Source organism: Pedococcus cremeus (assembly GCF_900111375.1).
GTDB classification, from domain to species: domain Bacteria; phylum Actinomycetota; class Actinomycetes; order Actinomycetales; family Dermatophilaceae; genus Pedococcus_A; species Pedococcus_A cremeus.
Map to the genome: position 1 here is coordinate 398,930 of NZ_FOHB01000001.1, position 56,977 is coordinate 455,906.

At 67.0% G+C, this 56,977-nt stretch carries 57 protein-coding genes (2 of these 57 cut by a window edge); 37 read left to right on the plus strand and 20 right to left on the minus strand.

Going from position 1 to position 56,977, the window contains the following annotated elements:
* The 3 genes from BMW78_RS01835 to BMW78_RS01845 form a co-directional block, all read left to right on the plus strand.
* Positions 1-456: the end of an ABC transporter ATP-binding protein gene (locus BMW78_RS01835; protein WP_091755808.1), read on the plus strand. The gene continues 555 nt to the left of window position 1, outside the view; only the last 456 of its 1,011 coding nucleotides appear in the window; its start codon lies beyond the left edge, outside the window; it ends in the stop codon at positions 454-456.
* Positions 453-1,259, plus strand: a complete 807-nt coding sequence (locus BMW78_RS01840; protein WP_091755809.1) for an ABC transporter permease — start codon at positions 453-455, stop codon at positions 1,257-1,259. The genes BMW78_RS01835 and BMW78_RS01840 overlap by 4 nt, the downstream gene beginning before the upstream one ends.
* A gap of 246 nt (positions 1,260-1,505) precedes the next feature.
* Positions 1,506-5,468 (plus strand): multifunctional oxoglutarate decarboxylase/oxoglutarate dehydrogenase thiamine pyrophosphate-binding subunit/dihydrolipoyllysine-residue succinyltransferase subunit, encoded by a 3,963-nt coding sequence (locus tag BMW78_RS01845; protein WP_091755811.1) that lies wholly within the window; start codon positions 1,506-1,508, stop codon positions 5,466-5,468.
* A 143-nt stretch (positions 5,469-5,611) separates the two neighbouring features.
* Here the strand turns inward: BMW78_RS01845 and BMW78_RS01850 are convergent, their stop codons facing one another.
* Entirely contained in the window at positions 5,612-6,262 is a 651-nt protein-coding gene (locus BMW78_RS01850; RefSeq protein WP_425439035.1) for a GDSL-type esterase/lipase family protein, read from the minus strand.
* Positions 6,263-6,278: 16 nt separating this feature from the next.
* Positions 6,279-6,455: a DUF6104 family protein gene (locus BMW78_RS20625; RefSeq protein WP_091755814.1), complete on the minus strand. Its 177-nt coding sequence runs from the start codon at positions 6,453-6,455 to the stop codon at positions 6,279-6,281.
* A 203-nt stretch (positions 6,456-6,658) separates the two neighbouring features.
* On the opposite strand from BMW78_RS20625, the gene BMW78_RS01860 reads away from it, so the two are divergent.
* Positions 6,659-8,929, plus strand: a complete 2,271-nt coding sequence (locus tag BMW78_RS01860) for a cell wall-binding repeat-containing protein (protein WP_091755815.1) — start codon at positions 6,659-6,661, stop codon at positions 8,927-8,929.
* Here the strand turns inward: BMW78_RS01860 and BMW78_RS01865 are convergent.
* Genes BMW78_RS01865 through BMW78_RS01875 form a run of 3 tightly spaced genes read right to left on the minus strand, consistent with a single transcriptional unit; the run spans position 8,926 to position 11,388 of the window.
* Positions 8,926-9,759: a MerR family transcriptional regulator gene (locus BMW78_RS01865; RefSeq protein ID WP_091755816.1), complete on the minus strand. Its 834-nt coding sequence runs from the start codon at positions 9,757-9,759 to the stop codon at positions 8,926-8,928. The genes BMW78_RS01860 and BMW78_RS01865 overlap by 4 nt on opposite strands.
* Before the next feature lie 4 nt (positions 9,760-9,763).
* Positions 9,764-10,552 (minus strand): ABC transporter permease, encoded by a 789-nt coding sequence (locus BMW78_RS01870; protein WP_091755817.1) that lies wholly within the window; start codon positions 10,550-10,552, stop codon positions 9,764-9,766.
* A complete protein-coding gene (locus BMW78_RS01875) occupies positions 10,549-11,388 on the minus strand; it encodes an ABC transporter ATP-binding protein (protein WP_091755818.1) in 840 nt (279 codons plus the stop codon). Before BMW78_RS01875 ends, BMW78_RS01870 begins: the two co-directional genes overlap by 4 nt.
* A 144-nt stretch (positions 11,389-11,532) precedes the next feature.
* Here BMW78_RS01875 and BMW78_RS01880 point away from each other — a divergent pair, with 144 nt between their 5' ends.
* A complete protein-coding gene (locus BMW78_RS01880; protein WP_091755819.1) occupies positions 11,533-12,075 on the plus strand; it encodes a hypothetical protein in 543 nt (180 codons plus the stop codon).
* 183 nt (positions 12,076-12,258) lie between these two features.
* Here the strand turns inward: BMW78_RS01880 and BMW78_RS01885 are convergent, their stop codons facing one another.
* The 4 genes from BMW78_RS01885 to BMW78_RS01900 all read right to left on the minus strand — a co-directional run bounded on the left by BMW78_RS01885 (position 12,259) and on the right by BMW78_RS01900 (position 15,422).
* Positions 12,259-13,002, minus strand: a complete 744-nt coding sequence (locus BMW78_RS01885; RefSeq protein ID WP_143056108.1) for a hypothetical protein — start codon at positions 13,000-13,002, stop codon at positions 12,259-12,261.
* A 155-nt stretch (positions 13,003-13,157) separates the two neighbouring features.
* Positions 13,158-13,394, minus strand: coding sequence for a hypothetical protein (locus BMW78_RS01890; protein WP_091755822.1), 237 nt, complete (start codon positions 13,392-13,394; stop codon positions 13,158-13,160).
* An 86-nt stretch (positions 13,395-13,480) separates the two neighbouring features.
* Entirely contained in the window at positions 13,481-14,452 is a 972-nt protein-coding gene (locus tag BMW78_RS01895) for a zinc-binding dehydrogenase (protein ID WP_091755824.1), read from the minus strand.
* 49 nt (positions 14,453-14,501) lie between these two features.
* Positions 14,502-15,422: an acetoacetate decarboxylase family protein gene (locus BMW78_RS01900; protein ID WP_091755825.1), complete on the minus strand. Its 921-nt coding sequence runs from the start codon at positions 15,420-15,422 to the stop codon at positions 14,502-14,504.
* 231 nt (positions 15,423-15,653) lie between these two features.
* On the opposite strand from BMW78_RS01900, the gene BMW78_RS01905 reads away from it, so the two are divergent.
* Both BMW78_RS01905 and BMW78_RS20630 read left to right on the plus strand, forming a co-directional pair.
* Positions 15,654-16,139, plus strand: coding sequence for a hypothetical protein (locus BMW78_RS01905; protein ID WP_091755827.1), 486 nt, complete (start codon positions 15,654-15,656; stop codon positions 16,137-16,139).
* 114 nt (positions 16,140-16,253) lie between these two features.
* On the plus strand, positions 16,254-16,406 hold the full coding sequence (locus tag BMW78_RS20630; protein WP_177180231.1) for a hypothetical protein: 153 nt from the start codon (positions 16,254-16,256) through the stop codon (positions 16,404-16,406).
* A 60-nt stretch (positions 16,407-16,466) separates the two neighbouring features.
* Here BMW78_RS20630 and BMW78_RS01910 read toward each other — a convergent pair whose 3' ends face one another.
* On the minus strand, positions 16,467-17,894 hold the full coding sequence (locus BMW78_RS01910) for a tyrosine-protein kinase domain-containing protein (protein ID WP_177180232.1): 1,428 nt from the start codon (positions 17,892-17,894) through the stop codon (positions 16,467-16,469).
* Between the two features lie 92 nt (positions 17,895-17,986).
* On the opposite strand from BMW78_RS01910, the gene BMW78_RS01915 reads away from it, so the two are divergent.
* The 4 genes from BMW78_RS01915 to BMW78_RS01930 are packed head-to-tail and all read left to right on the plus strand — an operon-like array spanning position 17,987 to position 20,298.
* The gene (locus BMW78_RS01915) at positions 17,987-18,817 is read left to right on the plus strand and encodes a P-loop NTPase family protein (RefSeq protein WP_143056109.1); all 831 of its coding nucleotides are present in this window, start codon (positions 17,987-17,989) and stop codon (positions 18,815-18,817) included.
* Entirely contained in the window at positions 18,814-19,074 is a 261-nt protein-coding gene (locus BMW78_RS01920; protein WP_143056110.1) for a hypothetical protein, read from the plus strand. The genes BMW78_RS01915 and BMW78_RS01920 overlap by 4 nt, the downstream gene beginning before the upstream one ends.
* Positions 19,046-20,008: a nucleotidyltransferase family protein gene (locus tag BMW78_RS01925; RefSeq protein WP_091755836.1), complete on the plus strand. Its 963-nt coding sequence runs from the start codon at positions 19,046-19,048 to the stop codon at positions 20,006-20,008. Before BMW78_RS01920 ends, BMW78_RS01925 begins: the two co-directional genes overlap by 29 nt.
* A gap of 47 nt (positions 20,009-20,055) precedes the next feature.
* Positions 20,056-20,298, plus strand: a complete 243-nt coding sequence (locus tag BMW78_RS01930) for a hypothetical protein (RefSeq protein ID WP_091755838.1) — start codon at positions 20,056-20,058, stop codon at positions 20,296-20,298.
* Here BMW78_RS01930 and BMW78_RS01935 read toward each other — a convergent pair.
* The 3 genes from BMW78_RS01935 to rfbB all read right to left on the minus strand — a co-directional run bounded on the left by BMW78_RS01935 (position 20,295) and on the right by rfbB (position 23,114).
* Positions 20,295-21,005 carry a hypothetical protein gene (locus BMW78_RS01935; RefSeq protein ID WP_143056111.1) on the minus strand — a complete coding sequence of 237 codons (711 nt, stop codon included), beginning with the start codon at positions 21,003-21,005 and terminating at the stop codon, positions 20,295-20,297. The genes BMW78_RS01930 and BMW78_RS01935 overlap by 4 nt on opposite strands.
* 259 nt (positions 21,006-21,264) lie before the next feature.
* On the minus strand, positions 21,265-22,119 hold the full coding sequence (gene rfbD, locus BMW78_RS01940) for a dTDP-4-dehydrorhamnose reductase (RefSeq protein ID WP_091755845.1): 855 nt from the start codon (positions 22,117-22,119) through the stop codon (positions 21,265-21,267).
* Positions 22,119-23,114: a dTDP-glucose 4,6-dehydratase gene (gene rfbB, locus BMW78_RS01945; RefSeq protein ID WP_091755847.1), complete on the minus strand. Its 996-nt coding sequence runs from the start codon at positions 23,112-23,114 to the stop codon at positions 22,119-22,121. The genes rfbD and rfbB overlap by 1 nt, the downstream gene beginning before the upstream one ends.
* 39 nt (positions 23,115-23,153) lie before the next feature.
* On the opposite strand from rfbB, the gene rfbA reads away from it, so the two are divergent.
* The 16 genes from rfbA to wecC all read left to right on the plus strand — a co-directional run bounded on the left by rfbA (position 23,154) and on the right by wecC (position 41,551).
* Positions 23,154-24,032, plus strand: coding sequence for a glucose-1-phosphate thymidylyltransferase RfbA (gene rfbA / locus BMW78_RS01950; protein WP_091755848.1), 879 nt, complete (start codon positions 23,154-23,156; stop codon positions 24,030-24,032).
* A complete protein-coding gene (locus BMW78_RS01955; RefSeq protein ID WP_091755850.1) occupies positions 24,032-24,628 on the plus strand; it encodes a dTDP-4-dehydrorhamnose 3,5-epimerase family protein in 597 nt (198 codons plus the stop codon). The genes rfbA and BMW78_RS01955 overlap by 1 nt, the downstream gene beginning before the upstream one ends.
* Positions 24,629-24,833: 205 nt before the next feature.
* Positions 24,834-26,657 carry a nucleoside-diphosphate sugar epimerase/dehydratase gene (locus BMW78_RS01960; protein WP_091755852.1) on the plus strand — a complete coding sequence of 608 codons (1,824 nt, stop codon included), beginning with the start codon at positions 24,834-24,836 and terminating at the stop codon, positions 26,655-26,657.
* On the plus strand, positions 26,654-27,622 hold the full coding sequence (locus tag BMW78_RS01965) for an MraY family glycosyltransferase (protein ID WP_091755854.1): 969 nt from the start codon (positions 26,654-26,656) through the stop codon (positions 27,620-27,622). The genes BMW78_RS01960 and BMW78_RS01965 overlap by 4 nt, the downstream gene beginning before the upstream one ends.
* Positions 27,619-28,860 (plus strand): glycosyltransferase family 4 protein, encoded by a 1,242-nt coding sequence (locus BMW78_RS01970; RefSeq protein ID WP_091755856.1) that lies wholly within the window; start codon positions 27,619-27,621, stop codon positions 28,858-28,860. Before BMW78_RS01965 ends, BMW78_RS01970 begins: the two co-directional genes overlap by 4 nt.
* A complete protein-coding gene (locus BMW78_RS01975) occupies positions 28,857-29,831 on the plus strand; it encodes an NAD-dependent epimerase/dehydratase family protein (protein WP_091756516.1) in 975 nt (324 codons plus the stop codon). Before BMW78_RS01970 ends, BMW78_RS01975 begins: the two co-directional genes overlap by 4 nt.
* The gene (locus BMW78_RS01980; protein WP_245735609.1) at positions 29,828-30,856 is read left to right on the plus strand and encodes a polysaccharide biosynthesis protein; all 1,029 of its coding nucleotides are present in this window, start codon (positions 29,828-29,830) and stop codon (positions 30,854-30,856) included. Before BMW78_RS01975 ends, BMW78_RS01980 begins: the two co-directional genes overlap by 4 nt.
* Positions 30,853-31,962 carry a polysaccharide biosynthesis C-terminal domain-containing protein gene (locus BMW78_RS01985; protein ID WP_091755858.1) on the plus strand — a complete coding sequence of 370 codons (1,110 nt, stop codon included), beginning with the start codon at positions 30,853-30,855 and terminating at the stop codon, positions 31,960-31,962. The genes BMW78_RS01980 and BMW78_RS01985 overlap by 4 nt, the downstream gene beginning before the upstream one ends.
* Positions 31,959-33,086: a non-hydrolyzing UDP-N-acetylglucosamine 2-epimerase gene (wecB, locus tag BMW78_RS01990; protein ID WP_091755859.1), complete on the plus strand. Its 1,128-nt coding sequence runs from the start codon at positions 31,959-31,961 to the stop codon at positions 33,084-33,086. The genes BMW78_RS01985 and wecB (BMW78_RS01990) overlap by 4 nt, the downstream gene beginning before the upstream one ends.
* Complete coding sequence (locus BMW78_RS01995) at positions 33,083-34,228, plus strand: glycosyltransferase (protein ID WP_091755860.1); 1,146 nt, start codon at positions 33,083-33,085, stop codon at positions 34,226-34,228. The genes wecB (BMW78_RS01990) and BMW78_RS01995 overlap by 4 nt, the downstream gene beginning before the upstream one ends.
* 10 nt (positions 34,229-34,238) lie before the next feature.
* Positions 34,239-35,600: an O-antigen ligase family protein gene (locus BMW78_RS02000; RefSeq protein WP_177180234.1), complete on the plus strand. Its 1,362-nt coding sequence runs from the start codon at positions 34,239-34,241 to the stop codon at positions 35,598-35,600.
* Positions 35,597-36,733 (plus strand): glycosyltransferase, encoded by a 1,137-nt coding sequence (locus tag BMW78_RS02005; protein ID WP_091755864.1) that lies wholly within the window; start codon positions 35,597-35,599, stop codon positions 36,731-36,733. Before BMW78_RS02000 ends, BMW78_RS02005 begins: the two co-directional genes overlap by 4 nt.
* Positions 36,730-37,839 (plus strand): glycosyltransferase family 4 protein, encoded by a 1,110-nt coding sequence (locus tag BMW78_RS02010; RefSeq protein WP_091755866.1) that lies wholly within the window; start codon positions 36,730-36,732, stop codon positions 37,837-37,839. Before BMW78_RS02005 ends, BMW78_RS02010 begins: the two co-directional genes overlap by 4 nt.
* Before the next feature lie 305 nt (positions 37,840-38,144).
* Positions 38,145-38,861, plus strand: a complete 717-nt coding sequence (locus BMW78_RS20380) for a hypothetical protein (RefSeq protein WP_143056113.1) — start codon at positions 38,145-38,147, stop codon at positions 38,859-38,861.
* A 187-nt stretch (positions 38,862-39,048) separates the two neighbouring features.
* Positions 39,049-40,293, plus strand: coding sequence for a lipopolysaccharide biosynthesis protein (locus BMW78_RS20385; RefSeq protein WP_143056114.1), 1,245 nt, complete (start codon positions 39,049-39,051; stop codon positions 40,291-40,293).
* Between the two features lie 13 nt (positions 40,294-40,306).
* Complete coding sequence (gene wecC, locus BMW78_RS02015) at positions 40,307-41,551, plus strand: UDP-N-acetyl-D-mannosamine dehydrogenase (RefSeq protein ID WP_091756520.1); 1,245 nt, start codon at positions 40,307-40,309, stop codon at positions 41,549-41,551.
* 71 nt (positions 41,552-41,622) lie between these two features.
* On the opposite strand, the gene wecB (BMW78_RS02020) is transcribed toward wecC, so the two are convergent.
* Positions 41,623-42,765, minus strand: a complete 1,143-nt coding sequence (gene wecB / locus BMW78_RS02020) for a non-hydrolyzing UDP-N-acetylglucosamine 2-epimerase (protein WP_091756522.1) — start codon at positions 42,763-42,765, stop codon at positions 41,623-41,625.
* A gap of 80 nt (positions 42,766-42,845) precedes the next feature.
* On the minus strand, positions 42,846-43,994 hold the full coding sequence (locus tag BMW78_RS02025) for an NAD(P)-dependent malic enzyme (protein ID WP_091755867.1): 1,149 nt from the start codon (positions 43,992-43,994) through the stop codon (positions 42,846-42,848).
* A 314-nt stretch (positions 43,995-44,308) separates the two neighbouring features.
* On the opposite strand from BMW78_RS02025, the gene BMW78_RS02030 reads away from it, so the two are divergent.
* From BMW78_RS02030 to BMW78_RS02040, 3 genes are read left to right on the plus strand one after another with little or no spacing between them, the layout of a single operon-like run.
* Entirely contained in the window at positions 44,309-45,214 is a 906-nt protein-coding gene (locus BMW78_RS02030) for an ABC transporter substrate-binding protein (protein WP_091755869.1), read from the plus strand.
* A complete protein-coding gene (locus BMW78_RS02035) occupies positions 45,214-46,170 on the plus strand; it encodes an amino acid ABC transporter permease (RefSeq protein WP_091755871.1) in 957 nt (318 codons plus the stop codon). The genes BMW78_RS02030 and BMW78_RS02035 overlap by 1 nt, the downstream gene beginning before the upstream one ends.
* A gap of 50 nt (positions 46,171-46,220) precedes the next feature.
* Complete coding sequence (locus BMW78_RS02040) at positions 46,221-47,042, plus strand: amino acid ABC transporter ATP-binding protein (protein ID WP_425439038.1); 822 nt, start codon at positions 46,221-46,223, stop codon at positions 47,040-47,042.
* 88 nt (positions 47,043-47,130) lie between these two features.
* Here the strand turns inward: BMW78_RS02040 and BMW78_RS02045 are convergent, their stop codons facing one another.
* From BMW78_RS02045 to BMW78_RS02060, 4 genes are all read right to left on the minus strand, one after another.
* Positions 47,131-48,123 (minus strand): cell wall-binding repeat-containing protein, encoded by a 993-nt coding sequence (locus BMW78_RS02045; protein WP_177180235.1) that lies wholly within the window; start codon positions 48,121-48,123, stop codon positions 47,131-47,133.
* Between the two features lie 143 nt (positions 48,124-48,266).
* Positions 48,267-48,674 (minus strand): cell wall-binding repeat-containing protein, encoded by a 408-nt coding sequence (locus BMW78_RS02050; RefSeq protein WP_091755874.1) that lies wholly within the window; start codon positions 48,672-48,674, stop codon positions 48,267-48,269.
* A 9-nt stretch (positions 48,675-48,683) separates the two neighbouring features.
* A complete protein-coding gene (locus tag BMW78_RS21375) occupies positions 48,684-48,953 on the minus strand; it encodes a cell wall-binding repeat-containing protein (protein WP_091756526.1) in 270 nt (89 codons plus the stop codon).
* Positions 48,937-50,211, minus strand: coding sequence for a hypothetical protein (locus BMW78_RS02060; RefSeq protein WP_091755876.1), 1,275 nt, complete (start codon positions 50,209-50,211; stop codon positions 48,937-48,939). The genes BMW78_RS21375 and BMW78_RS02060 overlap by 17 nt, the downstream gene beginning before the upstream one ends.
* 325 nt (positions 50,212-50,536) lie before the next feature.
* Here BMW78_RS02060 and BMW78_RS20390 point away from each other — a divergent pair, with 325 nt between their 5' ends.
* From BMW78_RS20390 to mctP, 7 genes are all read left to right on the plus strand, one after another.
* Positions 50,537-50,893, plus strand: coding sequence for a hypothetical protein (locus BMW78_RS20390; protein WP_218144191.1), 357 nt, complete (start codon positions 50,537-50,539; stop codon positions 50,891-50,893).
* A 231-nt stretch (positions 50,894-51,124) separates the two neighbouring features.
* Complete coding sequence (locus tag BMW78_RS02070; protein ID WP_218144192.1) at positions 51,125-51,496, plus strand: S26 family signal peptidase; 372 nt, start codon at positions 51,125-51,127, stop codon at positions 51,494-51,496.
* 82 nt (positions 51,497-51,578) lie between these two features.
* Positions 51,579-51,977: a superoxide dismutase, Ni gene (gene sodN, locus BMW78_RS02075; RefSeq protein ID WP_091755884.1), complete on the plus strand. Its 399-nt coding sequence runs from the start codon at positions 51,579-51,581 to the stop codon at positions 51,975-51,977.
* 294 nt (positions 51,978-52,271) lie between these two features.
* The gene (locus BMW78_RS02080; protein WP_091755886.1) at positions 52,272-52,724 is read left to right on the plus strand and encodes a hypothetical protein; all 453 of its coding nucleotides are present in this window, start codon (positions 52,272-52,274) and stop codon (positions 52,722-52,724) included.
* Between the two features lie 65 nt (positions 52,725-52,789).
* Entirely contained in the window at positions 52,790-53,668 is an 879-nt protein-coding gene (locus BMW78_RS02085; protein WP_143056116.1) for a hypothetical protein, read from the plus strand.
* 213 nt (positions 53,669-53,881) lie between these two features.
* Positions 53,882-54,193, plus strand: coding sequence for a DUF3311 domain-containing protein (locus tag BMW78_RS02090; protein WP_091755889.1), 312 nt, complete (start codon positions 53,882-53,884; stop codon positions 54,191-54,193).
* Positions 54,190-55,863 (plus strand): monocarboxylate uptake permease MctP, encoded by a 1,674-nt coding sequence (gene mctP / locus BMW78_RS02095; protein ID WP_091755891.1) that lies wholly within the window; start codon positions 54,190-54,192, stop codon positions 55,861-55,863. Before BMW78_RS02090 ends, mctP begins: the two co-directional genes overlap by 4 nt.
* A 233-nt stretch (positions 55,864-56,096) precedes the next feature.
* On the opposite strand, the gene BMW78_RS02100 is transcribed toward mctP, so the two are convergent.
* Positions 56,097-56,977: the 3' portion of an HD-GYP domain-containing protein gene (locus BMW78_RS02100; RefSeq protein WP_091755893.1), read on the minus strand. The gene runs 445 nt beyond the window's last position; 881 of the gene's 1,326 nt are visible here — the last part of the coding sequence; the start codon falls outside the window, past its right edge — the gene reads right to left on this strand; its stop codon occupies positions 56,097-56,099.

Consider the following 56,977-nt stretch of genomic DNA (forward strand, 5'->3'; position numbering starts at 1 on the left):
GGCATCCGCTGGCTGCGCGGCTTCCTGCGTCACCTCGCCGGCCAGGGCAAGACCATCCTCATCTCGAGCCACATGCTCCAGGAGGTGGAGCAGACCGTCGACGACGTCGTGATCATCACCAACGGCCAGCTCGTCCGCCAGGGCGCGATGAGCGACCTGCACGGCGCCCCCCGCGCGCTCGTGCGCACCTCCGACCCCGCCGCACTGGCCGGGGCCCTGCGCGTCAGCGACATCACGAGCAGCGACGTCAGCAGCAGCGACGACGGCAGCGGCGCACTCATGGCCGACACCAGCGACCTGCGGCTCATCGGTGACGTGGCACTGCGGGCAGGTCTACCGATCTACGAGCTCCACGGCATACAGAACGACCTCGAGCAGCTGTTCTTCCAGCTCACCGAGAACACCAACCGCAACCTCGGCCAGCCGGCCGCGGGCCAGCAGGAGGCTCAGGCATGACCGCCGCCATCAGGGCCGAGTTCCGCAAGTTCTTCACCACGCGGCTGTGGTGGGGCATGGCCCTCGCCGTGTTCGTGCTGGGGATCGCGTTGGCGGTGCTCTTCGGCTTCCTGCTCACCCAGCCGCCGAGCCCCTCCGCACAGGGCCGCGGCGTGCCGACCGGCACCCCCGAGCAGATCGCCAACAGCGTCTACACCGGCGGGCTCAGCGTGGGCTACCTGCTCACCCTGGTGATCGGCGTCATGCAGATCGGCAGCGAGTACCGGCACAAGACGATCTCGGGCACCTTCCTCGGCACCCCCAAGCGGGCCGTCGTCATGGGCGCCAAGGTGGTCACCCTCCTCGTGCTCGGCGCGCTGTACGGCCTGCTCTCGCTCATCGGCTCGGTCGCCGCCGGGGCGATCGTGCTCAACGCCCGGGGGTTCGACCCCTTCCCCACCTCGGGCGTGTTCCGCACCCTCGCCCTGGCCCTGCTGGTGCTCGGCCTGTGGGCCCTCATCGGCCTCGGCGCCGGCATCCTCATCCCCAACCAGGTCGCCGCCCTGCTGATCGCGGTCGGCGTCGCCTGGATCGTCGAGCCGCTGATCGTGTTCGGGCTCGGCTACTGGGAGTGGGGTCGCGAGCACATCGCGCCCTACCTGCCGACGTCCGCGACCAACGCGATGGTCAACGGGGTGTCACAGGGCGGCGCCAACGCGGTGCAGCCGCTCACCTGGTGGGGCGGCGCGATCGTGCTCACCCTGTATGCCGCGGTGCTGGCCGGCGTCGGCAGCTGGCGGACCGTGCGGGCCGACATCAGCTAGGGCGTCCCGCCCGGCGCGCGCCACGGCGCCCCGCCACCCAATCGACACGCTGGGAAACGGCCCTCGCAACGCCATCGGAGGGCCGTTTTCCAGCGTGTCGTCGCGTGCTCAGGACACCTCGGCGACACCTCGGCGGCGTCGTGCGGACAGGGTTCGGGCCACTGGGGCACGGCACAGGCGACGGGGATAGGCTGGGCCTACCCGTTCGCTCGTCATTGTCGACGCTATGAAAGAGGCGTATCCGCCGTGCCAGACCAGTCTCCGACCAACGACCCCCTGGCGGCCTTCGGCCCCAACGAGTGGCTCGTGGACGAGCTGTATCAGCAGTACCTGAAGGACAAGAACTCCGTGGACCGCGCGTGGTGGGAGTTCTTCGAGGACTACCGGCCGGGTGAGCCCACGGTGAACGGCGGCACGAACGGCACGGCGCCGACCGCCACGGCGACCCCGGGTGCACCTGCGCAGGGCCGTGAGGGCACCGCGAGCGCCCCGGCCACCGTGCAGAAGCAGGCCACGACCACCGACAAGCCCGACGCCCGCTCCGACAAGGCCGTGGCCGACAAGCCGGAGGACAAGGAGGCCGCGATGGGTGGCCAGACCGCAGCAGCGAAGGTCGCTCCCCCGCGCGAGCAGACCGCGCCGGCCCAGGCCGCGCCCGCCGCCAAGCCGGAAACCGCCAAGCAGGAGGCCCCGAAGCAGGAGGCCCCGAAGCAGGAGCCGGCCAAGACGGAGCCGCCGAAGCCGCGCGAGCCTGCCGGCCTCAAGGCGACCGGCCCGCTCAGCGAGAGCGAGGTCAGGCCGCTGCGCGGTGCCTCCGCCCGCACCGTGACCAACATGGAGTCCTCGCTCCAGGTGCCGACCGCCACGAGCGTGCGCGCCATCCCGGCGAAGCTGCTCATCGACAACCGGGTCGTCATCAACAACCACCTCAAGCGCTCCCGCGGCGGCAAGGTCTCCTTCACCCACCTCATCGGCTACGCGCTGGTGAAGGCGCTGGCCGCGATGCCGGAGATGAACAACGGGTTCACCACCGACGAGAAGGGCAAGCCCGCCCTCGTCGTGCCGGCGCACGTCAACCTCGGCCTGGCGATCGACGTCGCCAAGGAGGACGGCACCCGCCAGCTGCTCGTGCCCAGCATCAAGTCGGCCGAGTCGATGGACTTCGCCCACTTCTGGACGGCATACGAGGACGTCGTGCGCAAGGCGCGCAACGCCAAGCTGACCGTCGAGGACTTCCAGGGCACCACCATCTCCCTGACCAACCCGGGCACCATCGGCACCGTGCACTCGGTGCCGCGCCTGATGAGCGGGCAGGGCACGATCATCGGCGTCGGATCGCTCGACTACCCCGCCGAGTGGCAGGGCGCGAGCCAGGAGACGATCAACCGCAACGCGGTCTCCAAGATCCTCACGCTGACGAGCACCTACGACCACCGCATCATCCAGGGCGCCCAGTCGGGTGACTTCCTGCGCATCATCAACGCGCTGCTGCTCGGTGAGAACGGCTTCTACGACGAGATCTTCGAGAGCCTTCGCATCCCCTACGAGCCGGTGCGCTGGGTGCAGGACATCTCCGCCCACCACGACGACGACGTCAACAAGACGGCGCGCGTGCAGGAGCTCATCCACGCCTACCGCGTGCGCGGCCACCTCATGGCCGACACCGACCCGCTGGAGTACCGCCAGCGCCGCCACCCCGACCTCGACGTCACCAGCCACGGCCTGACCCTGTGGGACCTCGAGCGCGACTTCGCCACCGGCGGGTTCGGCGGGGCGCCGATGCTGCGGCTGCGCAAGATCCTCGGCATCCTGCGCGACTCGTACTGCCGGACCATCGGCACCGAGTACATGCACATCCAGGACCCGGAGCAGCGTCGCTGGCTCCAGGACAAGATCGAGGTCGGCTACGCCAAGCCCAGCCCCGACGAGCAGCTGCGCATCCTGCGCAAGCTCAACGCGGCCGAGGCGTTCGAGACCTTCCTGCAGACCAAGTTCGTCGGCCAGAAGCGCTTCTCGCTCGAGGGCGGCGAGTCGGTCATCGCGCTGCTCGACCGCATCCTGTGCCGTGCGGCGGACGACAAGATGGACGAGGTCTGCATCGGTATGCCGCACCGCGGGCGCCTCAACGTGCTCGCCAACATCGCGGGCAAGTCCTACGGGCAGATCTTCCGCGAGTTCGAGGGCAAGCAGGACCCGCGCTCGGTGCAGGGCTCCGGCGACGTGAAGTACCACCTCGGCACCGAGGGCGAGTTCCACGCCGAGGACGGCGCGACCACGAAGGTCTACCTCGCCGCGAACCCGAGCCACCTCGAGGCCGTCAACCCGGTGCTCGAGGGCATCGCCCGCGCCAAGCAGGACCGGCTCGACCTCGCCGGCGAGGCGTTCACCGTGCTGCCGATCCTGATGCACGGTGACGCGGCCTTCGCCGGCCAGGGTGTCGTCGCCGAGACGCTGAACCTGAGCCAGCTGCGCGGCTACCGCACCGGCGGCACGATCCACGTGGTCATCAACAACCAGGTCGGCTTCACGACGAGCCCGAGCAGCTCGCGCTCCTCGACCTACTCCACCGACGTGGCCCGGATGATCCAGGCGCCGATCTTCCACGTGAACGGCGACGACCCCGAGGCCTGCGTGCGGGTGGCCGAGCTCGCCTACGAGTTCCGGCAGGAGTTCAACAAGGACGTCGTCATCGACATGGTGTGCTACCGCCGCCGCGGTCACAACGAGGGCGACGACCCGTCGATGACGCAGCCGCTGATGTACAACCTCATCGAGGCCAAGCGCAGCGTCCGCAAGCTCTACACCGAGGCGCTCATCGGCCGTGGCGACATCTCCGTCGAGGACGCCGAGGCCGCGCTGCGCGACTACCAGCAGCAGCTCGAGCGGGTCTTCATCGAGACCAAGGAGGCCATCAAGGAGTCCGCGAACGCTCCCGGCCCGGAGACCGCGGACGCGAGCCTGGCCGGCACCGACGTCGAGGGCCACCGCGGCCTCGAGCTGCCGGCGGCCCAGGCGGCCGACCAGACCACCCGGTCGGCGACCGACACGGCCGTGCCCCGCGAGGAGCTCGAGCACATCGGCGACTCGTTCGTGAACATGCCCGAGGGCTTCACGATCCACCCGAAGCTCAAGCAGGCCATGGAGAAGCGGGCGCAGTCCGTGCGCGAGGGCGGCATCGACTGGGCGACCGGCGAGCTGCTGGCCTTCGGCACCCTGCTCAAGGAGGGCACCCCGGTGCGCCTCGCCGGGCAGGACAGCCGTCGCGGCACGTTCGTGCAGCGCCACGCGGTGCTCATCGACAAGGTGACCGCCGAGGAGTGGACCCCGCTGCTCTACCTCGGTGAGGGCCAGGCCCGGTTCTGGGTCTACGACTCGCTGCTGTCGGAGTACGCCGCGATGGGCTTCGAGTACGGCTACTCGGTCGAGCGGCCCGATGCCCTGGTGCTGTGGGAGGCGCAGTTCGGCGACTTCTTCAACGGCGCGCAGACCATCGTCGACGAGTTCATCTCCTCGGGCGAGCAGAAGTGGGGCCAGCGCTCCTCCGTCGTGCTGCTGCTGCCGCACGGCTACGAGGGCCAGGGACCCGACCACTCCTCCGCACGCATCGAGCGGTTCCTCACGATGTTCGCCGAGGACAACATGACGATCGCCTACCCGTCGACGCCGGCGAGCTACTTCCACCTGCTGCGTCGCCAGGCCTACGCCCGCCCGCGCCGGCCGCTCATCGTCTTCACCCCGAAGTCGATGCTGCGCCTCAAGGCTGCGGCGAGCGCGCCCGAGGACTTCACCACGGGCACGTTCCAGCCGGTGCTGGCCGACCGCAAGCAGCTCGACGCCAACAGCGTGACCCGCGTGCTGCTCGCCAGCGGCAAGGTGGTCTACGACCTCGAGGCCCGGCGCGAGAAGGACGGCGACGAGACGACCGCGATCATCCGAGTCGAGCAGCTCGCCCCGGTGCCGTCGCACGACATCGCCGCCGAGCTGCGCAAGTACCCGAACGCCGACGTCGTCTGGGTGCAGGACGAGCCGCAGAACCAGGGCGCCTGGCCGTTCATGGCGCTCAACCTGCCGGGCCAGCTGCTCGAGTTCGGTGAGCAGCGTCCGCTGCGGGTGGTCTCGCGTCGCGCCTCGGCCTCCCCGGCCACGGGCTCGACCAAGAAGCACCAGGCCGAGCAGGCCGAGCTGATCGAGGCGGCCTTCCGCCGCTGATCCGGGAGGGGGCGCTGCGCCCCCTCCCGCACTTCTGGCCACTCACACGGCATACGGAGGCTGAGAAGCCGCCACATGCCGAGTGGGTGGCCAGAAGTCGTTGAGGGGTATGCCGTGCGGCCGGCTTCCAGCCGCGCGTCGCCTCAGCTCGAGATCTGGAGCCAGTCGTACCAGCCGTTGTGCAGCACCAGCCAGGCGATGAGGCCGTAGCCGGCCTGCCCCGGGTGGCCGGGCACCCGGCTGGCGGCGAGGTCGGACTGCCACTGCTCGTGCCCCATCAGGGGGCGGAAGCAGTCGACGAACGGCACCCCCCGACGCGAGCAGACGTCGGCCTGCGCCTCGACGAGCACCTCGAGCTTGTGGTTGAGGTCGTGGTCGCTCGACGGTGGCGGGCTGACGACGAAGGTGCCGATGCCGGCGCTGGCCGCGTCGTCGAGGATGTTGGCGAGGTTGAGCCGGTGCCGGGCCAGGGTCATGCCCTTGGCCGCGTCGTTGCCGCCGACCGAGACCACCAGCCGCTTCTCGGAGCGGCCGGCCCAGCGCGGCGGGCACTCGGTGCGCCACCGGTTCAGCACGTCGGCGGAGGTGTCGCCGCGCACGCCGAGGTTGTAGGCGGTGATGTCGACGTCGGGGTGCTGGGTGCGCCCCACGACCCGCGAGACCCAGCCCTGCCCCTTGGGGTCACCGACGCCGGCCACGAGCGAGGCGCCGATGAAGACGAGCCCCACGTCGCGGGGCCCCTCGTGGGCGACGTGGAACTCGGCGCTGGGGGTGAACTCGGGCTCGGTGCTCAACAGATCAGTCCTCGGGTCACTCTTCATCGTCATCGAGGCGGGCCAGCCAGGTGGCGAGCCGGTCGATGGGGGTCTCGAATTCGGGGTTCAGGTCCACGAAGGTGCGCAGCTGGTCGGCCAGCCACTCCAGGGAGACCTCTTCCTCTCCCCGGCGGGCGGCAAGCTCCTCGATGCCCCGGTCGGTGAAGTACACGCCCGCGAGGTTACCGTCCGAGCCTGAGCCGCACTCGACGGCATACCGAGCGCCGCGCAGCGGCTCACCGGACCCGCTCCGACGGCAAAGGCGTCCGCGATCCTGCGCACCCCATCGGCCGAACGTCTCGAATCGGTCACCGAAGGCACAACAACGTGTGTTGGTGGTCATTGGCGCCCGGTTGGCCTTCCTACCCTCGCTGCGTGAGACGCATCGCCCTGGCCACGGCCGTCGCCGTGGTGGCATCCCTGTCCGCCGCCTACAGCGCCGCCGCCGCACCCGGCGACCCCGGCGACCCCGGCGGCAAGCGGGCCACCTACACCGGCACGGTGCAGACCGTCGTGCGCGAGGAGCACCGCGGCGGCCCGTCGACCCTCGGGCCCGGGCGGAAGCAGGGGCCGGAGCGGCAGCGCGTGCTGCACACGGGCAGGCGGGTCGTCCCGCTCGCGGCGGGCAGCCTCGCCCACGCCGCGGACGGCAGCACCGTCACCGTGCAGACGCAGCAGACCACCGACGGCGCCAAGGTGCTCTCCAGCACGACGCTCGCGAGCGGCAGCACCACGGCGACCGCCCCCGTGACCCGCGAGGTCTACGCAGCGCTGGTGGTGCCGAGTGACATGGCCACCACGACCGCGCGCTTCACCGCCACCAACGTCGAGGACACCATCAAGCAGGTGTCGAGCTACTGGATGAGCCAGACCGACAACCAGGTCGGGTTCGCCGTCACCAAGGTGCTGCCGACCTACACCTCGAAGTTCGCGTGCGGCGACGTCTACAACATGTGGAACGAGGCGCTGGCGAAGATGCCCGAGGCGCAGGGCGTCGGCAAGCACCTGCTGCTCGTGGCCCCGCCCGGCGCCGACGGCTACGGCTGCGACTACGGCATCGCCAGCGTCGGCGGCCTCAACGCGAGCGACAACACCGCCTTCGTCTCCGACCTCAACCAGTCGGTCGTCGCCCACGAGCTCGGCCACAACCTCGGCCGCGAGCACTCCAACGGCCTGCGCTGCACCGGCACCCAGGACGCCCCGGTGATCGCCGGCTCGTTCAGCGGCTGCGTCGAGTACCCCTACCGCGACTACCTCGACGTCATGGGCATGTCGGGGTCCGGCTTCGGCGAGGGCAACCTCAACGCCGTGCAGCTCGCCGGCATGGGCCTGGTGCCCGAGGCGGTGCAGACGGTCAAGGCCGGCAGCGGCGTCACCACGGTCAAGCTCGCCCCGCTCTCGGCACCGGTCACGACCAGGCGCGCGCTGAAGATCGGCGACCCGAGCGGCGCCACCTACTACGTCGACTACCGCTACCCCTCGGGACGCGACCTGTTCAGGGCCAGCAGCTACTTCGGCTACAGCCTCGGCGTCGAGGTGCTGCGCAGCGACCCGGCCGCTCCTTCCGGTTCCGGCAGCTACGTCCTCGACGCCACCCCCACGGGCGACTCCAGCGACATGGACCGTGTCGTGCCGGTCGGCGGCACCTTCCGCAGCGCGTCCGGCAAGGTGATCATCTCCGTCGACAAGGCCGACGCCACCGGCGCCACGCTCCGCGTCAACAGCGGCGCCACCGCCCAGCGCTGGTCTGGCGCTGACCGCTACGCCTCCAGTGCGGCGTTCTCCGCCAAGTCGTATGCCGCGGGGGTGCCGGTCGCGTATGTCGCCAGCGGCCTGACCTTCCCCGACGCCCTGTCGGGCGCCCCGATCGCGGGCGAGAACGGCGGCCCGGTGCTGCTGACCGCCCCCACGAGCATCCCGTCACCGATCGCCACCGAGCTCGGCCGCCTCAAGCCCGGCAAGATCGTGGTGCTCGGCGGCACCGCCGCGGTCTCCAACACGGTCAAGACCGCCCTGGCGAAGTACGCGACCTCGGGCACGGTGGTCCGCTGGGCGGGTGCCGACCGCTACGCCTCGAGCGCGAAGTTCTCCGCGAACAGCTTCGCCCCCGGTGTCAGCGTCGCCTACGTCGCCAACGGCCTCACCTTCCCCGACGCGCTCTCGGGCGCACCGATCGCCGGCAAGACGCCCGGCCCGGTGCTGCTCACCGGCGCGACCAGCGTGCCGAGCGTCATCGCCACGGAACTGGCCCGCCTCAAGCCGTCCAAGATCGTCGTCCTCGGCGGCACCGGCGCCGTCTCCACCACGGTCAGGACAGCCCTGGCGCAGTACGCCACGAGCGGCGTCGTCGAGCGCTGGGCCGGCAGCGACCGCTTCTCCTCCAGCGCCACCTTCTCCGCAAAGTCGTATGCCGCGGGTGTGCCGGTCGCGTACGTCGCCAACGGCCTGGCCTTCCCCGACGCGCTGTCGGGTGCGCCGATCGCGGGCAAGGCGAAGGGTCCGGTGCTGCTGACCGGTGCCACCACCCTGCCGCCGAGCATCGCCACCGAGCTGAAGCGGCTGAAGCCGAAGAAGATCGTCGTCCTCGGCGGCACGGGCGCGGTCAGCAGTGCCGTGCAGAGCACGCTCGCGGCATACCTCGGCTAGCCCGGCGCGACGCCCCGGGCTGCTCGTGAGGTGTCCGGGGACGTCGTCCGCTCCATGCGGCTCCACCCCGTCCAGCCTCGTTCGGCCAGCAGCTCCTGGAGCCGCTGGACCATGGGATGGGAGTCGGAGGCGAAGGAGTCCATCAGGGCGATGAACGCGTCGTCGCCCATCTCCTCGCTCTGTCGCTCGAGGTCGCCTCGCTGCGCCGACTCCTCGTTCATCTCGGCCATCAGGTCGGCGACCTCCCCCAGGCGGTCCTCGTCGAGGTCCGTCACCTCTGCCTCGTCCATGCCCCCTGCGGCCAGCTCGCCGATGAGCAGGTACAGCCGCACCGTCCTCGGGTCGTCCAGCTGGGCCGACTTGTCGGCCATGAACGCGGGGATCTTCTCCGGCCAGCGGGCGGCGATGAGGATCCAGGCGTCGCGCTCGCCCGCGACCATGGCCTCCGACGCGCCGCTGGCCCGCAGCTTGTCGAGGTAGGCGACGACCTCGGCCGGCAGGGCCAGGGAGTCGCCACCGGCGAGCCGGGCGATCCGGCGGCGGTGCTCCTGCAGGTCGCGGATCTCCGCCCGCAGCCGGCTGTCGATCTCGGCCACCGCGGCCGCGAACTCCTCCTCACCGGCTTCGAGAAGGTCCTGCACCCGGGCCAGCGGCACTCCCGCCTCGGCCAGGGTCCGGATGCGGATCAGGTCGACCACGGCCTGGGCCCCGTAGCTGCGGTAGCCCGAGGAGTCGCGCTGCGGCTCCGGCAGGAGCCCGATCTGGTGGTAGTGCCGGACCGCCCGCTGGGTCACCCCCGCGTAGGCCGCCAGCTGGCCGATGGTCAACACGTGGTCAGACTGCCCGAACGCGGGCGAAGAGTCGACGAGCCCACGCGTAGGAGAGGACCGTGATGAGCACGCACCAGCCGATCGCCCACCAGAGGTCCGAGCCCGGGTCACGGCCCTCGAGGCAGGCGCGGAGGGTGTCGATCACCGGGGTGAACGGCTGGTTCTCGGCGACCCAGGCCAGCCCGGTCGACATCGACTCGGTCGGCACGAAGGCGCTGGAGATGAACGGCAGGATCATGAGGAACATCGGGGTGTTGCTGGCGGTCTCGACGCTGCCGGCGGCCAGGCCGAGGGCCACGCACAACCAGGTGAGCGCGAGCGCCAGCAGGGCCAGGATGCCGATCGCCCCGAACCAGCCGGCCGTGGTGGCGTCCGCCCGGTAACCGAGCAACAGCGCGACGGCCAGCACGACCGCGACGGCCAGCGCGGTCTGCACGAGTGCGGCCACGACATGGCCGGTCAGCACCGACGACTTCGCGATCGACATGGTGCGGAAACGGTCGATGATGCCCTCGGTGGCGTCCTTGGCCACGTAGATGGCCACACTCATCGCGACCGAGGCGACCGTGATGATGAGGATGGCCGGCGACACGTAGGTCAGGTAGTCGGCGCGGCCCGTGCCGCCCGGCAGGCCGGCGCCCAGCGTGCCGCCGAAGACGTAGACGAACAGCAGCAGGAAGAGCACCGGCTGGCCGACCAACATGAGCGTCAGGGACGGGTAGCGGACCATGTGCCTGAGGTTGCGCCGCAGCATGGTGGCCGAGTCACGGGCCGCGTAGGTCATCGTGGTCATCGGGTGGTCTCCATCTCGGCTGCGTCGTCGGCTGCGTTGTCGTCGGCTTCGCTGCCGTCGGCTTCGCTGCCGTCGGCTTCGCTGTCGTCGGCGGGGGTGGCGGGGTGGCCGGTGAGCGCCAGGAAGACGTCGTCGAGCGTCTCCCCTCCGGCCCGGGTCTTGAGCTCGGCCGGCGTGCCCTCGGCGACGAGGCGTCCGCCGTCGAGGAGCCCGACGGTGTGGGCGAGCTGGTCGGCCTCCTCGAGATACTGGGTGGTGAGGAAGACCGTCACGCCGTCGCCGAGCAGCTCGCGGACGATCTTCCACAGGTCGCGGCGGCTGCGCGGGTCGAGCCCGGTCGTCGGCTCGTCGAGGAAGATCAGCCGCGGCCGGCTCACCAGCGTCATGGCGAGGTCGAGGCGCCGCTTCATGCCGCCGGAGTACGTCGCCGAGCGGCGGTCCGCGGCCTCGGTCAGGCCGAACCGGTCGAGCAGCTCCTCGACCCGGGCGGCTGCCTCACGTCGAGGCAGGTGGGCGAGGTCGGCCATCAGCCTGAGGTTCTCGCGACCGGTCAGCAGCTCGTCGATCGCCGAGAACTGACCGGTCACGCCGATGGAGCGGCGGACGCCGTCGGGTTCCTTGCTGACGTCAAACCCGGCGACCCGGGCGTGGCCGCCATCGGCGGGCAGGAGCGTCGAGAGGATGCGGACCATGGTGGTCTTGCCGGCTCCGTTGGGTCCGAGGAGCGCATAGACGGTGCCGGCGGGCAAGGTGAGGTCGATGCCGCGCAGGACGGGCTGGTCGCCGTAGGACTTGGCGACTCCGGTGACCTCGATGGCGGGGCGTTGAGGTGTCATGCGCACAGCGTCGAGGGTTGACGCTGCGTCAAGGTCAAGCCCGAATCGGCGGGACGGCAAGTGGCCGTCGTGAGCGCGTATCGGGTAGACATGTCGGGCCTTGACCACAGGTCATCCGACACCACGCAGGGGAACCGCCGACCCATGAGCAACACCGAAGAGCTGATCGCTGCCGTCCGCGAGGCCGCCGAGGGCACTCCGTACGTCGTGACGGAGAAGCCCTACGGCTTCGACCTCACCATCGACATCGTCGACGCCCAGTGGTGGACGCTGCTGCGCAAGAGCGGGGTCAAGCGGCTCTTCACCTACGAGGTCCGGACCAAGGACAGCGCCAAGAAGATGACCATCACCGACGTGTCCAACACGGTGCGGTGGAGCGGGGGCGGGGGCGTCTTCAGCGTGCCCAGCCTGCACGCGGACAAGTCGTTCCAGCGCGGCCGCGTCTACCAGTACAGCTTCCAGAAGGAGGTCGGCGTCGACGCGAAGACGGGCAGGCTCGGCACGCCGGTCAGCTACTCCTTCCGCTCCGGCGAGGGCCGCGACCTCATCCGCGACGCCGCGCAGCGCACCGGTTGGTCGGAGTCGATGCCGATGGAGCAGAAGGGCGCCCTCATCTTCGCCGGCGCGATCGTCGCGGTCGGCGCGATCGTGGGCCTGGTCTTCGCCGCGATCGCCCTCTTCGGCTGACGCCGCGCTCCCAACGCTGCGCTCCCGACGCCGCGCTTGCGACGCCGCGCTTGCGACTTCTGGCCACTCACTCGGCACCAGACCGTGTTCTCGGCGCGAGATGCCGAGCAGGTGGCCAGAAGTGCGTCGGGAGACGGCGGTATGCCGCGTGGCCCGGGCCACGCGGCATACCCTCCCCCCGGTCTAGGTGGGGTCTTCGGTGAGGCGGTCGCGCAGCGCGACCAGTCGCTTGAGCGCAGTGGTCGAGCCGACCTCGCCGGTCCACCACGGCTCGAGGATCTCGCGCATGTAGATGCGCAGCTGGAGGTCGGGGCCGGTCTCGAGCACCTGCTCCTCGATGGGGGCCGGGCGCAGCTCCTCGGGCCGGGCGAAGAACTGCCGGTGCAGGTGGTGGATGGCGGGGGCCGCCGAGGTCCAGGGATCGGCCTGCTCGACGACGGCGCCCTCGGCGGTCTCGGCGTCGGTGCGCTGCTCGTCCTGCGGCCCACCGGGGTCGGGCGCCTCGCCGCGCTGTTTGCGCACGGCGGGGACCTTGACCGGGGGCACCTTCACAGCCGGCACCTTCACGGTGGGGACCTTGACGCTCGGCTTCTTCAGCCGCTTGCGGGAGGCGTGCCTCTCGGCCTCGGCGAGGGCTTCGGCGTCGAGCCGGGCCTGCACCTCGGCAGCCTCGGCGGCGAGCCGGCTGTCCTCCACCGCCCGGCGCTCCTCCTCGACGACCTTGGCCCGCAAGGCCTTTCGCGTCTCCTCGTCGAAGTCCGGCGGCACGTAGGTGCGAGTGCCCGTGCGGGCGACAGGGCTCTTCCAGCCTTCGGGGTTGACGGACCCGACGGGCGGAAGGAGCAGCGACGCGACGGACGGCCGCTCCTCGGCCGCGGTGGCGGCCTCGGTGGCGTCAGCGTCCGGACTCAACGGTGTGGTGGTCACGGCTTCATGGAAAGCCTCGGTGACGTCGTCGGTGGCCATTTCCCCCCAGTCTTTGCCAAGTGCTTAATCAGTGACCGGGACGAGTCCGGTCAAAGGCCCCGAAACGCCGAACGCCCGTGCCCACGGGCGCTGCGCTCGACAACTGCTGTGTGGTCTTACAGCTGCAGGTCGGCGAGCCGCTTGAGCCGGATCAGCGTCTCCCGCGAGCTGACCTCGCCGAACTGCCAGGGCGAGATGATCTCGGTCATCAGCTCGCGCAGCTGGCGGTTGTGCGCGCTCTCCTCGATCGGCGCCTGGGCCGGCTGACGCGCCGCGACCTCCTTGGGCACGAGGTACTCGTTCCACCGGGGGTCGAACACCGGCTTCTCCGAGGGCGTCATCGAGTTGGGCACGCGGTCAAGGCTAGGTCAAAGCCGCAGGTCAGCCGCTGGCGAACGACGTTCTCCGCCATGAAGTCTGGCCAAAAGTAGGAGGCGGCTCAGGAGACGGTGAAGACGACCTTGCCGAACAGCTCACCCGACGCCATCTTGGCGAAGCCGTCGCGCGCCTGCTCGAGCGGCATCACCGAGTCGATGGCCGGCTCGATGCCCTGCTGCACCACGAACTGGGCGAGCCGCTCGAGCTCGAGGCGGGTGCCCATCGTCGAGCCGATGACGCGCAGCTGGCGGAAGAAGATCTGGGTGAGCTCGGCCTTCGCAGGGGCGTCACCGGAGGTGGCGCCGCAGATGACGATGGTGCCGCCGGGCTTGAGCGACTTCACCGAGTGCGACCAGGTGGCCGCGCCGACGGTCTCCATGACCGCGTCGACCCGCTCGGGCAGCCGCTCCCCCGAGGCGAACGCGCGGTCGGCGCCGATCTCGAGCGCCTTGGCGCCCTTGGCCTCGTCGCGGCTGGTCACCCACATCCGGTAGCCGGCCGCCGAGCCGAGCTGCACCAGCGCGGTGGCGACGCCACCGCCGGCGCCCTGCACCAGCACCGTGGCGCCGGGCGTGAGGCCGGAGTTGGAGAAGAGCATCCGGTATGCCGTGAGCCAGGCCGTGGAGAGGGTGGCGGCGTGCTCCCACGATAGCCCCTCGGGCTTGGGGACCGCGTTGGCCTTGGGCACCAGCACCTTCTGGGCGAGCGTGCCGTCGTGCAGCTCCGAGAGCAGGGTGCGCTTGGGGTCGAGCGTCTCGTCGCCCTGCCAGCCCTCGCTCGGCACGACGGCGTGGACGATGACCTCGTTGCCGTCCTCGTCGACACCGGCGCCGTCGCAGCCGAGGATCATCGGCAGCCGGTCGGCGGGCAGGCCCACACCCTGCAGGGAGAACAGGTCGTGGTGGTTCAGGCCCGCGGTCCTGAGGGTGACCGTCGTCCAGCCCGGCCTGGGCTCGGGGTCGGGGCGCTCCCCGATCTCGAGACCGGAGAGCGGGTCGTCCTTGGACTGGCTGGCGGCGTAGACAGCGAGCATGGGTCCGACCCTATTGCGCCCGACGGGCCCGCGCCCGGCCGAAGGGCTGTCAGGCGATGCCTGCGGTGAACCTCTCGTACTGGTCGATGGCTCCCGACTCGGGGTAGCGCACGGTGAAGTCACCTCGCTCACGGTCGGCGCCCACGTGCCCGGTGTACTCGCGAGCCCGGCCGACCGGCATACCGGCGGGCAGGATGATGCGGGCGTCGACGTAGCTGACGCCCATGAGGCTCGCCGGCGAGACCTCGAGGGTCTTCAGCCGTGCGGCCATGGGGTGCTCACCGAGCAACAGGTGCCCGCGGGGCCCGAGGAAACGCTGGCCCCATCCGAGGAAGGGCATGGTGGTCGCCAGCAGCTCGCCGCGGCGCGAGGAGTACATCGTCAGGGGGCGACGGTCGGTGCGCAGACGGCCACCCGGCCGCACGTCGAGGGACAGCACGTGGACGCCGTCGTCCCACACGTCGACCACGCGGCGGTCCGGCTCCTCGTAGAAGTGGAGGTCCGCAACGAACTTCGGGAAGCCGTAGAGCTCGCGGCCGGAGTCGCGGGCCAGTGCGTGGGTGACGGGCATGTCGAGCACGAAGCCTCCGACGTGCGGCATGGCTGGCTGCAGGAGCGGCAGTCCGCGCCTCAGCGGCTCCCGCGAGACGAGCGCGACGGTGGCGGCCTCGGCATAGGGCTCGACCCGCATCGGCTTCCCGTCGGCCAAGCTGCCGCTCAGGTCGGCATAGCGGGCTGCGAAGAGCATGACGAGCCCGCTGCCGTCGAACCACTGCACCGGGTGCAGGTCGTCGGTGGGCAGCATCGCCCGCAGCGCGTCGACGGAGACCGTGTGGAGCGACTGGAACGAGGTGGCCCGGTTGACGTAGAGCGGTGATCGCAGTGTCTGCCCGCGGAACTCCGCCGTCGTGCGCGGACCGCTCCACCTCAGGAAGTCGGCAGGCGCTCGGCGGCCTTTCAAGAGCCTCATCGCTTTCTCCTTCCGCGCCGGGGTTGGCACCCCCTCAATGGGGACGATCCGGCCAGGCACGCGCGACGCACAGAGCCGTTCGGCCCGCCGCGCAGCCTGTTCGAGGCGGGAGCGTCATCTCGCCGCGTGCCTCACCCCTTCCGTGTGAGGTGGAGGTCGACGCGGTGGCGGAGCCTGACAGGTGCGAGCCGTGCGCTGCGCCGGCTCCCGTGACGCTGCGAGGAGGAACCCGTGACGACGAAGACCGACTTCACCGACGAGGAATGGGCGCGGATCGTTCGAGCCCCACTGGTGGCCGGGATGGCGATCTCGCTGGCCGATCCCGGAGGACCGATCGAGGCGGCGAAGGAGTCGATGGCGGCCCTCAAGAGCGCCACGAACCCGCCCAGCCGTGAGCAGCTGCTGGCCGACGTGGCCCTCGAGGTGCAGGCCATGGCGCAGCAGCACCAGAACCCCTTGAAGGGCTACCGGCCGACGTCGGAGGGCGGCCCTCCGGGTGAGCAGGTGCTGGCCGAGCTGGGTGCCGTCCAGGGGATCGTCTCGGCCAAGGCCTCGCCCGAGGAGGCGGCGGCGTTCGGGCGGTGGCTGGTGGCGTCCGCGCAGGGCGCGGCCGACGCGGCCAAGGAGGGCGGGTTCATGGGCTTCGGGGCCGAGCAGGTCAGCGCACGGGAGCAGGCGATGCTCGACCAGGTGCGGCAGGCCGTCACGGCCGTCTAGCACGCAGCGAGCGCCCAACCCTTCGACACCTGCGACGTGAACGCCGCAGCCGCATGGCGAAGTCTTGACTCTCTTTAGACCGAGTGTTGAACCACCCGTGCGTAGGTTTCCGCCGTGCCCAACCGCAACCAGTGCCCCGTCTGTTGGTGGTCCGTCCGCTGCCACGACGGCGTCGTCGTCCCGCACGACCGCGAGTCCTTCGGCCTCAGCGAGCCCTGCCCCGGTTCCGGCAAGCCGACGGTCGCGGCCACGGCCCCGGCCGCCTAGCAGGCACTCGCCCCCGCCGCGGCGGCCACTTACGGAGGGCCCGAGCCGCCCCTGGTCCCGCTATCGGCCGGCGGGCTCGCTCGCTGCAGAACGCTCCGGACGCTGCTCCTGGACCGTCGAGTAGTTCCCGCTGTAGTAGCCGGCGCTCGAGCTCTTCGGCGAAACACGGTTGAGCACGACGCCGAGGGTGTGGCCGTTGACGGCGGCGAGGTTGGCGAGCGCGTCGCGCAGCTGGGTGTCGAGCGTCTGGCCGGCGCTGACGACGACCAGCGCGCCGTCAGCCGAGGCCGTGAGGACCGCAGCGTCGGTGACGGGCAGCAACGGCGGGGCGTCGATGATGACAGTGCAGGTCTCCCCCAGCCGCTCGAGCAGCCGGCGCATCGCCTTGGAGCCCAGCATCTCGCTCGGGTTCGGGGGCACGCGTCCGGCGGCCAGCACGCGGAGGTTCGGCAGGCCACCGACCTGCTGGGCCACCTCGTCGAACTGCACGCTCCCGATGAGCACGTCGGTCAGGCCGAGCCCTTCGATGAGGCCGAAGCTGTCGGCGATCACCGGGCGGCGCAGGTCGCCGTCGATGAGGATCACCCTGCGGTCCGACATCGACAGGGCGGCCGCGAGGTTCATCGCCACGGTCGACTTGCCGTCACCGGGCAGCGGGCTGGTGACGACGATGATGCGCGGCGGGTTGTCGATGTCCATGAACTGCAAGTTGGTGCGCAGCTTGAGGAACGACTCGGCCGAGTGCACCGGGTCCTTGTCCTTGCGCGGGCCGGTGACCACGAGCGGCACCAAGCCACCCTTCTTGCGCACGAGCGCCGAGGTCTCCGGGATCGCGCCGGCCACCGTGACGCCGAAGTCGCGCTCCACGGTCTCTGGCTCACGCACCCGCCGGTCGAGCTGGCTGCGCAGCAGCGCGTAGCCCAGGCCCAGCATCAGGCCGAGCACGAAGCCCAGGGCGACGTTGCGCTTGGTGTTCGGTGAGACCGGGCTCGAGGGCAGCGCCGCCGACTCGATCGGCACGATGCGCAGCGCCTGCTCCGACTTGCCGGTGGGGTTCTCGACGGCCTGCACCTGACGGGCCAGCGCGGCGACCCAGGCGTCGGCGAGCTCCTGCGACTCCTTGGGCGTCGAGGCGCGGGCGCTGATCTTGATGAGCACCGTGTCGAGGGGCTGCTTGACCGTGATCCGGCCGATGAGGCCGGCGGGCTGGGCGTCCAGGCCGAGGGTCTTGATGACGTCCTGGGCGGTGGCGCGGCTCTGGGCGAGGTCGACGTAGGAGGTGGCCCGCGACTTGGCGAGCGAGTCACCGACCGAGGCCTCCCCCGGGTTCGTGGCGGTGCCGGCGCTGACGAAGCCGCTGGCGTCGGCCTGGTAGACCTTGGGCGTCACGAGGCTCACCCCGGCCGCCACGGCGACGCCGAGCAGCACGAACGCGACGATGCCCCGCCAATAGGCACGAGCAACACGCAGGTAGTCGGTGAGTTCCACGCGGATGAATTCCCCTCTGAGAGCGCCGCCGAGCAGCGCGAAGTGCAGCAAAATGGAGGCTAACGGGCGCTCCACTCCCTTAGGGTTCGTTTGTGGCATTTCCCCCCGATCGCCCGAGGGCGCACCCTGTCCATCTGGTCGCCCTCGGCGCGACCGTGGAGGTGCGCGTCGATGGCAACCGCGCCGCTGAGGCCGTCGCCGAGATCGAGCGGGTCTGGCACCTGTGCGCCGCGCCCGACGACGACGACAACTTCGACGCCGTGGTGCGCATGACCTTCGACGACGCGAGCGCCGACCTCGCCGACATCGATGCCGGCGTCGTGCAGGGCCGCAGTCTCCCCAACCTGATGCAGGTGCTCACCCAGGCCGTGACGCGAGCGGCGATCGACGCCCAGAAGGGTCACCTCGTCATGCTGCACGCGGCCGGCATCCAGTGCCCCGACACGGGCGCGGTGGTGGCCCTCGTCGGGCCCGGTGGCACCGGCAAGACCACGCTGATCCGCACGCTCGGGCCCGGCAAGGGCTACATCACCGACGAGACGGTCGCCGTGACCGCCGACGACATCGTGCTCCCCTATCCCAAGCCGCTGTCGGTGCGCCGCGAGCCCGGCAGCATGTGGAAGGACGAGACCGACCCGCTCGAGTTCGGAGTCCTCCCCCCGCTGCGGTCGGCGCCGCTGGCCGCCGTGGTCCTCCTCGACCGCCAGGACGGGTATGCCGGTCCGCCCGCTGTGGAGCCCGTGGACACGCTCGACGCCATCGCCGCGCTGACCCCCGAGACCTCCCACCTCCCCGAGCTGGAGAAGCCGCTGCAGCGCATGGCTGCGCTGTGTGACAACGTCGGCGGCGTCATGCGGGTCACCTACGCCGAGGCCGAGCACCTCGCGCCGCTGGTGCACGGCTGGCTGGGGGCCGGCTCGTGAGGGCCCGACGGGTGCCGGTGCAGGACGAGGTGATCCGTGACGGCGAGTCGGTGGTGCTGCTCGACCGTCAGGTCATCCGCCTGTCGGCGATTGGCACGACGCTGCTCGAGCTGACCGGCGACTGGCGCGAGCTCGAGGAGCTGACCGTCGACCTCACCGACCGGTTCGGGCAGCCACCGGCCGGCTTCGACGCCACCGCCATGACCGAGGCGGCCCTGCAGGCGCTGCATGGGCAGGGACTGGTCGAGCTTGGCTGAGACGGCCGAGCTGCGGATGTCAGAGGCTGTGCCTCTGGCACACGCGCTGGTGGCCCGGCTGGCGGAGCTGGAGGATGTACGCATCCTCTTCATCAAGGGTCCGACAGCAGTAGCCCTGGGCGCCCGGCCGCCGCGGCCGTCCACCGATGTCGACGTCCTCTGCGAGGCAGGAGGCCTCGAGAAGCTCGGCCCAGCCCTGGAGCGCTGCGGCTGGCGCAAACGCGTAGCCAAGAGCAGCGTCCACGAGCTCGAACACGCGTCGAAGTACCTCTTTGAGCACTCCGTCCACTACATCCATGACGAGTGGCCATGCGACCTCGACATCCACTTCAACTTCCCGGGCTTCCTGGCGCCGGACGAGGTGGTCTTCGAGGAGCTGTGGCGGCGACGCACCACGGTCGAGGTGGCGAACTGGCCTGTGCCGTGTGCCGACCTGCTCGGCCAGGCGGCGATCGTCTCGCTCCACAGCCTCCGCGACCCAGATCTCGGAGACGGCCGAACCGACCTTGACCACGCGGCACAAGCACTGCGAGAGCACGGGCAAGAGACAGTCGGCGGCATCGCCGCACTGGCGGCAGCGACGGGAAGCTCTGAGACTCTGCGACCGCTGTTGGCCGACCTCGGAGCACCCGCAGTCTCCAGTCCGCCCTCGGACCCTGAGCTGCTGAGGCGTTGGCAGGTACGGTCCAAGGGCGATCGGGCGCCCACGACCTCCTGGCTCATTGAGCTGCGCCATACTTCGTGGCGTAAGAAGCCGCAGTTGATACGACGGGGGCTCTTCTTGTCCACTGACGAGCTTTACAGCGTCCACGTCGGACTTCCCCCAACCCGCCGCAACACCGCCGAGCTGCAAATGCGGCGCTGGTGGCGCGCGATGCGCCATCTCCGTCGCGGGATCGCCGCGGCAATACGGTCAGACGGGCCAGCGCAGTGAACTGCCCATCGTTCGCGAAGTGGCATCGCGTCGAGCGAGCGGCATTTGTGGATGACGGCGAGCGGGTCTTGGTGCTGAGCCTCGGCGACCCATCGGTCGCCAAGCCGATACTTCTCGAAGGCATGGCTGCAGCAGTCTGGACGTTATTGGTGGTCCCCATGGACGTGGCTGACCTCATCCAAGCCTTGAACGCGGACCGCCCGGTTGGCCTGGAAACAGACAGCCGGACCGTCGGCGAACTCCTCAGTGCACTTCGAGGAGCCGCGCTGGTGGATACTGCATCTTGCTAGGGCACGGTGATGGTCTTGGTGTCAGCAGTCCCGCCATCGACGGTGAACGTGACATCCGCCGTGGTGGGCTTCGCCCCGGTCTGGTTCCTCGTCAGCCCGAAACTGACCGCTAGGTCGGCGCCGAGCACTTCGTCAGGGGCAGGCAGGGCGCCGGAGAGGCTTCCCAAATCGGGCTTGACCGCAGTGATCGTGATCTTGCTTTTCGTCGACCCGGTGAAGTTCAGGTGGAAGGTCACTGCGTTCTGTGTCCGCGTAGCCGTGCCGCTGCTGTAGGACGTCGGCGAGACGGCCGTGAACGACATGGGCTGTGCCGCGCCGCCGTTGATGGAGTAGGTGAGCACGTATGTGTTCGCCACGCCCCCTGATGTCGGCGCGATGAACGAGAAGGTGTTGGAGCTTCCCCGACTGAGGGTCTTCGTTTGGTTCACCGGTGTCGAAGAGCTCCCACGGGACACCGAGAGGAAAGTGATCGTGTTCCCAGCGCCCGTGCTGCTGACCACAACGGTGACGGTGACTCCACCCGTGCTGGGATCAAACGCGCCCGTCAGCCCAGTGATCTGCACGGAACCGGAAGCAGCAGCTGCAGGAGCGGCCGTAGCAACGATCACGACCGGCACGGTCCAAGCCACGCCCTTAGCGATCGTCCGGCGGTCGATCTCACGAGCGCCCGTCGTGGACTTCTCGACGGTCAGGTCGTCCCTGTGCATGTTGCCCCCTGCTGAGAGCGGCAGGCCCCTGTGCATGCCGCGTTGGGGAGAAACTAGCCGGTAACGTCAGGAAAAACCATGATTTGGTAAAGACTTGTTAAAGGGTTCGCCCTGATTGTCCATTTCTGAATGCATTCGGCGCCGATTGGGCGGACCACAGCATCAGCTGTTCGGCCCAGCCACGGCGCGGCGAACTCAACCTTCCGACCCAATCGTGTCCGTTGCAGACTCAGCCGTTCGGCCCACCAGCTGCCCAGGTTCAGACGCTAGGGACCACCGACGGCAGCGCCTTGGCAAGGGACTCACGCCAGTCGGGCAGCGGCGCCAGCCGCGCCATCCGCCAGCCCTCATGCCCCAACACGCTGTACGCCGGACGGGGCGCCGGCCGCGGGAACGCGTCGGTCGTCGTCGGTTCCACCCGGGCCGGGTCGAGGCCGAGCTGGCGGAAGATCTCCTGGGTGAAGCCGTGCCACGTCGTCTCCCCCGACGACGTGCCGTGCCACACACCGAACGGCGCGTTCGAGGTCACGATCCTCACGATGGCGTCGGCCAGGTCGACAGTCCAGGTCGGCTGGCCGCGCTGGTCGTCCACCACCGAGAGCGTCTCGCGCTCACCGGCCAGGCGCGCCATCGTCTTGACGAAGTTGCCGCCGCCCGCGCCGTACAGCCAGGCCGTCCGCACGATCCACGACTCCGGGCAATGTGCCTCGACGGCCCACTCCCCGGCAGCCTTGGTGCGCCCGTAGGCGGACCGCGGAGCCAGCGGCGCGTCCTCGGCATACGGCTCGTCGGCATCACCGGCGAAGACGTAGTCGGTGGACACCTGCACCATCCGCGCGCCGTGCTCGCGGGCCGCACGGGCGAGGTTGGCTGCGCCAACCGCGTTGAGCGCGAACGCTTCCGCCTCGTGGCTCTCGGCGTCGTCGACCGCCGTATAGGCCGCGCAGTTCACGATGATCCCGTGCTCGCTCACCACGCGCGAGCAGGCGTCGTGGTCGCGGATGTCGAGGTCGGCGCTGCGCGAGGCGGTGAAGGCGATCCCGGCCGCCTCCAGCGCGGCGCACAGGTCTTGGCCCAGCATCCCGCCGGCACCCACGACCAGCCAGCGCGTCATCAGCGGCCCAGCCGCTCGTACCTCGCCTCGGCGACGACCTTGGCGGTGCGCCACCAGTCCCCATTGCTCTCGTACCACGCGATCGTGTCGGCCAGGCCGGAGCGCACGTCCGGGTGTGCGGGACGCCAGTCGGTCTCCGCGCGCAGCTTGCTGGAGTCGATGGCGTAGCGCAGGTCGTGGCCCGGCCGGTCGGCCACGTGCTCGAACCAGTCGGCGGGCTTGCCCATCAGCTCGAGGATCAGGGCGATGACGTCGCGGTTGTTCATCTCGCCGTCCGCACCGATCAGATAGGTCTCCCCCAGCCGGCCCTGCTCGATGATCGCGATGACGGCGTCGTTGTGGTCGTCGACGTGGATCCAGTCGCGCACGTTGGCGCCGGCACCGTAGAGCTTGGGCTTGACGCCCTCGAGGATGCCGGTGATCTGGCGCGGGATGAACTTCTCGGGGTGCTGGCGCGGCCCGTAGTTGTTGGAGCAGTTCGACAGTGTGGCCTTCAGCCCGAAGGAGCGGATCCAGGCGCGCACCAGCAGGTCGGCGCTGGCCTTGGAGGCGGAGTACGGGCTCGACGGGTTCACCGGGGTCAACTCGGAGAACTTGTTGGGGTCGTCGAGCTCGAGGTCGCCGTAGACCTCGTCGGTGCTGATGTGGTGGATGCGCTTGTCGTGCCGGCGCACTGCCTGGATCAGCTGGTAGGTGCCGATGATGTTCGTGTCGATGAACGGCCACGGGTCGTCGAGGCTGTTGTCGTTGTGCGAGTCGGCCGCGAAGTGCACCACGATGTCGTGTGCCGCGACGAGCTCATCGACCAGGTCGGGGTCGGTCACCGAGCCCTTGACGATGTCGACGTCGCCGACCACCGGGTCGAGGGAGGAGAGGTTCGCGGCATACGTCATGGAGTCGAGGACGGTGAACTTCCACTCCGGGCGCACCGCGCGGGCGCGGATGACGAAGTTGCTGCCGATGAAGCCGGCGCCGCCGGTGACGAGGACCTTCATGCCCGCGAGCCTACCGAGCGCCCACTAGGGTGCTGGACCATGAAGGGCATCATCCTCGCGGGCGGTTCGGGCACGCGGCTGCACCCCATCACGCTCGGCATCAGCAAGCAGCTGATGCCGATCTACGACAAGCCGATGGTCTACTACCCGCTGTCGACGCTGATGATGGCCGGCATCCGCGAGGTGCTCATCATCACCACCCCGCAGGACAGCGAGCAGTTCCAGCGCCTGCTCGGCGACGGGTCGGCGTGGGGCGTCGAGCTCTCGTATGCCGTGCAGCCGGCGCCAGAGGGTCTCGCCCAGGCCTTCATCATCGGTGCCGACTTCATCGGCGACGACTCGGTCGCCCTGGTGCTCGGCGACAACATCTTCTACGGCACCGGCCTCGGCACGGCGCTGCGGGCCAACACGAACCTGCAGGGCGGGCACATCTTCGCCTACCACGTCACCGAGCCGTCGGCCTACGGCGTGGTGGAGTTCGACCCCGACGGCAAGGTGCTCTCGATCGAGGAGAAGCCGGCCGAGCCGAAGTCCAACTACGCGGTGCCGGGTCTGTACTTCTACGACAACGACGTGGTCGAGATCGCCCGCAACCTCAAGCCGAGCGCCCGCGGCGAGCTGGAGATCACCGCCGTCAACGACGAGTACCTTCGCCGCGGCACGCTGACCGTGACGGTGCTCCCGCGCGGGACCGCCTGGTTCGACACCGGCACCTTCGAGGGGCTGATGGACTCCGCGCAGTTCGTCGCCACCATCGAGGCACGGCAAGGGTTCAAGATCGGCTGTGTCGAGGAGATCGCCTGGCGCAACCGCTGGATCGACGACGCACAGCTGGAGCGGCTGGCCAAGGCGCTGGAGAAGAGCGGCTATGGCGACTACCTGGCCGGACTGCTGGCCGAGAAGCGGGGCGAGCTCTGATGGACATCCGACCGCTGACGATCGAGCATGCCTACGAGATCACCCCGCAGCAGTTCCCCGACGAGCGCGGTGTCTTCACCGCCCCCTTTCAGTCGGCGGGGCTGGCCGAGGTCATCGGCCACACGCTGACCGTGGCCCAGACCAACGTCTCGGTGTCGCGCAAGGGCGCCTTCCGGGGTATCCACTACGCCGACGTTCCGCCGTCGCAGGCGAAGTACGTCACCGCCGTCAGCGGCTCGCTCATCGACTTCATCGTCGACATCCGGGTCGGCTCCCCCACCTTCGGGCAGTGGGACTCGGTCGTGCTCGACACGAAGGACCGCAAGGCGGTCTACCTGCCCGAGGGCATGGGGCACGCCCTCTTCGCACTCGAGGACGACTCGACGGCCCTCTACCTGTGTTCCACGCCGTTCAGCCCAGGGCGTGAGCACGGGCTGAACCCGCTTGACGCCTCCATCGGGCTCGAGATCCCGAATGGGATCGAGCCGGTCATCTCGGAGAAGGACGCCGCGGCGCCGTCATTCGACGAGGCCCAGGAGCGTGGCCTCCTGCCGACGTATGCCGCGTGCGTGGAACTATACGCATCGCTCGCCTAACGAACAGGTCACGTCTGCCTAGTCCCTTTGGTTGCTTTCTGCACCTTTCGGTGCCTGCAGTAGACCCCAGAGGCACGCTGACCTGCGGAAACGTCACTGAGGCGTGGGGTTCCGCAGGGTGGGACATGTCCTGACCTTTACTGACTTGCCTGTAAACTCCACGCGGGCTCTCGGGGAAGCCTCAGCAGGGGAAAGGTAAGGACACATGCCGCAGCGCAGGGCGCGACGAGACCGTTTCAACCGATGGCTCTGGGCCTTCGTGGACCTGGTCCTCTGGGGCGTCGCCATCTTCGCGGCGGCGCTGCTCCGTTACGACTTCGACTTGGCCCGTCTGCCCCTCCAGGAGATCGCAGGACTCGCAGGCATGGCGGTCGCGCTGCACCTCGTCGCGGGAGCACTTGTCGGCCCCTACGCGGTCGGCCACGACCGCGGCTCCTTCGAGGAGACCCGCGACGTCGCCCGCACGGTGACCATCACCGGCCTCGTGCTCATCGGTGTGGTCTTCGAGCCGCACTTCTTCGATGTCGCCCGCAGCATCCCTTTCATCGCCACGTCCCTGGCCATGATCGGGATGTTCGCCGTGCGCTTCCTTATCCGCTCGTTCCGCGCACAGCGGGAGGGGGCCCAAGGTGAGGAGAAGAAGGTCATCGTGTTCGGCGCTGGTGAGGCCGGCAGCCGACTCACCCGCAGCCTGATCCGTGACGCCGACAGCGGCTACCACCCGGTTGCTCTGCTCGACGACAGCAAGACGAAGGCGCGGTACCGGATCGAGGGCGTCAAGGTGCGCGGCACCCGCCACGACATGGCCAAGGTCGCCGAGAAGTACGGCGCCCAGACCCTCGTGATCGCCCTGCCCTTCGCTGAGGCCGGCACGATCCGCGAGATCACCGAGCTGGCCAATGACGCCGGGCTCGACGTCATGGTGCTGCCCAAGATCAGCGAGATCATCGGCGGCCGTCCGACCGCCAACGACCTGCGCAATGTCAATGTCGCTGACCTCCTCGGCCGTCGTCCGGTCGAGCTGGACATGGCTGCGATCGCGGACCAGATCGCCGGCAAGAAGGTGCTGGTCACCGGCGCCGGCGGATCGATCGGCTCCGAGCTGTGCCGCCAGATCGCCCGCTTCGGCCCCGATAAGCTCTACCTGCTCGACCGCGACGAGTCGGGTCTGCAGGCCACCCAGATGAGCCTCGACGGCCACGGCCTGCTCGACAGCGACGAGATCATCCTGGCCAACATCCGCGACGTCGAGACCATGGCCGACGTCTTCTCGACCACCAAGCCCGACATCGTCTTCCACGCGGCGGCGCTCAAGCACCTCCCCCTGCTCGAGGCCTACCCGCTGGAAGCGTGGAAGACCAACGTGCTGGGCACCCTCAACGTGCTCACTGCGGCCGCCGCCGTGGGCGTCGGTACCTTCGTCAACATCTCGACCGACAAGGCTGCCAACCCCACCTGCGTGCTGGGCTACAGCAAGCGCGTCGCCGAGCGGCTGACGGCCGACTTCGCTGCCCGATTCCCCGGTCGTTACGTGTCGGTGCGCTTCGGCAACGTGCTGGGCTCGCGCGGATCCGTCGTGCACGCCTTCACCGCCCAGATCGAGCGCGGCGGCCCCATCACGGTCACCCACCCGGACGTCGAGCGCTACTTCATGCTGATTCCCGAGGCGTGCCAGCTCGTGCTGCAGGCATCAACCATCGGCTCGGACGGCGAGGTCATGGTGCTTGAGATGGGCGAGCAGGTGAAGATCGTCGACGTCGCCCACACGCTCATCCGCATGTCAGGGCGCAAGGACATCGAGATCGTCTACACCGGTCTGCGGCCGGGCGAGAAGCTCGGGGAAGAGCTGTTCTCCCCGCACGAGGAGCGCAAGCAGACCTCACACGAACTCGTTTACAGCGTCGACGTGCCCAGCATCGAGTCCGAATGGGTGCGACAGGAGCAGCTCAAGACCCACGATTGTGCAGCCTCTTGGATGCGCAGCGAAGCCACCGCCGACCAGCCAGAGGACACGAGAGTCAGCGCGTGATCCCGTTCTTCCTCAGTCTGCTCATCACTCTCGCCGCGGCCCCAGTCGTCCGCTGGCTGCTGTTGCACCGGGGCATTATTGACGTCCCCAACCATCGCTCCTCGCACACCAGCCCGACCCCTCGTGGTGGCGGGCTGGCGTGCCTGCTGGGCGTAATGGTCGCACTTGTGTCTGCTCAGGTCTTGGGTGTCCGTGTGCCTTGGCTGGCCGCAGGTGCAGCCATCGCTCTCGGCGCCATTGGTTTCGCCGACGACCGAGCTGGGCTGTCCCCCGTTGTGCGCCTAAGTGGTCAAGTGGCCGGTGGCCTGCTCATGGGTGTTGCTGCGGGCGGCGGGTGGCTCCTCGTTGCGGGTGCCGTCATCGCACCCGTCGTGGTCAACATCGTCAACTTCATGGATGGCATCAACGGCATCACCGGCCTGAGCGTGGCGGTCTGGGGAGCCACCGCGTGGCTCGTCGGTCTGTCGGTGGGCGCGGAGCCCGTCTGGGTTCTAGGGGCGGCAACTGCCGGCGCTGCGCTTGGCTTCCTTCCATGGAACGCTCCAACCGCGAGGCTGTTCCTGGGCGACGTCGGCAGCTACCTCTTTGGTGGACTCATCGCCGCGGGGATCGTGGTGGGACTGGCAACGAAGGCATCTCCCCTGGTCTTGGCCGCCCCGTTGGGTCTCTACCTCGCAGACACAGGAACCGTCCTTGTGCGTCGCGCTGCCCGGCGTGAACCCCTCATGGAAGCCCACCGTGAACACGCCTACCAGCGTCTTACAAGTGTTTGCCGACTCCCCCACATCATGGTCTCCGTGCTGGTTGCCGGACTTGCCTCCCTTGTCACTGCCGCGTGGGCGTTTCTTGCCTTAGAGGCAGCTCTGGTCGTGACCGCTGTCGTCTGCGGGGCGTTCGTCCTCGCCCCCTCTATCGGTCGTGCACGAGCGACTGAGAAGACGCCTGCCCTGAGGACGACTCCATGAAGATCGCGATGGTGACCCAGTGGTACGACCCGGAGGGCAGCTCTGCTGCACTACCTGGCGTCATCTCCCGCGCGCTGCGGCGGGAGGGACACGAGGTCCATGTCCTCACAGGGTTCCCCAACTACCCAACCGGGACTCTGCTGCCTGGGTACCGCGTGCGCCCCTATATGCGGGAAGACATCAAGGGCGTCACCGTCCACCGGGCGCCGCTCTTCCCCAGCCACGACTCCCGCGCCTCACGCCGAGCCCTCAACTACCTCAGCTTCGCGGCCGGCGCAGCAGCAGTCGCCGTGACACGACTTCCCAAGGTCGAAGCGGTGCTCGTGCATGGAACCCCTGCGACTGCTGCCATCCCAGCCCTTGCCCTTGAGTCGCTGCGAGGAACGCCATTTGTGTTCCATGTGCAGGACCTCTGGCCGCAGACGGTGGTCAATGCCGGTTTCTTGACGGGCGGTACATCACGGGTGGAGCGCATACTCCACCGCTATTGCGACCTGGTCTACCGACGCGCTTCAACGGTGGCCGTCATCGCTCCCGGCATGGTGGAACAGATCGCGCAGCGTGGCGTGTCGGACGACAAGCTGGAGATTGTGCCGAACTGGGCGGACGAAGCGGCCTTCCGACCAGCGGAGAAGAACCAGAATCTTGCCGACAGTTTTGGTCTGGACCGCCCCTTCACCGTCATGTATGCCGGCATCTTCGGTAAATACCAGAACCTCGGTGTGCTGCTCGACGCGGCGCGAGAGCTGCGCGATCGACGTGACATCGGCTTCGCCCTCGTTGGCGGCGGGGTGGAGGAACGGCGCCTGCGCGATCGTGTAGCGGCGGAGCAGCTGGACAACGTGCGATTCGTGCCCATGCAACCATTCGACCAAATGACCGACGTGCTGGCGTTGGGAGACGTCCAGCTGGTGAGCCTGCAGGACCTTCCACTTTTCCGCTCCACTCTGCCCAGCAAGCTTCAGGCCACCCTGGCCGCCGGGCGCCCCATCATCGGCGCTGTAGTGGGAGACGCCGCCGACGTCATTCGGGACTCCCGCTCCGGGATCACAGTCACCCCGGGATCGACCATTGAGATGGTCGAGGCAATCACAACCCTCGCCGGAATGGGCAGGACAGAAAGGGAGAAACTCGGCGAACAGGGTCGCGGCTACTACCTCGACAACTTCAGCGAGAAGGTCGCCGTCGAGCGTTTGACGGGACTTCTGGAGCGCGCCGCTGAGGGGTCCCAGCGATGAGTGCCGTCAAGCGCGTGGCAGTGATCGGCGCCAGTGGCTTTATAGGCGCTCATGTGATCCACGCTCTTCGCGAGGAGGGCCACATCGCCATCCCGATGAAAGGCCCGCGGCTGCCATCCATGCCGTCTCGGGAGGCGCGCTCCTTCGTGGAGACGACGCACATAGTCGCACAACTTCGTAACGAACTCGCCGAGTTCGACGCAGTCGTCAACGCGGCAGGCAACCCTGACGCCTCCAGCCGCGACACCGATTCTCTGACCGCAGCCAACGGCGTTCTTCCTGGGGTCCTCGCGGCTGCTACTGCACAGGGGCAGCGTCCTGCCCGCCTTGTGCATGTCAGCAGCGCCGTGGTGCAGGGCAGGCTTGCAGTCCTCGACGCGTCGACAGCCACGCAACCCTTCTCGGCCTACGCAAGCTCTAAAGTCCTCGGGGAAGAGCTCGTTCGCGAGCTCGCGCCCCTCCACAGCGTGATTTATCGCCCGCCGAGTGTGCACGCAGCTGACCGCAGGGTGACACGGATGACCGGACGGATTGCTCGCTCCGCCCTCGCTACAGTGGCGCGCCCTGGTTCGACACCAAGCCCCCAGGCGTTAGCGCCGAACGTTGGTTCGGCGATCGCATTCCTGTCTACGTGTGAGCAGACGCCGCCGCAGATCGTCGCGCACCCATGGGAGGGCCTGAGTACAGCCCGCCTCATGGAGGCTCTGGGCGGGCGCCCTCCGCGCGAAGTGCCGCGGTCCCTTGCCAAGGCTGCGGTCGAACTGCTCGAGACCGCCGGTCGCGCTCTGCCCCAACTGTCTGCCAACGCGCGCAGGATCGAAATGCTGTGGTTCGGGCAATCCCAAGCGCGCAGTTGGCTTACAGACGCGGGATGGCAGCCTGCCGCCGGGCTGCTGGAGTGGGAGGCGCTCGGGCGCCAATTGAGAGACGAGCATCAGCACATCAGCACCAGAGAGGGAGTCAGCACGTGACGTCGATTCAAGGGGCCACGATCGCCATTACCGGGGGCACCGGGTCTTTCGGGTCCACCATGGTCCGTCACCTGCTAGCTCGTGATGTCGCGGCGATCCACATCCTGTCTCGCGACGAGGCCAAGCAGGACGAGATGCGAAAGCGCTTCTCTGACTCGCGGCTGCGCTTCTTCCTTGGGGATGTGCGAGACCGTGAGAGCGTTGCCCAGGCGTTCGTCGACACGGACTTCGTCTTCCATGCGGCCGCACTCAAGCAGGTGCCGTCGTGCGAGTTCTTCCCCGAGCAGGCCGTCAAGACCAACGTCACGGGAAGCCACAACGTCATCGAGGCGGCCGCGGCTGCCGGCGTGAGGTCAGTGGTCTGCCTGAGCACCGACAAGGCCGTGTACCCCGTGAACGCCATGGGGATGTCAAAGGCGCTGATGGAGAAGACCGTGCAGGCCTTTGCGCGGAACCACCCTCACTCGAAGACTGTGGTCTCGGTGACCCGCTACGGGAACGTCATGTACTCGCGCGGCTCGGTTATCCCGTTGTTCGTGCGTCAGAGCGAGCGGGGTGAGCCCCTCACCATCACCGAACCCAGCATGACCCGGTTCCTCATGTCGCTTCAGGAGTCCGTTGATCTGGTGGAGCACGCATTCCTCCACGCCGAGCCGGGTGACCTTTTCGTGCGCAAGGCTCCGGCTTCGACGGTCAGCGTGTTGGCTCAGGCCGTGGCGGAGTTGATGGGTGACGCGTCGCCCGACATCCGCGTTATCGGGACCCGTCATGGCGAGAAGCTGCACGAGACTCTGCTGAGCCGTGAAGAGATGGTCAAGGCGACCGACCAAGGCGACTACTTCCGTGTTCCGTTGGATGCCCGCTCGCTGGAGTACGAGCTGTACTTCGAGGAAGGCGAGCGTGAGGTGGTCGCCGTGCAGGATTACACGTCCGAGAACACGACACGTCTAGACGTTGCAGGCACGAAGGAGATTTTGCTGCAGCTTCCGGAGATGCAGAAGCTCGTGGGGATGGCGCTGGCGTGAGAATCGTCCTCACTGGAGCTGGCGGCTTTCTGGGTTGGCACACGAGGGTTCGTCTGGCTGCGTTAACCGACCATGAGGTCGTTTCGCTCAACCGCGACAACTGGTCGGATCTCGCCGCCGAGGTGCGGTCGGCGGACGCCATCATCCACATCGCCGGAGTAAACCGCGGCGAGCGTTCGGAGGTGGAGCGCGGCAACGTGGCCCTCAGCGAGGCGGTCGCTGACGCGATTGCCAGGGCAGGGCGCCCTGTCCCCGTCGTTTATGCAAACTCCATACAAGCCGGGAACGACACGCCGTACGGAGCCGGCAAGGCCGCCGCTGGAGCCGTTCTCGCACAGGCTGCCGCCGGCGCGGGCTCGAACTTCACCGACGTTGTGCTCCCTAATCTCTTCGGCGAACACGGCGCTCCGCGCTACAACTCCTTCGTTGCCACCTTCGTCGATGCAGTCGCGTCCGGGGTTGTGCCCCAAATCAACGACCGTGAAGTCGAGCTGCTCCATGCTCAGGGCGCTGCACAACACCTAATGGACGGTCTCTCCGGAAGGGGAGGCGCCGTCAGGCCTCGAGGCTCGATGGCAACGGTGCAGGGCGTGTACGACCAGCTTCGCCGCTTCCATGATGTCTACAACGGTGGTGACATGCCGGATCTGAGCGTTGCGTTCAGCGTCGACCTGTTCAACACCTACCGCGCAGCGCTCTTTCCGGGCCACTACCCGCTTGCCCTGAATGCACACAGTGACGATCGCGGACGTCTGGTCGAGACAGTACGCTCGCACGGCGGGCAGGGCCAAACCTTCGTCTCGACAACCAAAGCCGGCGTCACACGGGGCGAGCACTATCACCTAAACAAGGTCGAGCGCTTCGTGGTGCTCCGCGGTCAGGCTCGCATCTCCTTGCGCCGCATGTTCACCGAAGAAGTTGTGAGCTTCGACGTGAGTGGAGAGTCCCCCTCTGTTGTCGACATGCCCACCATGTGGGTCCACAACATCACCAATACCGGTAACACCGAGCTAACGACGCTCTTCTGGACACATTCTCTGTTCGACCCCGAGAACCCCGACACCTATTGGGAGCCGGTCTCCCTCGCTGAAAAGGTTGCTCCGTGACCAAAGTAATGACCATTGTCGGCACACGTCCCGAGATCATCCGCCTGTCCCGGGTGATGGCACGCCTCGACGCAACCGTCGACCATGTCCTGGTCCACACCGGGCAGAACTACGACTACGAACTAAACGGCATCTTCTTCGACGAACTGGGCATCAGAAAGCCGGACCACTTCCTAGACGTGGACACGTCCAGCCTTGGGCGTGTGCTCGGCGAGACCCTCATCAAGACAGAGGAAGTGCTGCGCCAAGAAGTCCCCGACGCGGTTTTGGTGCTCGGCGACACCAACAGTTGCGTGGCGGCCATCATGGCGAAGCGGATGCGAATCCCCGTCTACCACATGGAGGCTGGCAACCGTTGCTTTGACGAGAACGTCCCAGAGGAGACCAACCGTCGGCTAGTCGACCACGTTGCTGACTTCAACCTCGTCTACACGGAACACGCCCGACGCAATCTCCTAGCCGAAGGCCTCCACCCCCGGCGGATCCTGCTTACGGGGTCGCCGATGAAAGAGGTGCTGATGCACCACCTGGACCAATTCGCAACCAGCTCCATCCTCGAGACACTAGGCCTATCACCGCAGCAGTACCTGCTCGTGTCTGCCCACCGCGAGGAGAATGTCGACGACCCCGACCGTCTGAATCAACTTCTGGATTGTCTCGTCGCCGCTCACGAACGTTTCGAGCTCCCGGTCCTGGTGTCGACGCATCCCCGCACACGCAAGCGGATTGAGTCTCTCGGCCGCGAGATCCCTGATGGAATCACATTTCACAAACCGCTTGGGTTTATCGACTACGTCCGGCTTCAACAAGACGCATACTGTGTCCTTTCCGACAGCGGCACCATTAGTGAGGAGTCGTCAATTCTTGGCTTCACCGCTATTACGCTACGCGACTCGATTGAACGCCCCGAGGCCCTGGACACAGGGTCAATCGTCATGACCGGTCTAGATGTTGAAAACGTGCTCGAGGCGATACAGGTTATGGAAGCCGGAGCGCATGCCAACCGGCACGTCCCGACCGATTATGCCATCGACAACTGCTCTCTGCGCGTCGTCAATTTTATCCTCTCGACCTATCGTCGACATGCACAGTGGAATGGGCTTCGCAGGAGGCCTTCGGCGTGACCAGGGTGCTTATCGACGCAAGCAATCTGAAAGTTGGCGGTGGTGTGCAGGTGGCCGCCTCCTTCATCGAGGAACTGATCCAGCTCATGAAGGACCCCGAATACTTGCGTGAGTGGCCATGGCTAGACAGCGTAATGATCGACGCGTCCTCCTCTGTGGTTAATCAACTGCCCATGTCTGCGCGAGCGCACGTCACGCTCAAGAACAGAACTTGGCGAAGCGCATTTGACCGTCGAAGGAACCGCCTATTGAGCGCTCGATTCACGGTCTTTGGCCCCTTCTACGGAAAGGCGAATGCCCGGATTCACATAATGGGCTGTGCGGACGTGACGCTTCTTTCACCGCATCCATCTGGAGTGCCCCCGCTTCCTCTGCCAACGAGGATAAAGCGTCACATACGAAAGCCAATTGCAGCCCATTCATTCAAATCTGCGGACGTCCTAGTCACTGAGACAGACGCAATTCGCAAGCACCTCGTTGATCACTTGGCAATTTCACCACGCTCAATTGAAGTCGTCCCGAACGCCATACATGAGATCTTTCGTCACCCTGAGCGCTGGTTGCCACTTCCGTTACCGAAAACGGATCCCGGCACAGTACGCCTGGCATACGTTGCGAGGGCGTACCCGCACAAGAACATTGACTTCCTGGGTAGCCTAGGGGCGGCCGTACTGCAAATGTACGGCACTCGCCTGCAGTTTCTTCTCACCCTTCACGACAGCGAGTGGAGTGGCCTGAGTTCACTGACGAAGACATACGCATGCAATGTCGGCGAGCTGAGTATCGGGCAGGTGCCTACTCTCCTCTCCCAGTGCGATGGAGTGATCTTTCCGAGTCTCCTGGAAGCTTTCTCAGCGACACCTCTCGAAGGAATGGCCTTGGGAAAGGCCGTTTATGCCAGCAACCGTGACTTTGTCAGAACCGTCTGCGCCGACTACCCAATATATTTTGACCCGCTAGACCCGACATCAGCAGCACACACTGTTGCCAGTCACATTGCCTCCTGTCGACATCAGGCCCTGGATCACGATGCGGCGAAACGACCGACTGCTCATACTTGGACTGCCCGCGACCGAGCGCTGGCTTACATTCGAATCATCGATTCGTCAATGAAGAATTGTCCACCCGCTCATGATTCCTGAGTACTCAGCCGTGCTGTCCAACATCTCCTTATCGGGCATCGGCGAGGAGGCGGGCAGCATCCTCCCGCATGTCTGGTTGGCCGTGCCCGCCCTTTTCGTTTTGGCTCTTTGCACCACCGCCCGCGGACGCATCGTCGTATTCACGGGTGGGGTATTGTTGACGGCCGGCACCTCGGGCGATGTTGGTACATCAAAGATCGCCTTCATGGGATTGGCTCTTGCGATCTCGGCCATCTCACTCCTTCGACTATTGCGGCGGGGCGCTGGTCGCGAGGACCGCCGGGTCTCGGCGATCCTAACTGCCACACTTGTGTTCGCGGTCGCGGCTATGATTGCCGCAGCCAGAGGCTTTTCGCTCGGCGCTCCAATCCTGAGCATCGTTCGGGACGGAGTCTCATACCTTCTTTTGATTGCCGCCCTGCCCCTGGCCGCAGATGCTGGCCGCTGCTACAACTATTTTCAAGTGCGGAGGGCAGTTTTGTTGGTGGGGCTTTTGTCCGCCGCTGTCTACTTGGCGAACATGCTCACTACCAGAGGTGTTGCCAATCTTGGAGCCTGGGCTGGCTTGCTCTTTGGCTCGTTTCCTGTCATTGCGCTAGGTGTCTGCCTGTGCTTGGTGGAAGGCTCTTTGGGACGCCATAGGGGACTCTGGTACATCGCAGCAGCTGGCCAAGTTGGCGCCGTTCTGCTTACCGGTACGCGCATGGGTCTGGCGCTATTCACCGCGATCTTGGGCCTGCTGGGGAGGAGGCGCCGAGGTGCGCCAGGCGTCACTCGCCTCATCATCGGACTGGCTCTCCTCGGGTCCTTTACCTCGGCCCTCGTACTCATACTCGCCCCGCATCTCGCGGGTCTGCACTTTCTAATGTCCCGACTGGAGTCAGGAATTCGAGCAATTCAAGGGGATATCGGAGAGGATCTTTCAGGTGCCCAACGACTCCAGCGCTATGAACTTGCTCTCACGTATTTCGAAAGCAACCCTGTGCTGGGCCATGGCTTAGGTGGATTCGCTTACGGGACAAACTCGTCGTCAGCTTTCGAGTACTACTTGGACACTCCTCTACTCGTCCCCGCCAAGTTCGGAATGGTTGGCACCGCTCTGATCGTGCTTGGTTTCGCGATCCTGTTTAGGGGCCTGTTAAAGCCAACGACCCCTCGGCCAAGCACACAGGTTCGCGCTCAATTCGTCATTCGGTGCTTCGTGTGCGTGATCATCTTCACCACGCCATTTGGAGCCATAACCGAGAATAAAGGCCTTGGCGTCTCCGTCGCCCTAGCTTCGATGCTGGTTCTCGCGCCGGCCGAAACCCGGCCTAGGCCAGAACGTGCAAAGTCCCTCGGCGGAGATCGGCCACAAAGGCAAATGTCATGAAACAGCAAGCAATGCTTGTGAGCGAGCTCCTTCCTCACTACCGCTACGGGGTCTTCAAGGCTCTGGAGGTCAACGACTCTGGAACTGAGTGGTCATTCGCAGCAGGCAATTCGGACCGAGCGAAGTCCATCCCAACTATCGAGCGAAACCTCTTGCAGACAACGTTCGCCCTTCAGAATCGGCACCTCCCTAAGGGGCTCCTGTGGCAATCTGGCCTCCTGGGTACCGTCCGCCGTCGGCGGCCGGACGTTCTGGTATTCACGGGCGATGTCTCACACCTGAGCACTTGGGCGGCAACGGTGCTCGCCCGCTTTCAGGGAGCCAAAGTCTTCTTTTGGACAATTGGTTGGCACAGGCCTGAGCGCGGCTTGAAGAAGTTTACGCGAATGTGCTTCTACTCGCTTGCGCACGGCTTGATGCTGTATGGGGAGACTGGGAAGCGCATCGGGAACGAAATGGGTTACCCTAACAAGCGCATGTGGGTAATTAACAACGCTTTGGGTTCGTCACTGAATGCCGCGTCTGCAAAGGACATGGACCCAGCGACTCTTGAAGCATTCCGACAGAAGTTGCCCTCCGGGGGAACGACGATTGGCGTAGTTGTCCGACAAAACGCCTCGAAGAGACTTGACCTCGTCATCCGAGCTGCGGCGGAAATGGACAGGCGGGGACGCCCCGTCAACGTGCTGCTTGTTGGAGAAGGACCAGAGCATCAAGCCCTCAAGAGTTTAGCGCGCGAGCTCGGAGTAGCTCTGTTCATGCCGGGTCCCGCATACAGCCAGCAAGAATTGGATCTCGTTTATGACCGACTTAGCCTTACTGTTCTGCCCTGTCAGGCCGGACTCGCGGTGATGCAGAGTCTGGAGCGCGGCGTCCCCGTCATCACTGACGACGCTCCCTACACTCAGGCCCCAGAGTCGGACGCCGTTAGGGACGGTGAGACGGGCGCTCGATACACCGCGGGAAGCGTCTCCGCCCTCGCCGATGCAATCGAAACCTGGTTAGGGCGACTGGAAGCTTCTCCGGCAACGGTGGCACAGCGGTGCAAGAAGGAGATAGAAGAGGGGTGGACACCCACCGCTCAAGCGCAATTGATAGAAACCGTTCTACTTCGAAATGAAGAAGCACCGTGATCCTAGTTCTTAACCCCTATGATTCCGATGGCTATAGCGGACCGTCGATTCTGGCACGCCGCCTATTTGCCGAATTGCAGAGCGACGGAAATCAGGTCTTGGCCGTGACCAGGAACAACATGCGCGCCACGTGGGCTGTTCGGACGGTCAGGGTCCGGGGGCCCCAGAAACTGGGCGTACTAGGCCAGTTAGTGTGGGCACTTGGAGCTTCCGCGGCAGTCCTGAGGCATTCTCGTCGCGCCCGGTTGGTGCACGTCCACGGCGCCTATATCTTCAACCTCATTCCCGCAGCACTTGCGCTGCTGCTTGGGCGAAGAGTGGTCGTAATGCCGCTTTTGGCCGGCGGCGACCTGCGCCTTGACGCACGGAGCGCTGGGATCCCAGGCAGTGGGCGTCTTCGCCGTTACGTTTTGGGCAATGCTTTTGTCGGGCTTTCTCTAAGTGATGGAATCGCTCACGAGTTCGAGGCTTGGGGCATGCCACGACGTAACATCATTCGGTTCGACAACTTGGTGGATCTTGCGAAATTCGCCCCTCCGTCGGGGCCGGACGGCAGGCATTCGCGGCAGGTCGTCGGCTTCATCGGCCAACTCGGTGAGAGAAAGGGCGCCTGCACAGTATTGGCCGCTTTGGCCCTCTTAAGAAAAAGAGGTCTGCACGCGACGGCCCTGTTCGTGGGTCCTTTCGAGGATGAATCCTTTGCGGACAGATTCTGGAACCTCGCTGAAAAGCTCGACGTGACTGCTTTTGTCCACGTAACGGGGCATCTGCCTGATGTCTCGGCGATCGTGTCAAACCAGATCACTGTCTTCGCGCTGCCCTCGCGCGCGGAGGGAATGCCTGGCGCGCTTTGTGAATGCCTAGCGGCAGGTGTTCCTGCGGTTGTGTCAGACGTTGGGGCCATGGGAGAAGTCATCCGCGAGTCACAAGGTGGGGCCGTCGTCGAGCCAGATGACCCGATTGGCCTAGCAGATGCGTTGTCTCGCTTTCTCGTTGATTCCACCTTGTGGGCTGAACACAGTCAGCGAGTCAGCGACTACGGCCGCTCTCGCTTCGGTAGCGAAGCCTGCGCCCGTAGGTACACCACCTTGTGCCTCGATCAATGAAGAAAGACTCGACTATGACTGCAAAAACCTGGCCTGAGAGCTCACTGCCCGAGATGCTCGCCCCCTACCGTGGCTCCCAAGCGAGGGTTCTCGAGTGGAAAGATGACCGGGGTCAGAACTTGGGAAACCATGGCGACGCGCTCATGCTCCACTGCTTCTGGGAAGCACTGCCGCGGCTAGGTCTTAGCACCGGCGCCTCTGTCCCGGACCTCCTCATCGTTCCGCCAAATGGTGCCTTACTAGATAGGTACAGTGCGCCCAATTTGCTGCAAAGGCGACTCGCGACACAGCCTGACGTGCCCTTGGTGATCTTTCCCTCCTCAGCCTGGTTCGAAAGCTCAGATCCCGCGTCGATGTTCGGAGAGCGAAGGGCGCCGTCTTTGTGGGTTCTGCGTGAGCAGCGCTCTTTCGAGCATCTCCATGATCGCTGGGGCGCCAGCCTGAAGCGGGCTGGCGTCACTTTGGCACTGGATCACGACATGGTGGTAAGCGGTCGTGAGGACATCTCTCGCCTTCTCAGGCCCCATCAGGTCCCAATGACCGAACGCTCGCCGCTGGTGGTATCCCGGCTTGGCGCGGAGGCGCAAGATATGACTCAGGATCACGCATCCCGGGACGCTCCGGCTTGGCGGCGCGCCGCCGTGCGGGCTTACAGTCGAATCCCCCACGAAACGCTTAAGATCGGCGTTCGTCGTCGTGTGGTGCGTAAGGACCAGCAGGCTGCAAACGAGCGTATGATTGCCGGTCTCCCGGCGAATGTCCGCGAACGAGTCTCTCTCACTAGGGCTTCTTGGTACGACATTTCCGACCCGACACTTTGTGATTGGAACTCCTTCGTGCGGGCGCTTGGTAGGTCATCTCTTGTCGTGACTAATCGCCTCCACGTCGCCCTACCAAGCACCATATTGGGTGCCGAGACCTACCTGGTGGACTCCGGCTATCACAAACTTCGCGGTGTTTACGAAAGGTCGCTTGGGAACGTCGAAAATATTCGTCTGATCCGAAAAGGTGACTGTGAGTGACAGACACGCCACGGTAGGCGTGCTCAGAAGAGTCCTCGTTCTAAGCGCTGGCACTGCAGGAGTGCAGGCCTTTGCGGTCCTTGGACAGTTTCTTTGCGCGTTTTGGCTGACGCCAACCGACTACGGACACTGGGCGACGGCAACTTCCACCCTTGTAGTGGTTTCGGCACTCACCAGCCTGGGCGAGGTGAACGGTTACCTCGCGTCTCCCTCTCGAAGTTTTCGGAGGGCCAGGGCTTCGATTCTTCGCATCAACGTTGTCCTTATGGCGGTGGCGCTGTGCTTCGGCGCTTTCTACATTGATGCTGGGCGTAACGAGGTCGGCTACCTCATGATGTTGGTTGGTGTCAACATCCCGCTCGCCGGCGACGCTCAGTTGCTGTACGCGGCCAAGGTAAAGCAGCGACGGCCGCGAGAAGTCATGCGCGCGCAATGGCTGGCTGCTGCCGTCCGCGTCGGCCTCGCCGGTTGTGTGGCGTGGCAGACGGGTTCCGCCATTTCTCTAGGTGTGTCGGTATGCGCATTTTCCCTTATCCAAATCATTTTGCTCAAGGCACCGGCCGAGCCAGATTCCGCTCGGGGGGCCCTGGCTACTAGGGAACGCACGAAGTGGGCAGTGCAAGCGCTATCCGTCAATTTGCCCACCCAGACCGACTTCCTGGTGGCATCATGGCTTGCCAGCCCGCGGATCTTGGGTATCTACTTCTTCTCCTACCAGCTGACTGTTGGCCTTAGCGCGCTTATCGCCAGCCCCCTCTCCCGCGTCGCTATCGCCGAACTTGCGACGATGCCCCACGGCCGGCGAGGGCACGTGGCCAGAGGTCTAGTGGCTAACGTTTGCTCAGGCGTGGCAGTCTTATCTTTGGCGATCGGCCTACTCATTCTCCCACTGGCCGTCTGGGTACCCGCGGACTGGCGCGCCGCTGTGCCAGTCGTCGTGATACTCCTAGCTGGACTTCCCGCGCGCTTTGTGGCGCCTATCGTCGACGCTTCCCTGGTGGCCGGCCAATCTTGGCGCCGCAGTATTGTGTTCAACATGGTCGACGCTCTTGGCACCGGCCTAGCCGCCGTGACGGCTCTGTCAGGATCACCAATCGCACTAGCATGCGCCACAGCTGCATGGAAAGTGTTGATGGCATTCGTTCGAGTTTCTGGACTCGAAGGGCCGTCATTCAACGCGAAGCTAAGGACTCTTGCTCCGGCGACTGTGGCGGCGGTTGCATTAGTCTCCATTGGCGTTACGCAATCACCAGCGACGTTCATGCTGGCCGTTGCCGGACTAGCGTTTTGCATGGTCGTGGCCATCAAATCAGTTCGTCCCAGAATTCGGCACGTGGCTCCTACTGCTGACCCTCCTGCGAAGGATGGATTCCACGTTGCAGCCGAGAAACCCGCGACTACGAAGTCCAGCGCGGGCCAACGTCATCATTGATATGGAGGCCATAATGTTAAACACACGCATAGCCGTTATAGGGCTTGGATACATTGGACTTCCGACAAGTGCCGCGCTCGCTTCGCGGGGTGTGCGCGTCATGGGTGTCGACGTCAACCAGCATTTCGTGGATGAAATCAACGCTGGCCGTGTCCCCATTGTCGAGCCCGACCTTGATACAGCCGTCGCAGGTGCGGTCGCCATGGGCCACCTCACGGCTTCGAGTGAAGTCCCTGAGGCTGATGCCTTCTTGATCGCGGTCCCGACCCCGTTCAAGGGCGCCTTCGAACCCGACCTCTCGTATGTGCGGGCAGCGACGGAGTCGATCGCACCTCGACTAAGAGGCGCCGAGGTTGTGATTCTTGAGTCGACCTCGCCCCCCGGGACCACCCGACAGATCAGCGAGTGGCTCGCAGAACTGCGACCGGACCTTACGTTCCCACACCAGAGCGCCACTCCTGACGTCAACGTCGCCCACTGTCCGGAGCGCGTACTGCCGGGGCGCATCATGGTCGAGATGGTCACAAATGACCGTGTCGTAGGGGGTCTCACCCGGGCGTGCGCGGAGAAGGCGGCGCAGATCTACCGCATTTTCTGCGAGGGCGAGGTCGTGCTCACGGATGCCACGAGCGCGGAGATGGCCAAGCTCACTGAGAACTCCTTCAGGGACGTCAACATTGCGTTCGCAAACGAGCTGGCATCGGTGTGCGCAAAGGTGGGCGTGGACGTCTGGGAGGTCATCCGGTTGGCCAACCACCACCCGCGCGTGAACATCCTCAATCCGGGTCCTGGGGTCGGCGGTCACTGCATCGCCGTCGACCCGTGGTTCATCGTCGCTGCGGCACCGCAGGAGTCGCGCCTCATCCGCACCGCACGCGAGATCAATGACGCGCGTCCGGGCGGCGTCGTCGACGCCATTGTCGAGGCGTCGCCTGCAACGGACGCCCCCGTCGTGGCGTGCCTGGGGTTGGCGTTCAAAGCGAACATCGACGATCTTCGTGAAAGCCCAGCACTGACGATCACGCAGATGCTGTCGAAGCGTCTTCCCCACGGGACAATTCTGGCTGTCGAGCCCCATGTCGATGCATTGCCTCAGCCGCTGGCAGCGCTCGACAACGTGCATCTGGTCGACGCGGACGTGGCGATCGCCAAGGCAGATGTGGTTGCCCTCCTGGTGGACCACACGCAGTTTCACGAGATCGACCGGGAGTCCTTGGCCGGGAAGCAGATCGTGGACACCCGCGGCATGTGGCGCTGATCAAGCACTCACCAACGCACATGAGAAGGGGCCCGAACCCAGCGTGGTTCGGGCCCCTTCTCATGTGACAACTACGCGCCGAAGTCCATCACCCGACGGTCCACGCCCAGCATCTCCCCGATCGCCGCAACCGACCGCTCTGCGGCGCGACCGTCACCATAGGGATTAACCGCGTTGGCCATCTCTGCGTACGCCGCCTGGTCTTCTAACAGGCGAAGGCAGTGCTCGGAGATGGTGGCTCGATCCGTACCCACAAGTTTGACCGTGCCAGCGGCGACCGCTTCTGGCCGCTCAGTCGTGTCGCGCATGACGAGCACCGGTTTGCCGAGGCTGGGCGCCTCCTCCTGCACCCCGCCGGAGTCCGTGAGCACAAGATGCGCTGCGTTCAAGACATGCGCGAACTCGTGATAGCTCAACGGCTCGGTGAGGCGAACATTCTCCAGATCTCCCAAGACTGGCTCGATCACTTCACGGACAATCCGATTCCGGTGCATGGGAAGAAGGACGAGGAGCTCAGGGTGCTTGACAGCGACATCGCGCACCGCCTCCATCGCACCCGCCATCTTGTCGCCCCACGACTCACGGCGGTGACTCGTGACCAAGAGGAGACGTCGGCCAGAGCCGATCACATCCTCGACCACTGAGTCGCTGAACGCGACCTCACGTTGGGTCGTCGATTGCAGAGCATCAATGACTGTGTTACCGGTCACGGCGATGGAGCGGGAAGCTATTCCTTCTGCCTCGAGATTCGCCTTCGACGTGGCGGTCGGCGCCAAGTGGAGCGCTGCGATGGGCGCGGTGAGTCGCCGATTGACCTCCTCCGGGAACGGCGAGTAGATGTTGCCGGTGCGCAGACCGGCCTCCAGGTGGACAACCGGAATCTGGTGGTAAAAGGCCCCTAGGGCCGCTGTGAACGCGCTCGTGGTGTCGCCCTGAACGACCACACAGTCAGGCTTTGCCCGCTCCAGGAGCTCGCTCGTCGCGCTCAACGTGCGGGATGTGATTTGCGTGAGGGTGGCACCCGGCGACATAAGGTCCAAGTCGTAGTCGGGCACGATGCCGAAAAGGCTGTTGACCTGGTCGAGCATCTCGCGATGCTGTCCTGTCACCGTCACAACCGGTGTCAGCGAGGAGTGCTCCGCCAAGGCGCCGATGAGTGGTGCCATCTTGATGGCCTCCGGCCGCGTGCCATAGATGGCCATGACCTTGTGCATGTGTGTCCCCATGAGTCCCCGACGTCGCAACACACGGCGTCAACTAGGGGGATCTTAGTGCCCCCTTTGTCCACCTTCGTTCACAACACGGACTGGGCCACTGCCTCTGCGACGCCTTCGGCGAAGACGCTGGGGACGATCTCGTCGGCCGTCGGTTCCTCGACCAGGTCAGCGATGGCGCGGGCTGCGGCCAGCTTCATCGCCTCGGTGATCTGCGGCGCCCCCGAGTCGAGCGCCCCGCGGAAGATCCCCGGAAAGGCCAGCACGTTGTTGATCTGGTTCGGGAAGTCCGACCGCCCGGTCGCCACCACCGCGGCGTACTTCCGGGCCACGTCGGGGCGCACCTCGGGGTCGGGGTTCGCGAGCGCGAAGATGATCGAGTCGGGCGCCATGCGCGCGATGTCGGCCTCCGGCACCTGACCGCCGGAGACGCCCACGAAGACGTCCGCCCCCACGAGGGCGTCGGCCAGCGAGCCCGACAGGCCGCGCGGGTTCGTCGTGGCCGCCAGGCGGTGCTTGTGCTCCACCAGGTCGGGGCGTGCCGGCGAGATGATGCCCCGCGAGTCGCAGACCACGATGTCGGCGACCCCGGCCCGGGCCAACAGCTTGGTCACCGCCACGCCGGCTGCGCCGGCGCCAGACACGACCACCTTGAGGGACTCGAGCGAGCGCCCCACCACCTTCGCAGCGTTGATGAGGCCGGCGAGCACGACGATCGCGGTGCCGTGCTGGTCATCGTGGAAGACCGGGATGTCGAGCCGCTCCTGGAGCCGGCGCTCGATCTCGAAGCAGCGGGGCGCTGAGATGTCCTCGAGGTTGATCCCGCCGTACGACGGGGCGATGCGCACGATCGCGTCGACGAGCTCGTCGACGGTGCCGGTCTCCATGCAGACGGGCACGGCGTCCACGCCGGCGAAGTGCTTGAAGAGCACCGCCTTGCCCTCCATCACCGGCAGGGCGGCCAGCGGCCCGATGTCGCCTAGGCCGAGCACGGCCGTGCCGTCGGTGATGACGGCGACCGTGTTGCGCTTGGCGGTGTAACGGGCGGCCAGCGACGGGTCGGCGGCGATGGCGCGGGAGACGTCGGCAACTCCCGGCGTGTACAGCAGCGCCAGGTCGGCCCGGTCGCGCAGCGGCTGCGTGGCGTGTACCCCGAGCTTGCCGCCCTCGTGCGCCCGGAACACCGGGTCGGTGGGGTCGAACAGCGGGTACGACGGATGCGCAGTCATCGCGGAATCACCTCAAAAGGGAAGGCCACCGAGGGCCGAAGGAAGAAGGCGTGGGGCTCACAGCAGCACCTACGACACGGATAGCCGGGGGTGTGGCCACTCAACGCTCGGACTCCGCCAATCGCGAAGCCCGAAATCACACGACGGGGGTTGCCCGCTTCACCCACTGTGGCACAGAAGGGACAACCTGCACCACAGGTGTTATGCCAGTGTGACGCGTATCGCCAGTGGGAATGGCAGGATTGCCGTTATCCACAAGGCGGTGGCTCTCCCCCGGCCCCCGCCGCACGGCATACCCGGAAGGATCGTCCTCGATGACCTCACGCACCCGTCCCGCCGTCATGCTCCTGGCGGGTCTGGCCTCGGCAGGCCTCGCCCTGAGCGCCTGTGGCTCCGACTCGCTCTCCTCGGGCGGGTCGTCCACCTCCAAGGCGGCCCCGTCGGCCACCGCGAACGCCGACCTCGCCGCCAAGGTCCCCGCGAAGATCAAGTCGAAGGGCACGATCACCATCGGCGTCGACGCGTCCTACGCGCCGAACGAGTTCCTCGCCGCCGATGGCAAGACCGTCGAGGGCTTCGACGTCGACCTGTTCAACGCGGTCGCCCAGAAGTTCGGCCTGAAGACCCAGTGGGTGCCGGCCAACTTCGACTCGATCATCGTCGGCGTGCAGTCTGGCAAGTACGACGTCGGCGTCTCCAGCTTCACCATCAACGACAAGCGCAAGAAGCAGGTCAACATGGTGAGCTACTTCAACGCCGGCACCCAGTGGGCCGCTGCGAAGGGCAACCCGAAGAAGGTCGACCCCAACAAGCCGTGTGGCCTGAAGGTCGCGGTGCAGAAGGGCACCGTGCAGGAGGAGGAGGACCTGCCGGTCAAGGCCAAGAAGTGCCAGGCCGAGGGCAAGCCGATCACCGTGCTGCCGTTCACCGGTCAGGACCAGGCCACCGCGGCCGTCGCCACCGGCAAGGCCGACGCCATGCTGGCCGACTCCCCCATCGTCGCCTACGCGGTGAAGCAGTCCGGCGGCAAGATCGAGGCCGTCGGTGACATCTACGACGCGGCCCCCTACGGCTACGTCATCCCCAAGGCCGAGACGGACTTCGCCAACGCGATCGTCGAGGCCCTCAAGCAGCTCGACCAGTCCGGCGACTACAAGAAGGCGCTGAGCAACTTCGGCGTCGAGGCCGGCGCGATCAGCAACTTCGCCGTCAACCCCTGATGAGCGAGCGCACAGCCGCGGAGCGCCCGGGACGGATCGACGCCGTCCCGGTGCGCCACCCGCTGCGGTGGGTGGCGGTGGCGGTCATCGCCGTGCTGGTGGCGATGTTCCTCAACATGATCTTCACCAACGAGGCGTTCAACTGGTCGTTCGTCTTCGAGGCGATGCAGCAGACACCGGTGCTGCGCGGCCTCTGGATGGGCACGGTCCTGGTGACGGCCCTCGCGATGGTCGTCGGCATCAGCGGTGGCGTCATCCTCGCGGTGATGCGGCTCTCGCCGAACCCGGTGCTCTCCAGCGTCGCCTGGGTGTTCACCTGGTTCTTCCGCTCGGTGCCCCGCCTGGTGCTGCTGACCACCATGGGTGCCCTGGGCATCCTGTTCCAGCAAGGGCTGTCCATCGGGGTCCCCTTCGGCAAGCAGATCATGAGCCTGCTCGGCGTCGACTCGAGCCTGACGTTCCTCACCCTCGACGCCAACCAGATCTTCGCCGGCATCTGGGGCGGCGTGATCGGGCTGGGACTCTCCGAGGCGGCATACATGGCCGAGATCGCCCGCGCGGGCATCATGTCGGTCGACCGCGGGCAGGCCGAGGCCGCCGAGGCCATCGGCATGAGCCGCGGCCAGACCATGCGCCGCATCGTGCTCCCCCAGGCGATGCGGGTCATCGTGCCCCCGACCGGCAACGAGACCATCGCGATGGTGAAGGACACCTCACTGCTCATCGGCCTCCCGCTGAGCAACGAGCTCTTCTACCAGCTGTCGTCGATCGGCTCGCGGACCTACCAGGTGTTCCCCGCGTTCGTCGCCGCCATCCTGTTCTACCTGGCCATCACCAGCATCTTCATGGTCGGGCAGTACTTCCTGGAGAAGCGGTTCGGCCGCGGCTTCGGTCAGCCGTCCGGCGCTGCTGACGGCCGGATCGCCCGACTCCTCGGAAGGAGCCAACAGCATTGAGCACCACAGCTGAGCCCACGGAGCCCACACCCCCCACGCCGTCGTCGCAGCTGACTTCGCAGACCTCCCCCTCGGCGAGGGCTGACAGCGACCACCGCCGGCTCGTGCACGCGGTCAACGTGACCAAGGCCTTCCACGGCACCGAGGTGCTCAAGGGCATCGACATGGACGTGCACAAGGGCGAGGTCGTCTGCCTGCTCGGCCCTTCCGGCTCGGGCAAGACCACCTTCCTGCGCTGCATCAACCAGCTCGAGACCATTGACGGCGGCCGCATCTGGGTCGACGACAACCTCATGGGCTACGTCGACAAGGGCGGCCGGCTTCACCGCCTGCACGACAAGGAGATCGCCGCCCAGCGCCGGGACATCGGCATGGTGTTCCAGCGGTTCAACCTCTTCCCGCACATGACGGCCCTCCAGAACGTCATGGAGGGGCCCGTGCAGGTCAAGGGTGCGAACAAGGGCCAGGCCAAGGCCCGCGCCAAGGAGCTGCTCGACCGAGTAGGCCTCGGCGACAAGCACGGCGCCTACCCCGCACAGCTCTCCGGCGGCCAGCAGCAGCGCGTGGCCATCGCCCGCGCCCTGGCGATGGACCCCAAGCTGATGCTCTTCGACGAGCCCACCTCGGCGCTCGACCCCGAGCTCGTCGGTGAGGTGCTCGACGTCATGAAGGAACTGGCCAAGGCGGGCATGACGATGATCGTGGTGACCCACGAGATGTCGTTCGCCCGCGACGTCGCCGACCGGGTCGTCTTCATGGATGCCGGCGTCGTGGTCGAGGAAGGGCCGCCGAGCCAGTGCATCGACGCCCCGCAGCACGAGCGGACCCGTCGCTTCCTGCAGCGCATGCGGCAGGACCCCAAGAGCGTCTGAGCCGCGAGACAAGCGAAGCCGGCCCCGAGACCGTGGTCTCGGGGCCGGCTTCGTGCTTCTCGGTATGCCGCGCGGCTGGGTCGGCGGGTCAGCAGACCTTGGTGCCGTAGTAGGTGACGGTCTTGCCACCGAGGTAGACCGACAGCGTCGGGGCGAGGTCCTTCTTGACCTCCTGCGTCACCAGCGGCGTGCAGGTGCCCTTGGTCAGCAGGATCGGCGCGTCGTTGATGTGGGCCGCCGGCGTCGCCGCGAGGGCGTCCGGGAAGCTCAGGCCCGAGGACATGAAGACCTTCTTGGAGGTTCCCCAGACGTCGTTGGCAACCCAGGCGGCGGTCTCGTAGCGGTCGCCCCCGCTGAACCGGAACGCCTTCTTGCCGGTCGCGGCGTTGATCGCCGTCTCGACCGAGGCGCTCACGGCACCGGTGCCGCCAAGGATGGCGACCTGCTGGGGCTTGAGGTTCTTCAGCGCCTGCGACGTCTCGGTGGGCAGCTTGCCCTTCGCGGTGAGGAGCAGCGCTCCCCCTTCGTGGGCTGCCGCAGCGCCTCCGCCGAGCGCGTCGGCGAAGTTCTCGCCCGAGGCGATGAAGACGGCAGGGATGCCGGGGTCGAAGCCGCTGGCGACCTCCGCTGCCGTGGCGTAGCGGTTGGAGCCGGAGATGCGGAACGTTCCGTCGGCCGGCGCGTACTTGGCGATGGCGTCCATGACCGGCTGCGAGATGGCACCCGTCCCACCGACGACGGCGATGGACTTCGGCTTCAGCCGCGTGAGCTCGTCAAGAACGACCTGCGGCACCTTGGTCTTCTGCACCAGCAGGATGGGTGCCCCGGACGCCGCCGCGGCGGGGCCTGCGCCCAGCGCGTCGGCGAAGCTCTCACCAGACGCGATGAAGACGATGTCCATCGGCGCCTTGAAGCTCGCCTGGGAGACCTTGACAGCCGTCTCGTAGCGGTTGGCACCCGCGATCCGCGGGTTTCCGGTGCCGGACAGTGGGGTCGTGTCGGCGACTGCCGCGCCCACTCCTGCCCCCAGGAGGGCAATCGCCGTAGTGGCCGCTGCGGCGACTGCGCGCTTCTTGTACATGCGTGTGGTTCCTTCTGCTTTGTGTCGATTCCCCCGCCCGAGCACAAGGTAGAGGGCTGACCGGCCGCCCGGGTCGGTTTTGCGTGCGGGCGCGCCGAACGGCCGACCCGACGAGGGCGACATCGCGGCTGTGGCGGCCAGACTCAGCAGACGGTGGTGCCGCCGAAGGTGATGGTCGGGCCGCCGAGGTAGACCGTGAGCGCTGGCTTGAGGGCCGTCCGAGCCCGCGTGGTGGCCGGGGGCAGCGTGTCCTTCGCGGTGAGGAGCAGGGCGCCCTTCGTCCCCGCGGCGGCCGCTCCCCCGCCGAGCGCGTCGGCGAAGCTCTCACCCGAGGCGAGGTAGACGGTGCCGACGTCGCCGGTCTGCCAGCCCTGGGCGAGTGACTCGGCCGTCTCGTAGCGGTTGCTGCCGTAGGCGCGGTAGGTCTGCCACTTCTGGGCGTAGGTCGCCAGGGTGTTGAACGTCGTCGAGGAGATCGCGCCGTCACCGCCCACCACGACGATGGTGCTGGGCTTCAGCCTCTCCAGCTCGGTCTTGACGACGGCGGGCACCGCGTCGCGCTAGACGAGGAGGATGGGTGCGCCATCCCGGGCAGCCGCCGGACCGGCGGCGAGTGCGTCGGGGAAGCTCTCACCGGAGGCGACGTAGACGACGTCCTGCGGGGTGCTGAACGACTTCTGGGAGACCTTGCGGCGGTCTCGTAGCGGTTGGCAGCGGCACTGCGCGTAGTGCCAGTGCCGGAGAGCGGTGTCGTGCCGGGTGAGGCAACGATGGCTCGGGACGCACCGGCATACGGGATGAGCGTGAACGGGCTCAGCGGCGGCGGCCAGACGTCCTGCTTCGGGACGCCCGCATGGCTACAGCACCGAGGGCGATCAGGGCACCACCAAGCGCCGCCCACATCGCCAGAGGCCCGCCGGTGCCTGCCAGGGGAGGCAGGTTTCCCTCTACCGGGCCTGCGGCCGGCTCCGGCGCGGCGGGTTGAGTTGTCTCCGCTCGAGGCTGCTCGGTCGCGCCGCCCGTCGCCCCCGATCGGCACTCCGTCGGTACGGCCTGCTCGAAGATCACCGTCCGCTGCTCCTCCAGTTCCGTGACCCTGAGGCGGCCACCACGAAGATCGGCCACCGGCAACACCACGTGCCCGACGTGGCCGACGCTGATGTCGACCTCGGCGTGAAAGGCGCGGCTGACTCGGGGGTACTCGGTGCTCGACACTTCGAAGGAGTTGGCGCGGGGCGGGAGCGTGGTGTGGCCGTTGTCGACGGTCACTACGACGGTTCCGGTCACGCAGTTGAGCTGGCCGAGGCTGACCTTCGCCTTGGACGGCAGAGTTCCGCACACCGGGCCCTTGGGTGACGTCGTCAGGACCGCTTCGGGGTAGTTGCTCTCCGGCGCGGAGGTCACCATCACCGTCGTGACGGTGTTGTCCCGGATCGCCACCTCCACCGTCCGCACCGTATGTGCGGGAACGACCACCTGTGGCGGTTCCGCAGCGACCCAGTGGTCGATGAAGAGGTACGTGACCCAGAGGAAGAACGCTTCGGCGGAGCTCGAGCGACTGTTGTCCAGGGTCACGGGCACCGTGAGACTGCCACAGTCGAAGTCGCCGACGGACGCGCGGAGGTCGCTGGCATAGGTCCCGCAAACCCCGTCCCGGCCACCCACCGTGGCCCGGCGTGGTCCAGCCTCGACCGTGACCATGTTGCGGGCGTTCTGGGTCAGCGACACGGTCAGCGCAGCCTCGCCGTGAGCAGCGACCGTCGTCTTCTCGGTGTGGGTCACGACCTGCCCGTGGACCACCGTGGTCGTGAACTCGGTGGCCTCGCTCCTGCGCGTGTTGTCGAGCGTGACGGTCGTCGTCAGAGATGTGCAGTCGAAGGGCGCGACCGTCGCCTGGATGAACTCACCGCATATGACTTCCGTGCTGAGAATCGTCTCCTGCGAGAAGCCACTGCGGACCTGCAGCACGTTCTTGGCGTCCTGCGTGAGAGGCACCTCGACGGTGCGGCTCTGCCCAGCCGCCACTGTGACGTCCGGGAGATACCGCGATGGCGTGTCGACGAGAGGGCTGTAGCTGGAGACGTCCATCAAGAAAATCGCCCTCGCGGTCGAACCACTGTTGTCCAGCAGGACACTCGCCGTCAGCGCACTGCAGCTGCTGGAGACCAGGGAGGCCGTGGGTTGGACGGGATCGGTGGTTGTCGTCGTGGCTGCAGGCGACAGGCCGTCAGCCGGTGCAGCCGTAGCAGCCGTGGGGCTCGTGGGATCGGCGTTCGCGGCCGGTGCCTCCGTCGCGGCGCGAGCCCCCTCATGGGTGGCCGAGGGGCCAGGGATCTGGGTCGCCGACGTCCCTGGCGGGTCGACGGTGGACTGGGCACCATCCGCCCATGCAGCGTCTGAACTGGCCGAGGACGTGGAGTCGGACGAGCTTGAGTCCGATGACGGTGGCGTCGCGGTCGCTGCTGTGGAAGGTGACGCCGTGGTCGTCACCGAGGATGGTGACGCCGTGGTCGTCACCGAGGACGGTGATGCTGTGGACCTGGCCGACGGGGACGCAGTGGGGAAAGGTGCCGCCGCCGGGGTCGAGCGACCGGACCACCGTCCACTTGATGCCATGGTGCGCGAGGCGGCGGACTGCGGGCCGTCGTCTGCCATCGCCGCCAGCCCGCCCAGACCCACCACCAGAGCACCTGCCGCCGCGAGCACCGCGAGTGAATGGATCGCCTTGGTCGCCATGGCCACCACCTCCTGGTGCGGCCGCCGCAACTGAGGGCTGACCGCAACTTTCCAAATCCCGACGCTTCCGCGGGCAAGAAGCGCCTTCCAGAGGCAAAGGACCTCAACCAGTTACTCAACTGCACGGCACTGGTGCCGTGACACGGGAGGAAGCGGCCGCGGCATACCGGGTGCATGATGGGCACCGAGCCGGCGACGCGAGCCGGAGGAAAGGGCTGGGGAGCCGATGATCGGTCTGGGTCTGGCGAAGGTGAACGGGCGCTCGATGGAGCCCACCCTCCACACCGGCGACCGCCTGCTCGTGCTGCGTGGCGCGCGGCCGAAGCTGGGGCGCATGGCCATCGTCAAGCTCCCACCCGACGACCAGGGCATGCCGCGGCCGCTCGCCGTCAAGCGCGTCACCATGGTGGACCCGGCAGACCCGTCCCGGTACTGGGTCGAGGCCGACAACCAGGGCGCCCAGGGAGTGGTGGACTCGTGGACGCTCGGGACGTCCCTGCCGCGCGACGACATCAAGGGCCGCGTGCTGTTCCGGCTCCCCCAGCGCCTGCCGCTCGTCGCGCTCCTGCTCGGCACCTTCCTCGGGCCACTCCGCCAGCGGCTCCCGCTGGCCTCGCTGGTCCGGGGGCGCCGCTGATCCGGGGGCCCCGTGCGGGCCGAACCGGGCGGGGGTAGGTTGGCGGGTGCACGTGATCGTCCGACTTGCAGAAGGGATTCGCATGCTTTCCCGTTTCTTCACCGCCCTTGAGGTCAGCGCCCACTGCGACCTTCCCTGTGGCGTCTACGACCCCGCTCAGGCCCGCATCGAGGCCGAGTCCATCGCCAAGATCTGCGAGAAGGTCGCGGACAACAACGACCCGGACTTCCGCGTCCGTGCGGCGATCATCAAGGAGCAGCGCTCCGAGCTCGTCAAGCACCACCTGTGGGTGCTGTGGACCGACTACTTCAAGGCCCCGCACTTCGAGAAGTACCCCGAGCTGCACACCCTCTTCAACGAGGCCACCAAGCTCGCCGGCGCCTCCGGCACCAAGGGCTCGTTCGACTCCGCCCAGGCTCAGGAGCTCCTCGGCAAGATCGACGAGATCGACCGCATCTTCAAGGAGACCAAGGCCGCCTGAGCCTGACCTCTTCGCGAAAGTGCCCGTCCCCTTATGGGACGGGCACTTTGCTGTACGGGCCGATTGACGCTGCTGCCAGCAAGCTCTCCGCAGCCGATAACAGATGACAGAGCCCCTCCGCGGCGGCTTGTTGAAGGTGGTGAATATTTACCTCGCTCCGCCCGAGGAACGGTGCAAATATCACCGTATCTGGACTCAAGTCGGGGCTTCTCCGTAGCCGCGGCAGAAGCACTGATCCCTAGTTTTCTCTCGCCCGGGGAGGCAAAGGCGCCACCCCACACAGAGGGGAATCTGATGAACAAGAAGCTGAGTGCTGCACTGGCCGCTTTCGCCGCGATGGGAACGATGGCCCTGGCCGCCCCCGCCTACGCTTCGGACCCGCCGCCCGTGCAGCGTCTCAACCCCGACCACATGCGCGTGGCCGGTTCCAACTACATGATCGCCGTCATTTACCAGCACGCGGACTGGGGCGGCGCACGCATCGAGTGGTACGGCGGCGCTCCCTGCACGTCGAGCTACGACAACGTCGACTACTCGGAGAGGGCTCTCGACGAGGAGAACTTCGACAACCGCACGAGCTCCCTGCGCGACCTCAACAGCTGCGACACGGCGCTGTTCCAGTTCGCTGACTTCCAGGGCGACCGCAGCGGCGGTGCGGACGGGTGGTTCAACGCCGGAAACGACTCGAGCAACAAGTACAACCTCGACGTCTGGAACGACCGAGCCAGCTCCATCAAGTGGAGCTGACCTAGCACCCCCGGGGTGGTGAGCCCGCACACGGGCTCACCACCCCTCCAGACAGGAGGATGTCCGTGCTTCGCTCTCGCGCCCTACCCCTGCTCGCCCTCGTCGCGGTGGGCGGCTGCTCCGCCGCAGCCGGGGCCCCCGTGCCTCATGACTCGGCGACGCCGCGCGTCACCGCCACCCCTGCCATCCGAAGCGCACATGAGCTGCGGCTGCCGCTGGACAGCTACGCACTGACGGCAGAGGAGGACGGCCTGGTCAGCCGGGCGTTCTCCACGCTGGTTGCCGACTGCGCCAAGCGCTTCGACGTGGAGACGTCCATCCCCGCCCCGAAAAATGCCTCGGCTGTCGAGATGAACATCCGCCGCTACGGCCTTGTGGAGGGCTCCCCCGTGGAGAAGTACGGCTACGGACTGCCGCCGAAGACCCGTACCGCCGCCGACGACAAGGGCGACTGGAACCCGACTCCCCAAGAGGACCTCGCGCTCCGCGGAAGTGCCGACGCGGCCACCCAGCCACGAGACCACCATGGCGCTCCCCTGCCGGTCGGCGGGTGTCTGGGCGAGACGCAGCGGAAGCTCGGGGGTGACCCACCGCTGAGCCCTGGCGCGGCCTCCCTCGACAGCTTCAAGGCTTCGGAGAACGACCCCCGCGTCGTGAAGGCCATGAGCGCCTGGGCTGCCTGCATGAAGACGGCTGGCTTCAGCTACACCAACCCATGGCAGCCCAACGACGAGGCATGGCCCGAGCCGGCGGGAGCGAACGAGATCCGGACTGCCCAGCAGGACGTCGCCTGTCGTCAGCGGAGCAACCTCGTTGGCACGTGGCTGGCTGTCGAGTCGGCCTACCAGGAGCGGCTCATCGCCCAGCACTCAGGCCAGTTCGACGCGCTGGAGAAATGGCGCGATCGGCGGGTCTCGGTCGCCCGCGAGACGCTCGGCCTCTGACCGAGGTCCGGGGCCGCAGACCTGAGGCGGGCGCCCGGGGCCGGCTTGGAGACCACTGATGAAGCCCCCCGCAGCCTGTGCGGGGTGGCTGGTGAGGCCTGTGTCCGAGTTGTTACCTATGCAGGCCTTCGCATGTCCCACCATTTGCAGGGGTACATGAATACGGTGAGAGATGGCCTGTATCCCGCAGGCGAATGCTCACCTGGAGGTTCAATGGTGAATCCCGAGTACGACGACGTCGACCACGACACCGTCCCACCCGCCAACAAGGGCCTGCTGGTCGCCGCGGGAGTGCTGCTGGCGCTCCCCATGATCGCGCTGGCCTGGGTCGGCAGCTACGCGAGGGTCGAGCCCAAGCTGGGCGGCTTCCCGTTCTTCATCTGGTACCAGTTCCTCTGGGTCTTCCTGTGCTCCGCAGCCACGTACACGGCATACAAGCTCGTGCTCAAGGCTCGGCCGCACCGTCCCATGCTCGGGTGGCGCGACGCCGAGACCCGCCGACGTGACGAGGAGTCCGGCCGATGACCGCCATGCTGCCCGCCGCCGCCAACACCGGCGTCAACTACACCGCCCTCGCGGTGCTGATCATCCTGTTCCTGCTCGTCACCGTCATGGGCTTCTGGGCCTCGAAGTGGCGACAGGCGACGAGCATGGAGAGCCTCGACGAGTGGGGCCTCGGCGGCCGCAAGTTCGGCACCTGGGTCACCTGGTTCCTCCTCGGCGGTGACCTCTACACGGCATACACCTTCGTCGCCGTGCCGGCGGCCATGTTCGCACTCGGCTCGGTCTCCGGGTTCTTCGCGGTCCCCTACACGATCGTGCTCTACCCGATCATCTTCATCTTCATGTCGCGCCTGTGGTCGGTCAGCCACCGGCACGGCTACGTCACCCCGGCCGACTTCGTCCGCGGCCGCTACGGCTCCCGCGGCCTGTCGCTGGCCGTGGCACTCACCGGCATCCTCGCGACGATGCCGTACATCGCCCTCCAGCTCGTCGGCATCCAGGCGGTGCTCGAGGTGGCCGGCGTTGGCGGCTCGCAGAACGTCATCGCCAAGGACCTGCCGCTGTTCATCGCCTTCGCCCTGCTGGCGGCCTACACCTACAGCTCGGGCCTGCGCGCCCCGGCGGTCATCGCGTTCGTGAAGGACACGCTGATCTACCTCGTCATCATCGTCGCCGTGATCTACCTGCCGTCGAAGTTCGGCGGCTGGGACCACATCTTCGGCGCCGCCCAGACGAAGATGGCCAAGCCCAACCCGGTCACCGGCAAGCCGACCGGCGCGTTCATCCCGAACAGCCAGCAGTACTGGGCCTACGCCACGCTCGCGTTCGGCTCGGCCATGGCGCTGTTCATGTACCCGCACTCCATCACGGCGACGCTCTCCAGCGGCAGCCGCAACACCATCCGCCGCAACGCCTCGATCCTGCCGGCGTACTCGTTCGTGCTCGGCCTGCTGGCCCTGCTCGGCTGGGTCGCCATCGCGGCGGGCACGAAGCCGATCGGCCTCGACGGCAAGCCCAACGCCCAGCTGGTGATCCCCCAGCTGTTCGAGGACTCCTTCCCGTCGTGGTTCGCCGGCGTCGCGTTCGCGGCCATCGCCATCGGCGCACTGGTGCCCGCGGCGATCATGTCGATCGCGGCGGCCAACACCTTCACCCGCAACGTCTACAAGGAGTGGCTCAAGCCCGACGCCACCCACGCCGAGCAGGCCCGCGTCGGCAAGCTGGTCTCGCTGATCGTCAAGGCCTTCGCCCTGGTGTTCGTCCTCACCCTGGACAAGCAGAACGCGATCAACTTCCAGCTCCTCGGCGGCATCTGGATCCTGCAGACCTTCCCCGCGCTGGTCTTCAGCCTCTACACCCGCTGGTTCCACCGCTGGGCGCTGCTCGCCGGCTGGGCCGTCGGCATGATCTACGGCACCTACACCGCGTACAACGTCATCAACCCCGCCACCAAGAGCCACTTCGGCGGCTCCCTGGCGGCCATGCCGATCATCGGCGACCTGGGCTACATCGCCCTGACCGCCTTCGTCATTAACGTCATCATTGCCGCGATCCTCACCTTCGTGTTCAACGCGATGAAGGTCGACAACGGCGTCGACGAGACCATCAGGGGCGACTACTTCGCCGACGAGGGTGACCCCCGCGTCGAGAAGCTCGAGACCCCCATCCACCTGCAGACCGGCACCCAGTGACGGGCACCTAGCCGCACGGCATACGGAAGGGGGTTCGCACCGAGAGGTGCGGGCCCCCTTCTCGTGCAACCGCTCCGGACTCGGCCGGAGGGCTGGCTCAATCTTTCAAAGGAGGTCGAAGGTTCGGCCTCCTTTGAAACCTTCGACCAATGTTCGGTTGGACGGCGTACGTATGGCGCCGATCCGAACCGTGGGCGAAGGTTGCCCAGAACCTGCCTCGAGACCAGCCCAGGTCAGGCGGACAGGAACGGCGAGGTCCGCGCGTTGCGGCGGTCGAGGACGCGGGACAGGGCATCGACGACGCGCGGGTCGTACTCGTAGCCCAGCCCGAGGTGGATGCGCTCCATCGCCCGGGCCTCGTCGGGCCCGCTGTAGTGGCCCCCGGACAGGTCGTCGAACGCGTTGGCCACCTTGATGATGCGGCTCGGCATGGGCAGGTCCTGCCCGAACTCGCGCACCTGCCGGTAGGGCGTCGTCTGCGCCTCGAGGATCCGCGCCACGTTGTCGAGCACCCCGGTGCGGCGCACGATCTCGGCACCGTCGTGGGCGATGCGCTGCTGGTCGGCCGGCGCCGCCATGATCGTCGAGCCGCCCGGGATCGGGTCGCGCAGGGCGACCTGCCCCAGGTCGTGCAGCAGCGCGGCATACTCCAGCTCGGTCACCTCGCGCGGCGTCATGCCGAGGTCACGACCGATCGCCAGCGCCATCTCGGTCACCCGCGTCGCGTGCGCCTCCCGCGTGTACCCGGCGCGCTCGGTCAGGCACGACAGCGCCCCGATCGTCTGCCGGTAGGTCTCGCGGATCGCGCCGTAGCGCCGCACCGCGAACTGGGTGAGCAGCAGCGGGAAGAGGAACAGCGGCAGCGCCAGCCACTCGAGCGCCACCTCGGCGAGCGCGATCAGCGCCCCGGTGGTCACCAGCGCGGTGGTCAGCCCGGCCGCCTCGCGGTACTCGTTGACAATGGTCCGCAGCAGCGGCGAGTGCTCCTGCTGCGACCGGATCGCACCCTCGAGACCGAGGCTCACCAGCACCGCGACCAGCGACACCGCCAGCATGACGACGGCGATCAGCCAGCGTCGGTTCTCCCAGGCGCCCTGCCACTCCAGCAGCGTGC

Excerpts from the sequence above, each read along its gene's own strand:
- BMW78_RS01840 (WP_091755809.1), top strand. The coding sequence starts at position 453 with ATGACCGCCGCCATCAGGGCCGAGTTCCGCAAGTTCTTCACCACGCGG.
- BMW78_RS01870 (WP_091755817.1), bottom strand. The coding sequence starts at position 10,552 with ATGACCACGATGACCTACGCGGCCCGTGACTCGGCCACCATGCTGCGG.
- BMW78_RS01875 (WP_091755818.1), bottom strand. The coding sequence starts at position 11,388 with ATGACACCTCAACGCCCCGCCATCGAGGTCACCGGAGTCGCCAAGTCC.
- BMW78_RS01880 (WP_091755819.1), top strand. The coding sequence starts at position 11,533 with ATGAGCAACACCGAAGAGCTGATCGCTGCCGTCCGCGAGGCCGCCGAG.
- BMW78_RS01895 (WP_091755824.1), bottom strand. The coding sequence starts at position 14,452 with ATGCTCGCTGTCTACGCCGCCAGCCAGTCCAAGGACGACCCGCTCTCC.
- BMW78_RS01900 (WP_091755825.1), bottom strand. The coding sequence starts at position 15,422 with ATGAGGCTCTTGAAAGGCCGCCGAGCGCCTGCCGACTTCCTGAGGTGG.
- BMW78_RS01925 (WP_091755836.1), top strand. The coding sequence starts at position 19,046 with ATGGGCAGGGACTGGTCGAGCTTGGCTGAGACGGCCGAGCTGCGGATG.
- BMW78_RS01935 (WP_143056111.1), bottom strand. The coding sequence starts at position 21,005 with ATGCACAGGGACGACCTGACCGTCGAGAAGTCCACGACGGGCGCTCGT.
- rfbD (WP_091755845.1), bottom strand. The coding sequence starts at position 22,119 with ATGACGCGCTGGCTGGTCGTGGGTGCCGGCGGGATGCTGGGCCAAGAC.
- rfbB (WP_091755847.1), bottom strand. The coding sequence starts at position 23,114 with ATGAAGGTCCTCGTCACCGGCGGCGCCGGCTTCATCGGCAGCAACTTC.
- rfbA (WP_091755848.1), top strand. The coding sequence starts at position 23,154 with ATGAAGGGCATCATCCTCGCGGGCGGTTCGGGCACGCGGCTGCACCCC.
- BMW78_RS01955 (WP_091755850.1), top strand. The coding sequence starts at position 24,032 with ATGGACATCCGACCGCTGACGATCGAGCATGCCTACGAGATCACCCCG.
- BMW78_RS01960 (WP_091755852.1), top strand. The coding sequence starts at position 24,834 with ATGCCGCAGCGCAGGGCGCGACGAGACCGTTTCAACCGATGGCTCTGG.
- BMW78_RS01970 (WP_091755856.1), top strand. The coding sequence starts at position 27,619 with ATGAAGATCGCGATGGTGACCCAGTGGTACGACCCGGAGGGCAGCTCT.
- BMW78_RS01975 (WP_091756516.1), top strand. The coding sequence starts at position 28,857 with ATGAGTGCCGTCAAGCGCGTGGCAGTGATCGGCGCCAGTGGCTTTATA.
- BMW78_RS02005 (WP_091755864.1), top strand. The coding sequence starts at position 35,597 with ATGAAACAGCAAGCAATGCTTGTGAGCGAGCTCCTTCCTCACTACCGC.
- wecC (WP_091756520.1), top strand. The coding sequence starts at position 40,307 with ATGTTAAACACACGCATAGCCGTTATAGGGCTTGGATACATTGGACTT.
- wecB (WP_091756522.1), bottom strand. The coding sequence starts at position 42,765 with ATGCACAAGGTCATGGCCATCTATGGCACGCGGCCGGAGGCCATCAAG.
- BMW78_RS02025 (WP_091755867.1), bottom strand. The coding sequence starts at position 43,994 with ATGACTGCGCATCCGTCGTACCCGCTGTTCGACCCCACCGACCCGGTG.
- BMW78_RS02030 (WP_091755869.1), top strand. The coding sequence starts at position 44,309 with ATGACCTCACGCACCCGTCCCGCCGTCATGCTCCTGGCGGGTCTGGCC.
- BMW78_RS02035 (WP_091755871.1), top strand. The coding sequence starts at position 45,214 with ATGAGCGAGCGCACAGCCGCGGAGCGCCCGGGACGGATCGACGCCGTC.
- BMW78_RS02045 (WP_177180235.1), bottom strand. The coding sequence starts at position 48,123 with ATGTACAAGAAGCGCGCAGTCGCCGCAGCGGCCACTACGGCGATTGCC.
- BMW78_RS02060 (WP_091755876.1), bottom strand. The coding sequence starts at position 50,211 with ATGGACGTCTCCAGCTACAGCCCTCTCGTCGACACGCCATCGCGGTAT.
- BMW78_RS02070 (WP_218144192.1), top strand. The coding sequence starts at position 51,125 with ATGGAGCCCACCCTCCACACCGGCGACCGCCTGCTCGTGCTGCGTGGC.
- sodN (WP_091755884.1), top strand. The coding sequence starts at position 51,579 with ATGCTTTCCCGTTTCTTCACCGCCCTTGAGGTCAGCGCCCACTGCGAC.
- BMW78_RS02080 (WP_091755886.1), top strand. The coding sequence starts at position 52,272 with ATGAACAAGAAGCTGAGTGCTGCACTGGCCGCTTTCGCCGCGATGGGA.
- BMW78_RS02090 (WP_091755889.1), top strand. The coding sequence starts at position 53,882 with ATGGTGAATCCCGAGTACGACGACGTCGACCACGACACCGTCCCACCC.
- mctP (WP_091755891.1), top strand. The coding sequence starts at position 54,190 with ATGACCGCCATGCTGCCCGCCGCCGCCAACACCGGCGTCAACTACACC.